36 protein-coding genes, 5 tRNA genes and 4 pseudogenes (1 of these 45 only partly in view) are annotated in these 44,482 nt (G+C 68.2%); 24 read left to right on the forward strand and 21 right to left on the reverse strand.

Annotation, left to right across the window (positions count from 1 at the left end; all coding sequences use genetic code 11):
• Positions 1 to 165: the end of a cellulose binding domain-containing protein gene (locus ACIBVN_RS44660; protein WP_397146372.1), read on the forward strand. The gene continues 1,875 nt to the left of window position 1, outside the view; the window shows 165 of its 2,040 coding nt (coding positions 1,876-2,040); the start codon falls outside the window, past its left edge; the stop codon is at positions 163 to 165.
• Between the two features lie 46 nt (positions 166 to 211).
• Here ACIBVN_RS44660 and ACIBVN_RS44665 read toward each other — a convergent pair whose 3' ends face one another.
• Both ACIBVN_RS44665 and ACIBVN_RS44670 read right to left on the reverse strand, forming a co-directional pair.
• The gene (locus ACIBVN_RS44665; RefSeq protein WP_397146373.1) at positions 212 to 2,638 is read right to left on the reverse strand and encodes a hypothetical protein; all 2,427 of its coding nucleotides are present in this window, start codon (positions 2,636 to 2,638) and stop codon (positions 212 to 214) included.
• An 11-nt stretch (positions 2,639 to 2,649) separates the two neighbouring features.
• Positions 2,650 to 3,852, reverse strand: coding sequence for an alpha-xenorhabdolysin family binary toxin subunit A (locus tag ACIBVN_RS44670; protein ID WP_397146374.1), 1,203 nt, complete (start codon positions 3,850 to 3,852; stop codon positions 2,650 to 2,652).
• A 681-nt stretch (positions 3,853 to 4,533) separates the two neighbouring features.
• Between ACIBVN_RS44670 and ACIBVN_RS44675 the strand changes: the two genes are divergently transcribed.
• The 6 genes from ACIBVN_RS44675 to ACIBVN_RS44700 are packed head-to-tail and all read left to right on the forward strand — an operon-like array spanning position 4,534 to position 9,953.
• Positions 4,534 to 6,138 carry a hypothetical protein gene (locus ACIBVN_RS44675; protein WP_397146375.1) on the forward strand — a complete coding sequence of 535 codons (1,605 nt, stop codon included), beginning with the start codon at positions 4,534 to 4,536 and terminating at the stop codon, positions 6,136 to 6,138.
• A 55-nt stretch (positions 6,139 to 6,193) separates the two neighbouring features.
• Positions 6,194 to 6,601: a roadblock/LC7 domain-containing protein gene (locus ACIBVN_RS44680; protein ID WP_397146376.1), complete on the forward strand. Its 408-nt coding sequence runs from the start codon at positions 6,194 to 6,196 to the stop codon at positions 6,599 to 6,601.
• On the forward strand, positions 6,598 to 6,948 hold the full coding sequence (locus ACIBVN_RS44685) for a DUF742 domain-containing protein (protein ID WP_397146377.1): 351 nt from the start codon (positions 6,598 to 6,600) through the stop codon (positions 6,946 to 6,948). The genes ACIBVN_RS44680 and ACIBVN_RS44685 overlap by 4 nt, the downstream gene beginning before the upstream one ends.
• On the forward strand, positions 6,929 to 7,507 hold the full coding sequence (locus ACIBVN_RS44690) for a GTP-binding protein (protein ID WP_397146378.1): 579 nt from the start codon (positions 6,929 to 6,931) through the stop codon (positions 7,505 to 7,507). The genes ACIBVN_RS44685 and ACIBVN_RS44690 overlap by 20 nt, the downstream gene beginning before the upstream one ends.
• Entirely contained in the window at positions 7,504 to 8,829 is a 1,326-nt protein-coding gene (locus tag ACIBVN_RS44695) for a cytochrome P450 (RefSeq protein WP_397146379.1), read from the forward strand. Before ACIBVN_RS44690 ends, ACIBVN_RS44695 begins: the two co-directional genes overlap by 4 nt.
• Positions 8,733 to 9,953 (forward strand): cytochrome P450, encoded by a 1,221-nt coding sequence (locus tag ACIBVN_RS44700; protein WP_397146380.1) that lies wholly within the window; start codon positions 8,733 to 8,735, stop codon positions 9,951 to 9,953. The genes ACIBVN_RS44695 and ACIBVN_RS44700 overlap by 97 nt, the downstream gene beginning before the upstream one ends.
• A gap of 76 nt (positions 9,954 to 10,029) precedes the next feature.
• On the opposite strand, the gene ACIBVN_RS44705 is transcribed toward ACIBVN_RS44700, so the two are convergent.
• The 8 genes from ACIBVN_RS44705 to ACIBVN_RS44740 all read right to left on the reverse strand — a co-directional run bounded on the left by ACIBVN_RS44705 (position 10,030) and on the right by ACIBVN_RS44740 (position 16,743).
• The gene (locus ACIBVN_RS44705) at positions 10,030 to 10,440 is read right to left on the reverse strand and encodes a VOC family protein (RefSeq protein WP_397146381.1); all 411 of its coding nucleotides are present in this window, start codon (positions 10,438 to 10,440) and stop codon (positions 10,030 to 10,032) included.
• A 5-nt stretch (positions 10,441 to 10,445) separates the two neighbouring features.
• A complete protein-coding gene (locus ACIBVN_RS44710; RefSeq protein ID WP_397146382.1) occupies positions 10,446 to 10,919 on the reverse strand; it encodes a helix-turn-helix transcriptional regulator in 474 nt (157 codons plus the stop codon).
• A gap of 167 nt (positions 10,920 to 11,086) precedes the next feature.
• Complete coding sequence (locus ACIBVN_RS44715; RefSeq protein WP_397146383.1) at positions 11,087 to 13,135, reverse strand: tetratricopeptide repeat protein; 2,049 nt, start codon at positions 13,133 to 13,135, stop codon at positions 11,087 to 11,089.
• Between the two features lie 201 nt (positions 13,136 to 13,336).
• A complete protein-coding gene (locus tag ACIBVN_RS44720) occupies positions 13,337 to 13,897 on the reverse strand; it encodes a phosphoribosyltransferase family protein (RefSeq protein ID WP_397146384.1) in 561 nt (186 codons plus the stop codon).
• A gap of 68 nt (positions 13,898 to 13,965) precedes the next feature.
• Complete coding sequence (locus ACIBVN_RS44725; protein ID WP_397146385.1) at positions 13,966 to 14,226, reverse strand: hypothetical protein; 261 nt, start codon at positions 14,224 to 14,226, stop codon at positions 13,966 to 13,968.
• Positions 14,227 to 14,513: 287 nt separating this feature from the next.
• Positions 14,514 to 14,581, reverse strand: a tRNA-Phe gene (locus ACIBVN_RS44730).
• Between the two features lie 254 nt (positions 14,582 to 14,835).
• Complete coding sequence (locus tag ACIBVN_RS44735; protein ID WP_397146386.1) at positions 14,836 to 15,750, reverse strand: hypothetical protein; 915 nt, start codon at positions 15,748 to 15,750, stop codon at positions 14,836 to 14,838.
• A gap of 576 nt (positions 15,751 to 16,326) precedes the next feature.
• Positions 16,327 to 16,743, reverse strand: coding sequence for a profilin (locus ACIBVN_RS44740; protein ID WP_397146387.1), 417 nt, complete (start codon positions 16,741 to 16,743; stop codon positions 16,327 to 16,329).
• A gap of 252 nt (positions 16,744 to 16,995) precedes the next feature.
• On the opposite strand from ACIBVN_RS44740, the gene ACIBVN_RS44745 reads away from it, so the two are divergent.
• Positions 16,996 to 18,087, forward strand: coding sequence for an AAA family ATPase (locus ACIBVN_RS44745; protein ID WP_397146408.1), 1,092 nt, complete (start codon positions 16,996 to 16,998; stop codon positions 18,085 to 18,087).
• Between the two features lie 76 nt (positions 18,088 to 18,163).
• Here ACIBVN_RS44745 and ACIBVN_RS44750 read toward each other — a convergent pair.
• From ACIBVN_RS44750 to ACIBVN_RS44765, 4 genes are all read right to left on the reverse strand, one after another.
• Positions 18,164 to 18,240: transfer RNA gene (locus tag ACIBVN_RS44750), tRNA-Phe, on the reverse strand.
• 5 nt (positions 18,241 to 18,245) lie between these two features.
• A tRNA-Asp gene (locus ACIBVN_RS44755) sits at positions 18,246 to 18,320 on the reverse strand.
• Positions 18,321 to 18,409: 89 nt separating this feature from the next.
• Positions 18,410 to 18,482: transfer RNA gene (locus ACIBVN_RS44760), tRNA-Glu, on the reverse strand.
• On the reverse strand, positions 18,483 to 20,042 hold the full coding sequence (locus ACIBVN_RS44765; protein WP_397146388.1) for a metallophosphoesterase: 1,560 nt from the start codon (positions 20,040 to 20,042) through the stop codon (positions 18,483 to 18,485). It lies immediately after the preceding tRNA gene.
• A 33-nt stretch (positions 20,043 to 20,075) separates the two neighbouring features.
• Between ACIBVN_RS44765 and ACIBVN_RS44770 the strand changes: the two genes are divergently transcribed.
• A complete protein-coding gene (locus tag ACIBVN_RS44770) occupies positions 20,076 to 20,426 on the forward strand; it encodes a metallopeptidase family protein (RefSeq protein WP_397146389.1) in 351 nt (116 codons plus the stop codon).
• Positions 20,427 to 20,536: 110 nt separating this feature from the next.
• Complete coding sequence (locus ACIBVN_RS44775) at positions 20,537 to 21,799, forward strand: MFS transporter (protein WP_397146390.1); 1,263 nt, start codon at positions 20,537 to 20,539, stop codon at positions 21,797 to 21,799.
• Here the strand turns inward: ACIBVN_RS44775 and ACIBVN_RS44780 are convergent, their stop codons facing one another.
• Positions 21,800 to 22,084 carry a PspC domain-containing protein gene (locus tag ACIBVN_RS44780; RefSeq protein WP_397146391.1) on the reverse strand — a complete coding sequence of 95 codons (285 nt, stop codon included), beginning with the start codon at positions 22,082 to 22,084 and terminating at the stop codon, positions 21,800 to 21,802.
• A gap of 91 nt (positions 22,085 to 22,175) precedes the next feature.
• Here ACIBVN_RS44780 and ACIBVN_RS44785 point away from each other — a divergent pair, with 91 nt between their 5' ends.
• Positions 22,176 to 23,330 carry an acyl-CoA dehydrogenase family protein gene (locus ACIBVN_RS44785; RefSeq protein ID WP_397146392.1) on the forward strand — a complete coding sequence of 385 codons (1,155 nt, stop codon included), beginning with the start codon at positions 22,176 to 22,178 and terminating at the stop codon, positions 23,328 to 23,330.
• Between the two features lie 49 nt (positions 23,331 to 23,379).
• A tRNA-Lys gene (locus ACIBVN_RS44790) sits at positions 23,380 to 23,455 on the forward strand.
• A 215-nt stretch (positions 23,456 to 23,670) separates the two neighbouring features.
• On the opposite strand, the pseudogene ACIBVN_RS44795 reads toward ACIBVN_RS44790, so the two are convergent.
• Positions 23,671 to 23,922, reverse strand: a pseudogene (locus tag ACIBVN_RS44795) (site-specific integrase); the annotation flags it as partial.
• A gap of 125 nt (positions 23,923 to 24,047) precedes the next feature.
• Between ACIBVN_RS44795 and ACIBVN_RS44800 the strand changes: the two are divergent.
• From ACIBVN_RS44800 to ACIBVN_RS44810, 3 genes and pseudogenes are all read left to right on the forward strand, one after another.
• Positions 24,048 to 24,434 (forward strand): annotated as a pseudogene (locus ACIBVN_RS44800) (transposase); the annotation flags it as partial.
• Between the two features lie 687 nt (positions 24,435 to 25,121).
• Complete coding sequence (locus ACIBVN_RS44805; protein ID WP_397146393.1) at positions 25,122 to 25,265, forward strand: hypothetical protein; 144 nt, start codon at positions 25,122 to 25,124, stop codon at positions 25,263 to 25,265.
• Positions 25,266 to 25,352: 87 nt separating this feature from the next.
• Positions 25,353 to 27,146, forward strand: coding sequence for a glycoside hydrolase family 127 protein (locus ACIBVN_RS44810; protein WP_397146394.1), 1,794 nt, complete (start codon positions 25,353 to 25,355; stop codon positions 27,144 to 27,146).
• Between the two features lie 188 nt (positions 27,147 to 27,334).
• Here the strand turns inward: ACIBVN_RS44810 and ACIBVN_RS44815 are convergent.
• The 5 genes and pseudogenes from ACIBVN_RS44815 to ACIBVN_RS44835 form a co-directional block, all read right to left on the reverse strand.
• Positions 27,335 to 28,641 (reverse strand): annotated as a pseudogene (locus ACIBVN_RS44815) (IS256 family transposase).
• 39 nt (positions 28,642 to 28,680) lie between these two features.
• Positions 28,681 to 29,658, reverse strand: a pseudogene (locus ACIBVN_RS44820) (alpha-L-fucosidase); the annotation flags it as partial.
• A 131-nt stretch (positions 29,659 to 29,789) separates the two neighbouring features.
• Positions 29,790 to 30,653, reverse strand: coding sequence for a recombinase zinc beta ribbon domain-containing protein (locus tag ACIBVN_RS44825; protein WP_397146409.1), 864 nt, complete (start codon positions 30,651 to 30,653; stop codon positions 29,790 to 29,792).
• 122 nt (positions 30,654 to 30,775) lie between these two features.
• Positions 30,776 to 30,928: a hypothetical protein gene (locus ACIBVN_RS44830; protein WP_397146395.1), complete on the reverse strand. Its 153-nt coding sequence runs from the start codon at positions 30,926 to 30,928 to the stop codon at positions 30,776 to 30,778.
• A gap of 45 nt (positions 30,929 to 30,973) precedes the next feature.
• A complete protein-coding gene (locus tag ACIBVN_RS44835; RefSeq protein ID WP_397146396.1) occupies positions 30,974 to 33,451 on the reverse strand; it encodes a beta-glucosidase in 2,478 nt (825 codons plus the stop codon).
• A 217-nt stretch (positions 33,452 to 33,668) separates the two neighbouring features.
• Between ACIBVN_RS44835 and ACIBVN_RS44840 the strand changes: the two genes are divergently transcribed.
• From ACIBVN_RS44840 to ACIBVN_RS44880, 9 genes are all read left to right on the forward strand, one after another.
• The gene (locus ACIBVN_RS44840; protein WP_397146397.1) at positions 33,669 to 35,327 is read left to right on the forward strand and encodes a hypothetical protein; all 1,659 of its coding nucleotides are present in this window, start codon (positions 33,669 to 33,671) and stop codon (positions 35,325 to 35,327) included.
• Positions 35,324 to 36,223: an ABC transporter permease gene (locus ACIBVN_RS44845; protein ID WP_397146398.1), complete on the forward strand. Its 900-nt coding sequence runs from the start codon at positions 35,324 to 35,326 to the stop codon at positions 36,221 to 36,223. The genes ACIBVN_RS44840 and ACIBVN_RS44845 overlap by 4 nt, the downstream gene beginning before the upstream one ends.
• A complete protein-coding gene (locus ACIBVN_RS44850; RefSeq protein WP_397146399.1) occupies positions 36,220 to 37,119 on the forward strand; it encodes a carbohydrate ABC transporter permease in 900 nt (299 codons plus the stop codon). The genes ACIBVN_RS44845 and ACIBVN_RS44850 overlap by 4 nt, the downstream gene beginning before the upstream one ends.
• 90 nt (positions 37,120 to 37,209) lie before the next feature.
• A complete protein-coding gene (locus ACIBVN_RS44855) occupies positions 37,210 to 38,202 on the forward strand; it encodes a LacI family DNA-binding transcriptional regulator (RefSeq protein ID WP_397146400.1) in 993 nt (330 codons plus the stop codon).
• Positions 38,203 to 38,212: 10 nt separating this feature from the next.
• Positions 38,213 to 38,575 (forward strand): hypothetical protein, encoded by a 363-nt coding sequence (locus ACIBVN_RS44860; RefSeq protein ID WP_397146401.1) that lies wholly within the window; start codon positions 38,213 to 38,215, stop codon positions 38,573 to 38,575.
• The gene (locus ACIBVN_RS44865) at positions 38,575 to 40,506 is read left to right on the forward strand and encodes a beta-galactosidase (RefSeq protein WP_397146402.1); all 1,932 of its coding nucleotides are present in this window, start codon (positions 38,575 to 38,577) and stop codon (positions 40,504 to 40,506) included. Before ACIBVN_RS44860 ends, ACIBVN_RS44865 begins: the two co-directional genes overlap by 1 nt.
• Positions 40,503 to 42,428, forward strand: a complete 1,926-nt coding sequence (locus ACIBVN_RS44870) for a glycoside hydrolase family 36 protein (RefSeq protein WP_397146403.1) — start codon at positions 40,503 to 40,505, stop codon at positions 42,426 to 42,428. The genes ACIBVN_RS44865 and ACIBVN_RS44870 overlap by 4 nt, the downstream gene beginning before the upstream one ends.
• Positions 42,429 to 42,442: 14 nt before the next feature.
• Complete coding sequence (locus ACIBVN_RS44875; RefSeq protein ID WP_397146404.1) at positions 42,443 to 43,873, forward strand: glycoside hydrolase family 43 protein; 1,431 nt, start codon at positions 42,443 to 42,445, stop codon at positions 43,871 to 43,873.
• Positions 43,874 to 43,963: 90 nt separating this feature from the next.
• On the forward strand, positions 43,964 to 44,482 hold a 519-nt coding region (locus tag ACIBVN_RS44880; protein ID WP_397146405.1), incomplete at its 3' end, for a glycoside hydrolase family 5 protein.

A 44,482-nucleotide genomic window follows, 5' to 3' on the forward strand; every position in this document is an offset into this window, starting at 1 on the left:
GTCTGGACGCAGAACGGGCCGGACGTCAAGGTCGTCAACGAGTCCGGCAACGGCTCCCTCGCCACGGGGGCGTCCACCACGATCGGCTTCGTCGGCAACTACACCGGTCCGAACGTCCTGCCCGACGTCTTCACCCTCAACGGCACCGTCTGCACGACCCGGTAGCCAAGCGACCGTGGGGCCGCTCCTCGAGGAGCGACCCCACGGGTCCTCAACCAGAGTGCCTGGCGGATGATGTCCCGCTCATGAAGAACTTGATCTCGCTGACGGCCGCCAGAGCGGAATCGGGGGCGTCCACGCGAAGGCTCCACGTGGTGAAGGGCATGGGACGCACACCCTCCAGCCGTGAGTCGTAGATGACCTTCTTGCCCTCGTACTCGAAGGTGATGGCGTAGAGCTGACCGGAGAAGGCCCGCAGTCCGCCACCTGGTGCCCGGTCCTGGAAGCCCCCGCCGGCGTGCAGTTCGACCGAGACCTGGCTTTCCCCCGTGCCCACCAGCCACACGCGGACGCGGCTCAGGCGGACGAGGTCGTGTTTGGCCAAGACCGGCTCCGCCGGCTCCAGAGTGAACTTCCCCTCCTTCCTCGACACCAGGTCGGCGAAGAGCTCCTTGTGGTCCGCCTTTTTCAGGACCAGCGTCCGCTCGAAGTCGCCGATCACCGGCGGCCTGACCTCTGAGATCGCCCGCTCGACATCCGTCAGGGCTTCGCTCATCTGCGCGGCATCGGTCGGGACGGCCACCGGGGGCATACCCGGCGGCCAGGCCAGATGTTCGCAGAAGTACGCGGCCCGGTATCTGTGGAGGGCGGTGAAGAAGGACTGCCTCAGCTCGTAGAGCCGTGCGTCGCGGAGCGAGCGCAGCAGCTCGACCGCCTCGTCCTTCCGGGTCAGATCGTTGCGGAGCGCGGCGAGCGTGGCCTTCTTCTTCTGGATGCCGTCCTTGCGGATGAGCAGGGTCCCGAGCGCGCGCACCTGCTGGGCGAGCAACGCCTGCTGCTCGCAGAAGGCCCGCTGGTAGATCGAGTACTTCTGCACCGTGGTTCGATACGCGAGCACCGCGTCGACGACCGACGTGGTCGCCTCGGGATCACGGGTGATCTTCTCGAACTCCGCACCGGTCTCTGCGTCGAAGCTGTCCCACACGGCTTTGGACTCGATGACGGTGGGTACGCCCGCGGTCTGGCTGACCAGTTCCCCGATCTTCTCCACTGTGTTCAGCGGCTGGTTCACCTTCATGAGGGTTTTCGCGGCCGAGAGGATCCTCGTCGCTGCGGGCCCCATCGACTTCATGCTGTCCTGGAGTGCCTTCTTGTCGTCGTCGCTCCCGGACTCGTAGCCCCGGTACAGCCAGTACGGCGACGCGTAGAGGATCATGACTGTCGGCAACAGCTTGCCCGTGAGCTTCGCCGCTTGTCCGAACTTCGACATGGTGTTGAGGAAGGTCGCCGGATTCGCGGAGGCCACCGCCCCCGCCGCGGCCGGGTTGCCGACCACGCCACTGATCGCGACCCCGATCTGGACGACGCCCATCACGATCTCGAACGTCGCCTTCGTGATCTTGATGATCCGGTCCTGCGCCAGCTCACCCTCGAGCCGGATGCCCTTCAGCTTCGCGTCGAAGGCCTGGTTCTCCAGTTCCTTCGACACTCTTTCCAGGGTCGCGGTGGATTCGCCGATGAGTCTTCGTGCTTCGTCGATCTGTTGGTCGATGTCCTGGAGATCAACATCGTCCCGGCCCATCCACGCGCCCACGACCTCCGACACCACCTTGTGCAGGTCGTCCCGGACGCCGTCGAAGCCGCGGTCGAGCTCGTACTTCTTCGCGGTTTCGTACTGAGCGCGGGCCAGTCTCAGGTACCGGTCCGAGGTGAGAACCGGAAGGCTGTGGGTGGTGTGGCCGTCCCGAGTGACGGGAAGCAGCCGGCTCAGCGTGTCGGCGTCCTGGAAAAGCCTCGTGAGGTACGGCGACGGATACGCGGCCCAGCGGACGATCCAGCTCAGGATGGAACGCGCGAGTTCCTGTTCCTCCGGCCGCGGCACGTGTGCGCGCATGAGCCCCGCGGCCAGGTCGAAGCTCGCCGTGAGCACCTGACGGAGCGGGCTGGAGACGTCGAGCAGGTCGATCGCCAGCCTTCCCTGCCGCTCCACCAGGCCGTCGGCGTCGCAGGTGTACGACCGGTAGCGAAGCGGCTCCTCCCCCGGAGGTGCGATCACGCGCTTTTCGTCTTGCGTCCCGTATGCCCGTACCGTAAACGTCCCCGTGACCTCGTGGGCGAGAATGCGGAGCACAGGTTGCCGGGCCTTTTCCTTGTCGTACTTCAGGATCAGACCGGCGCCGTCTCCCTCGATCTCGATGGATCTGGCCACGATGCTGAGCAGGCCGAGGTCCTCACCCAGTAGTCGTCGTTTGAACGACGCGGGGATCCGGACTGTGTCGGCGAAGACGACGAGCGCGGTCGCCTTTTTCTCCTCGGCCTCCGCATAGACGGTCTCGAGATCGACGCACAGGTTTGCGGCTGTCAAGCGGCCGACGACTTTCGAATAACCCGGGCTCGTGATCGGGAACAACCGGTTCTCTTTCTCGAGCATCGACGTCACCCGGGCGTGGACGTCCGATGCGGTGGTGGATGCCGCCATTGCTTCCCCTCCTACGCCGCGACCTTGATGCCCGAGGTCAGTTCCTCTGCGGTCTCCACCTCCTTGGCGACAGCGAAGTTGCGATAGCGGTCGGCCTGCTGTTCCAGTGCGCGCCACGTCTTCCGGGCGGTCTCCAGGTCCAGCGAAGCGAGGTCCCACTCCTCGGCCAGCGCGTTCCCCTCCGCGTCCTTGAGCAGCTCCTGGCTCAGGTCCTTCAGGTCGCTGGTGAGCGTGTTCCACGCTGCGGCGATCTTCGCGACGAGCGGCTGCACAATGGTGAGGTCCTCCTTGGTCTTCTGGGTCAGGTCCATCCCTGTCTTGTACTCGGCGAAGAACTTCTGCTCGATGCCGAGCTTGCTCCGCACGGCCTCGAGTTTTTTGACCTTCTCCTTGATTCTTTCGACCTGGAGGCCCAGATCGATTCCGACTCCGATCAGCACCCCGGCCATGATGAACGGGCCGAAAGCGGGAATGACGAGATATACCGGAGCCGTGGCCAGGACAATGCGCTCGTCCTTGTCCTTCTTCCGCGCGCCGGCCAGGTCCTGGTCGAGCAGCGCGATCTCGCCCTTGATCCTCTCGACTTCCTTCTCGGCGTCGCCATATCTCGCCCGGTACCGAGTCAGGTGAGTTTCGAACTCCCCGGACGAACGTTCGAGGGCGGCCTTGAAGGCTTTCATCTTCTCGTTGAGCTCAAGGGCCCTCTTGGCCCTCTCTTCGGCATCCTTGAGTAGCCGTTCCACGTATTTCTGGAACTTCACCTTGATTTCCGCCGACTCTGGAGACGGTGCGCCTGCGCCCCACTGCTTCTCCAGCTCAATCAGTTTCGCAGCGATGTCGCGACCAGACTCGTAATCCTCGAGGAGCCGGATGAGACGCTCGTACACCGTGTCCACCCGGCGCTGGTACTGGACGATGTCGCTGGCCAGGTCCACGGTTTTCGGCTGGATCTCGTCCTTGAAGACGGCGCAGTCGGCCTTCAGGGAGGCATAGATCCCGACCGTGTCCTTGAAGTCCTCCTTCAGCGCGTCGCCGGACTTGAGACCCAGCATCGTCCGCATGGCCTCTTCGGTCGCCGGGTTCTTGTTTACGGCCATGTCCGCGAACGCCTGCAACTTGCGCCATTCATCGGTGTTCAGAACGCCGATTCCCGTATCGAGCCCTTTCCGCGCGGACAAAGTGCTGTTGATGTCCCTTACAGTCTCGTCACCCATGAGCTGCTCCCTTCCGGTAAGCACGCCGAATCAGACGTATCGGCAAACCGGGCCGGCGGTTTATGGATACGTCATTACTCAGCGCTGTTTGGGATCTCCCCTCCGTATCCCCCTGCCTGGAGCATGCACCGAGAAAACATCGTCAACAAGGGCAAGAGACCAAGAAATTAACCTCGGCCAAAATGAGTAGAATTATCACGATATTAGGGGAATTAGGCGGATAAGTCCGCTCTACCGCGCCGTAACGCGCACACCCGCTCGGCGACGAAGCGGCACTCTCGGCGGGCTCGCTCCAGCACACCGACCCCAGGGCGCAGACACCAGGAGCCGCAACCGCTCCGTCCGCCACGACACTCGTCATGAATCCGGACAAATCGGACAATGATGGTAGGCCGAGCGCAGTGACGAGCTTACACACGGTTGACTATCGTGACTAAACGGGAATACTGGTTTTCCCGTTTGGCCGTCGTTCCATTGAGACCGAGGATGCCCATGTCGCTTGGCCCCGCCGTGCCTCAGGCAGAACCGCACCAGGCACGCAGCCGTGCCGGCGGCGCGGATGGGCGCGTGCCACGCCGACGCGGTCCCCGCCGGCCGCCGTGTGAGACCGGCACGCGCCGATAGCGGGCTCTTCGGCGGTCGACATCTCCCCCGCCGGCTCCCCCCGACCCCAGGACTGTCATGCCGCCAGACTCCTTCAGTGTCCCGATAGTGATCGGCGCCGCCGTTCTCGCTCTCGCCCTCGCGGGCGTCCTGATCCTCCACTCGCGCGTACGCCGCGACCTCGCCCAGGTCCGTGGGCAGCTCGTTCAGGCCCGTCAGGCGCACGAGCACCTCACGCGCGAGACCAGCGCCAGGAACCAGCGGCAGATGCAGGCGGAGCGCCAGGCCCAGGAAGGCGCGGAGCTGCTGCGCGAGGCACGCGCCCAGCAGGACCTCCTGCGGGCAGAGACCGAGCACCTGATCTCGAAGCGGATCCCCGCCCTGCTGTCCCACCTGCGCGCCCCGCACGTGATCGTGCCCGGCGTGCAGAACCCGGCGCTCGCCGGCACGGACATCGACAGGCAGCACCGCGCCATCCTCGAGGCGCTCACCCGCGGCGTCCGCGAGGAAGGCGAGCGCATCGACGAGGTGGCCCAGGCAGTCGTCAGGGGCGCGATGTCCCGCGTCCAGACCCAGGCACTGCGCGCCCAGGACCTGCTCGCCGGTGTGCAGCAGCGCTACAGCGGCGACGAGCACACGGCGCTGCTGCGCGAGGTGCTCGGACTCGACATGTTCAACGAGCTGATCATCCGCCGCGTGCAGGTCACCGGCATCGCCTGCGGCGCCACGCCCGGCCTGTCGCGTGACGACACCTATCTGGTGGACCTGGTGGTGGGCGCCATCTCCCGGGTGGAGAACTTCGAGCAGCGCGTCGAGGGCCCGGCCAACCACCTGCGCCGCCGGATCGGGGTCGCGGCCCGCGCCGCGGAGTCGATCCTGTTCATCACCGCCGAGCTGCTGGCCAACGCGGTGCACCACTCGCACGGCACGCTCAAGGTGACCATCGCCGTGCACGAGACCAACAACGGCGCCGCCATCGTCATCGACGACGCCGGTGTCGGCCTCAACGAGGACCAGTACGCCCGCGCGACCCGCCTGCTGAGCGGCACCCACCCGGTCCGCCTGATCGACCTGGGCAACCCGCCCCACACCGGCTGGGCCGCGATCGGCCGCCAGGCCGCGCACTACGGCATGCAGGTCACGGTCAAGAAGAGCGCCTTCGGCGGCGTCCAGGCCGTGCTGAGCATCCCCAACGCCCTGCTGGTGGAGATGCCGGAGGACAGCCGTCCGTCGGTGCTGGCGCCCGAGCCGGTCCGCGCCGCCGTCCCCACCTCCGGGATGTCCCTCCGGCCTGAGCCCGTGGCCGCCGTCCCCACGCCCGTAGCCGCCGTCCCGACCACCTCCGACATGCCCCTCGGGTCGGAGCCGGTCGCCTCCTCCGTACGGCCCGAGCCCGCCGCGGAGCTCCGCCCTGAGCCCGCGACGGCCCCCGAGCAGCGGCGTGCCCCCGCGGAGGAGCTCGCACCGCTGCCGCAGCGCCGCCGCCAGCCGCCGTCTGCCACGTCCGGCACCAGGCCCAACCGCGTACCGGGCGGCTCCGGCGGCCCTGACGGATCGGGCGACAAGTTGCTCACCACCCCGGAGGAGGCCCAGAAGCGGTGGGGCGACTTCCAGGTCGGAGCCGAAGCGGGCCGCCGCGAAGCGCTCCCGCCGCAGCAGCACGACATCACCGAAGGGAATTGACCGCTCCATGGACACTCACAGCGCTTCAGGCCGTGTTCAGACCAAAGGTCGCCCGTTGTCCCTCGACGTGTCCTGGGTCCTGTCGCCCCTGCTGGCACTGCCCGGTGTCGCCCGCGGCGTGGTGCTGAGCCGTGACGGGCTCATCCTCGGTGGTTCGGCTGACGTGACCGCCGAGAGCGGCGAGCGCGCCGCCGCGATGACGAGCTCAGTGCTGGGGGCCGCCCGCGCCCTGTGCGACGGACTCAGCAACGGCGCCGACGGCGAGGTGGTGGACATCGTCATATCCGCCGGCAGCGGCTACTACTACATCGCCCCGGCAGGCGACCGCGCCGCCATCGTCGTCGCCGCCACCGGGTCGGTCAACATCGGCTCGCTGGCCTACGAGGTGCAGCTCCAGGTGCAGAAGCTGATCAAGGCTCTCGACGAGGCCAGCGCGGCCAGGGTGCCGGGCGTCCGGCCATGACCTCCGGACGGCAGCGGCGGCGGGTCGTCCCGGACTACATGGCCGCCGCGAGGCTGACCGTGCCCGAGCACATCAACGTCGAGCGCACGACCCTGGTCTACATCGCACCTGACGCCGCCACCAACGGGCTGGACCCTCCGGGGTCGCATCTGCTGGCGCTGCTGCAGGAGGGTCCGTTGTCGGTGTACGAGTGCGCCGCGCACCTGGGCCTGCCGTACTGCGTGGTGCGGTTGCTGGTCGCCGGGCTGGTCGGCGGCGGAACGCTGCTGACCCGCGATCCGCCGGCCGCCGACCTGCCCGACATCGAGATCTTGGAGTTGGTGCTCAGTGGCCTCCGCGCTCTCTGACAGCCGTATCAGTACCGAACACATCCCGGTCAAGCTGGTCATCGCCGGGCCGTTCGGCGTGGGCAAGACGACCATCGTGAGCGCCCTCTCGGAGATCAAGCCCCTCAACACCGAGGAGGTGCTCACCCAGGCGGGCACACTGGTCGACGACCTCAGCGGCGTGAACGAGAAGACGACCACGACCACCGCCATCGACTTCGGCCGCCTCACCCTGCCGGGCGTGGTGCTCTACCTGTTCGGGGCCCCTGGGCAGACCCGGTTCCAGGTCCTGTGGAACGAGCTCGTCCGCGGCGCGCTGGGAGTGCTGGTGCTGGCCGACACCCGCCGCATCGACGACAGCTTCGCCGTCCTCGACCTGGTGGAGAACGCCGGCATCCGGTACGCGGTGGCCGTCAACCACTTCCCCGACTCGCCGGACTATCCGCCCGATGCCCTGCGCAAGGCGCTCGACCTGGACCCGCGCACGCCGCTGGTGGTGTGCGACGCCCGCGACCCAGCCTCCGCCCGCGCCTCGCTGATCGCGCTGGTGGAGCACATCAGAGAGCTGGTGCTGTCATGACCATGCGCTATCTGCCCGACGCCGGGCGCCTGTACGGGCCCGAGTACGCCAGGGACCCGCAGGCGATCTACGCGGAGCTGCGCCGGCGGCACGGCGCGGTCGCGCCCGTCGAGATCGCCCCCGGCATCGAGGCCCACCTGGTGATCGGCTACCAGGCCGCCGTGGACGTGCTCACGAACGCCGGCGGCGTCTGGCGCAAGAACCCCAGCGACTGGGAGAAGCGGCTCCCCGACACCCCGGAGGCGGCGGGGATGATCGCCATGCTCGGCCACCGGCCCAACGCGCTGTTCTCCGACGGAGCCGATCACGCCCGCTACCGGAAGGTGATCTCCGACTGCTTCCAGCTGGTCCAGCCGCACAAGCTGCGCCAGATGGTGAGCGAGGTGTCCGACTCGCTCATCGCTCAGTTCGCCGCGAAGGGCGAGGCCGACCTGGTCGCCGAGTTCGCCGCGCAGATCCCGGCGCGCGTCTTCAACCTGCTCTTCGGGCGGCCCGACGCCGACAGCGCCGGCTTGATCCAGGCCCTGGCGGACCTGATGGAGGCCGACGGCGAGACCGCCGCGCGGGGCAGCGAGGCGTTCACCCGTTACATCGGCGAGCTGATCCAGGCCAAGTACGCCCACCGGGGCGACGACCTGACCTCCTGGTTCATCGACCATCCTGCCGGGCTGCAGCCCGACGAGCTGGCGCAGAACATCGTGCTCGTGATGGCCGCCAGCTACGAGCCCACGGCCAACCTGATCTCCAACACGATCTCGCGGATGGTCAGCGACGACCGCTACTACAGCTCGCTCACCAACGGCGCCCTCAGCACGTACGACGCCCTGATGGAAGCTCTGCGCGCCGAGCCCGCCATGTCGAACTACGGCCCGTACTTCGTGCGCCAGCCCGTGCACTTCCACGGCACCTGGATCCAGCCGGCCGAGCTGGTCCTCGTCTCCTACGCCGCGGCCAACACCGAGCCCACCAACGTGCCCGAGGAGCTGCGCTCCGACGGCGGCGCGTACCTGGGCTTCGGCGCCGGGCCGCACCGCTGCCCGGCCAGCGACCCGGCCGTGCTCATCGCCATGACCGCGATCGAGCGCCTGACCTCTCACCTGTGCGACCTGGAACTGACCGTGCCGCGCGACGAGCTCCTGTGGCGGCCCGGCCCGTTCCACCGTGCGCTGGCACACCTGCCGGTGCGCTTCACCCCCATCCGCCCCGATCAGCCAGGAGAATCCCCTTGGGCAGTACAGCCCCCGTCGCCCTCGACCCCTTCGGAGCAGACCTCCCCGGTGAGGTCCGTCGGCTACGTGACCTCGGCCCCCTGGTCCTCGTAGAGCTCGCGGGAGGCATCCCTGCCTGGGCCGTCACCCGGCACGACCTGCTCAAGCAGCTGATCCTCGACCCGATGGTGAGCAAGGACAAGCGGCACTGGCGGCTGCTGCCTCAGGCGCTCACCGAGCCCGGCTGGACCTGGATCATGACCTGGATCGGCGTGTCGAACATGCTCAGCGCCTATGGCGAGGAGCACCGCCGGCTGCGCAAGCTGATCGCCCCGAGCTTCACCGCGCGCCGCACCAAGGCCATGCAGCCGATCGTCGAGGGGATCGTCGCGGAGCTGCTGGACGCCATGGCCGCGGTGCCGCCGGGCCAGGTCGTCGACCTGCGCAGCGCCTACGCCCACCCGCTGCCGATGCGGGTGATCTGCGAGCTGTTCGGCGTCCCCGCGGACATGCGGGTGGAGATGGCCCAGATGATGGAGGCCATCATGGACACCACCGCCACGCCGGAGCAGGCGGCGGCCACTGCGGCCCAGATCGCCACCGTGCTGCCCGCCTTCGTCGCCTACAAGCGCGAGCACCCGGGCGACGACCTGACCACCGAGCTGATCAACGTCCGTGACGGCGGCGACTCCCTCAGCGACGACGAGCTCCGCGACACCCTGCTGCTCCTCATCGCGGCCGGGCACGAGACCACCGTCAACCTGATCGGCAACGCCGTGCAAGCCCTGCTCACCCATCCGGACCACCTCCGGCGTGTCCTGGCGGGAGAGATCTCCTGGGAGGCGGTGACCGAGGAGACGCTGCGCTGGGCGCCGTCGATCGCCAACCTGCCGCTGCGGTTCGCCATCGAGCCGATCGAGATCGCCGGCGTACGGATCGAGGCGGGCGACGCGATCATCGCCAGCTACATGGCTGCCGGGCACGACCCGGACCAGCACGGCGCGGACGCCGACCGGTTCGACCCGACCCAGCAACGCGACGAGCACCTGGCCTTCGGCATCGGCGTGCACCGCTGCATCGGGGCTCCGCTCGCCCGCCAGGAGGCGCTCACCGCCCTGCCCGCGCTGTTCGCCCGGTTCCCTGACCTCCGGCTGGCCGTGGACGAGACCGCGCTGCCGCACGTCCCGTCCTTCATCGCGCACGGCTGGAGCCGGCTGCCGCTCCTGCTGCACCGCTGACCCGTACGCCCCTGCCGGTCCCCGGGCTTGTCGATCAACGCCTGCACCCGGGGAACCGTACCGCTCGCCGTACGGCTCAGCGCAGCTCCTGGATGCGGACCTGGTTGCCCGCGGGATCGCGGAAGGCGCAGTCGCGAACCCCGTACGGCTGCTCGATCGGCTCCTGCATGACCTCGGCGCCGCTGGCCTGCACCCGCTCGAAGGTGCCGTCGAGGTCGGCGGTGGCCAGGAGGATGCCGGCGTAGGTGCCCTTGGCCATCATCTCGGCGATGGTGTGGCGCTCGTCCTCGGTGACGCCGGGGTCGGCCGCCGGCGGCTGCAGGACGATGGACGTGCCAGGCTGGTCAGCGGGGCCGACCGTGATCCAGCGCATCCCGCCGTAACCCACGTCGTTGCGGACCTCGAACCCGAGGGTGTCGCGGTAGAAGGCCAGGGCGGCGTCCGGGTCGTCATGCGGGAGGAAGCACGAGTGAATGGTGATGTCCATGCCGGTCAGGCTAGGGGCGGCTCGCTGAGCGGTGCTTCTCGATTCCTGATCGGTCTGGTCACCTGCTTCGCCACGCACGACGGCATCCCCGCCGTCGCCCGTGCCGCCTCGCGCCGATAGACGCTGGGCGGCACGCCGACCAACTCGGTGAAGCGAGTGCTGAAGGTGCCCAGCGACGAGCAACCGACCGCGAAACAGACCTCGGTGACGCTGAGGTCGCCACGACGCAGCAGCGCCATCGCGCGCTCGATCCGCCGTGTCATCAGGTAGCCGTACGGCGACTCGCCATAGGCGAGCCGGAACTGGCGGCTGAGGTGCCCGGCGGACATGTTCACGCCGCGGGCGAGCGCCTCGACGTCCAGCGGCTGTTCGTACTCCCGGTCGATCCGGTCGCGAACACGGCGCAGCCGCGCGAGGTCGCGCAGGTGCTGCGCCTTGGCGGGACTGCTGGTCACCTGTGAAAGGGTGCCACGTCGCATCGCAGTTGCCAAACGCCGCCGAGGCGTGGGGCGCGGCGTACGATGCTCGAGCTCATCGCGGCCCGGCATCGGACATCACGGCCACGAGTCCGACGGCGCGCGGATCTCGATCACGATGGGCCGCACCTGGCATGGCCCACGACCTTCGCCTGGCACTCGCCCCCGTCCTACTGGTCTTCGCGGATGAATTCAGCTTCGTCCAACGCCTGCCTTGCCTCCTTCTCACGGCCCAGCTCCGAGAGGCTCACGGCGAGGTTGTTCAGTGCGTCGGCGAGCTCGAGGCGGTAGCGATCGGGGTCGGACGCGGCCAGTTGCCTGCGGATGGTGACGGCCTCCCGCTCGGCGGTCAGGGCGTCACCCGACCTGCCGAGCTCCGAGAAGGTCACGCCGAGGTGGGTCAGGGCTTTGGCGAGACTGGGGCGATGGCGGTCGGGGTCGGTGGCGGCCAGTTGCCTGAAGAGACTGGCGGCTTCTTGTTCGGCGGTCATGGCCTCGGCCCAGCGGTCAGCTGTCGACAGGGTCGCACCGAGGCTGATCAGCGCTGCGGCGAGGCCGGGGAGGTGACTTTCCGGGTCGGTCGCCACCAGTTGCCGGAACACGGTGACGGACTCTTGCCCGACGTTCGGGGCTTCGGCGGTGCGGCCGAGATCCGCGAGCCTCATACCGAGGGTCTCCAGGGACGTGGCGAGGTGGGAGCCGTGCTGGCCGAAGTCGGTCGCGGCCAGTTGCCGGCGGACGGCGACGGCTTCCCGCTCCACGTGCAAGGCGTCGGCGGGGCGATCGAGTGCCGCGAAGGTCAGGCCGAGGTTGGTCAGTACGCCCGCGAGGTCGGCGCTGTACTGGTCAGGGTCGGCCGCGGCCAGTTCCCGGCGGATGGCGACGGCCTCTTGCTCCGCGCGCAGGGCTTCGGCTGGGCGGTCGAGCTCCGTAAACCGCACGCCGACGTTGACCAGTGCTGTTGCGAGATCGGCACGGTAAAGGTCGGGGTCGGTGGCGGCCAGTTGCCGGAAGAGGGTCGCGGCTTCCTTCTCGGCGTCCAGAGCCTCGGCAAGGCGGTCAAGCTCCCCGAAGGTCACACCGACGCCGGCCAGGGCTTTGGCGAGGTCGGGAAGGTGGCTCTGCGGGTCGGCCGCGGTCAGCTGCCAGAAGAGGTTGACGGCCTCCTCCTCGACGGCCAGAGCTTCGGTCCAGCGGTCGAGCGCCGACAGGGTCGCACCGAGGCTGGCGAGGGCTTTGGCGAGGCCGGGGAGGTGGCTCTGAGAGTCGGCCGCGGCGAGTTGGCGGCGGATGTCGATGCCTTCTTGCTCGACGGTCAGGGCCTCGGCCCAGCGGTCGAGTGCCGACAAGGTCACACCGAGATTGGTCAGCGAATCGGCGAGATCGGAACGGTGAAGGTCGGGGTCGGCTGTGGCCAGTCGCCGGTAGAGGGCGACGGCCTCCTGCTCGACGACCAGGGCGTCAGCCGGGCGGTCAAGCTCCGAGAGCCTCACGCCGAGGTTCGTCAGGGCGTCGGCGAGGTCGGCACCGTGGGTGTCGGGGTCGGTCGCGGCCAGTCGCCGGTAGAGGGTGACAGCCTCCTGCTCCGCGACCAAGGCGTCGGCAGGGCGATCGAGCGCCGAGAGGGTCGACCCCAGGCTGGCGAGGCATTTGGCGAGGTCGGGATGGTGGCGTTCGGGGTCGGTCGCGACCAGTCGCCGGTAGAGGGCGACGGCCTCCTGCTCGACGGCCAGGGCGTCGGCCGGGCGATCCAGTTTCGACAGGCTCACGCCGACATTGAGCAGCGTGTCGGCGAGGTCGGGAAGGTGGGTGCCGGGGTCGGACGCGGCCAGTTGACGGCGGATGGCGACGGACTCCTGCTCCGCGACCATGGCGTCCGCTGGGCGGTCGAGCTCGGACAAGGTCACGCCGAGGCTGAACAAGCAGTCGGCGAGGTCGGCATTGTGGGTGTCGGGGTCGGTCGCGGCCAGTTGACGGCGGATGGCGACGGACTCCTGCTCCGCGACCAAGGCGTCGGCAGGACGGTCGAGCGCCGACAGGGTCACGCCGACATTGCTCAGGGCCTTGGCGAGGCCGGGGAGGTGACGGTCGGGATCGGCCGCGGCCAGGTGCCGGTAGAGGGCGATGGCCTCCTGTTCGACGGTCAGGGCGTCGGCTGGGCGATCCAGCTCCGCGAGCCGTACGCCTCGTTCAAGCAGTGCCCGAGCTCGCTCGCTCATGACGGCCTCATCCGGGGCCATGGCCACGGTCCACCTCTCCATTGACTTCAGGCAGCAACCGCTGCGCTATCACCATGGCTTCGCCGCCTGCTCCGTCATGCGGAATCCGGAAACAGGCCGCCGGCATTCTCCAGCAGCCGCGATGGACGCGGCGATAGGAAGAGCTGCCAATTATTCGCCGATTTCCTGCCATATCCGAATTCAGGGCAGCTCCCTCAGTCGCAGGAGGGCGCGCAGGCGCAGGTCTGGGTGGGATCGGCCATCGGTGGCGTCGACGATCACCGCGGCGCCGATCCACGTCGCGCCGCTGTCCTCGACGATCCGGCGCGCGGTCTGGGCGGTGGCTGCGGTCTCCACCCAGTCGTCCACGAACAGCACCCGGTGGCCGGGATACAGTAATCGCCGCTGCACCACCCAATCCAGGGTCCGGTCGGCGTAGTCGGGCGGCGTGCTGCGAACCATGACCCGGTGCTGGACGAGAACCTCGTCACCGTAGTCATCATTGGCACGGCCTTTTCGCATCTCAACGAATCCGGCATCCGCCGCGACGGCTGTGAGCGGCCCGATGATGAAGCCGCGGGCTTCCGGCGCGATCACCACGCTGGGGCGGGCATGCGGGTGAAGGCGCGCCAGAGCCGGACCAAGGCCCGAGAGCACATCGGCGTGCGCCCACCAGCCCTCCATCCGCGCGCCTCCATTTCGCCAGCTGAACACCGTGCGAAGACGCGCGACGAGCGTGCCGGTCTCCTGCCTCACATCCATGCGCAGATCATTCGCGGGAGCCAGGCCAGTCGTCCAATTGTTTTTCGGCTATTTTTCGGCGGGCCGACTTATTTCGAGTCAGTAGGGCCGTCGGCCTGCACCGGCTGCCCTCCCGACTTACGCGTACGCAGCTGATCAAAAGCTGAGACCACCGGCGGTTCCACCAGAGCGGCAACGATCAGCTTGGCGATGTCCGCCGGCCCCTGAACGGAGGTGTCCACCTCCAGGTCATAGCAGCCATGCGCATGAACCGGCTCGTCAAGTTGCGGCGCCGAAGTCATCCTGTCGGTTCGCCCCGATCGCGCCGTTCCACCTCCGCCAAGGGACACCGAATCCCGGGCTCTGATGAGTCCTTGATCGCAAGGACAGGCCTGTCAGCGAGATGCCGCCCTGCCCAGGAGGTGATCGCAGCACGGCGACACGTGATCGCGTGTGACGGTGCTGCTGCAGGACGTGCTGTACAGCGCCCTTGACCTTCTTGATCCCGCGTGCACTTGCGCAGGCACTATGAGCTCTTCCCGCTCACTCCGGAACCGTAGTCACGCAGTCAGACACGCAGGCACAAATATGTTCCGTCCATGTGATCACGGGCCGGGGCATTCGTGCTGGCAAAAAATGGCGGTCAGGGGCAGGGTCGAACTGCCGACCTTCCGCTTTTCAGGCAAGCCGAGCACCCGCTCTCGCTGGGCTCATGACGGCGCTGACCAGGCTCAGCCATCCCCAAGCGTCCCGTCAACGTCCGCGATCCTCTGCCGCGGTTGTCACTCAGTCACTCCACCAGAGAGGGTAAGCATTCACCGCCTGACGTTCCGGGGCCGGTCGTACCGTTGCACACCTCTGATCGATCACACAGCACGATCAACAGAACCCGAAACGTACAGGCCGTGAATGCTGCCCCATGGTGACCAGTTTGCCGTGTCACCGCGACACCCTCGCCTCTATTTCAGCGTTTCGTAAATCCCCTTCGCCGTCATAGACGGCACCGGCCGACCGGACGCCGCCTCAGCGGCGAAATCAAACCTGCTCAGCTCCGCAGTTCCCGTCCCCGCCTGGTAAGACAGCAGATAACACTTACCGTACAGCTCGAACGGAGCGAGCGTCGTCCACCCCGTCGCCCAGTTCTGCTGCCACACATTGCTGTACGAGCCGTCCTGGTCGAACTTGTCAAGACTCGCTTCGCCCGACCCGTTCTTGTACGACAGGAGGTAATACTCGCCGTACGCCTTGAAGGGGACGAGCGTCGTCCACCCCGTCGTCCACCTCTGCTGCCATATCCCGCTGTATGAGCCGTCCTTGTGGAATTTACTGAGGTCCGCGTTTCCCGACCCGTTCTTGTACGACAGGAGGTACGGCTCGCCGTATAGCTCGAACGGAGTGAGTGTCGTCCACCCCGTCGTCCACCCCTGCTGCCACACCCCGCTGTATGAGCCGTCCCTGCCGAACTTGTCAAGACTCGCTTCGCCCGACCCGTTCTTGTACGACAGGAGGTAATACTCGCCGTACGCCTTGAAGGGGACGAGCGTCGTCCACCCCGTCGTCCACCCCTGCTGCCATATCCCGCCGTATGAGCCGTCCTTGTGGAATTTACTGAGGTCCGCATTTCCCGAACCGTTCTTGTACGACAGGAGGTACGGCTCTCCGTATAGCTCGAACGGAGCGAGTGTCGTCCACCCCGTCGTCCACCCCTGCTGCCATACCCCGCTGTATGAGCCGTCCTTGTGAAACTTGCTGAGGTCCGCGTTTCCCGAACCGTTCTTGTACGACAGGAGATAATACTCGCCGTATAGCTCAAACGGAGTGAGCGTCGTCCAGCCTGTCGTCCACTGTTCTTCCCAAACTTGGGTTATTTGCATAATGGGAGTCTTACTTGATGGTCGTACGGGTGTCAACCGGCATGAGCGATCAGCATGATCCGCCTTTCCCGGTCGAGTGAATCCGATGTAAGCATTCACGTGGTGCACAGGCCCGCGGAGGAGGTCTCTGATTCCCCAACGCCACGCGGCCGTGCTCACCAGTTGTGATCACGACCGGGTGGCCTGACAGCAGTCTTGCAGGCTCCCCAGGTCACAGCAGGTGACCTGGGCCCAGCGCAGACACGAGTTTCGGTCAGGACATTCGGGGATGAGTCCGGCGGTCGCGGCCGTGACAACGTTGTGGGGCGCGTTTTCCCACGTCGCGTTGCCCGCTGAGTGCTTTATGTCAAGCCGTCCCGGAGCTCCCGGTCACGCACTGTCGCTTTGGGCCGTGTGCCTTGATTCTTACCGGCCCCCCTTCTCGTGGGCGTGCGCTTGGCGTAGGCGGTCCGAACCGGCCAGTTCCACGACCCCTTGACATTGAGAAACGGGCATCTGAGAGAACTTCTAAGCGCTCCGAGGAGCTTTGCGGACGGGTCAGGCGGCAGATCTAGCCACAGGGGTCCACTCTAGTGATCAGTATCCGGCGTTGATCAGTTCGTCGGCAAGAGACTCGACGACGGGAATCGATTCCGCCATTTGGAGTGGGGCGTCATACTCGGCGACGATGATGCACTGTTTCGTCTGCACCACGATCGCACCGGCGTGTTTGGGATCGTAGTTGATGGAGTGCGTGGTCTTGAGGAAAAGGGAGCGCTCGTCGCCCCCGGCGGTGAGGAACTTGTTGCCGGCCAGCACAAGACCACCGACCTGGTCCTCTCCGCCGCTGAACACGGCCCTGCACTCCTTGCTGAGCTGACTCTGCTCGGCGGCACTGAGCTTATATCCCTCGGAAGCAGCCAAGATTCCGCCGTCCAGCCTGACGATTGCCGCCCGGTTGACCTTACCGGAGCCGATCAGATTGTCGTCCACATAGCGCTGCCACTCGCCCATGCACAGTCCCCCCAGTTGCAGCCCGGCCTATGCCAGGCGATCCAGTATTTGTCATCGTCTAGTAGCACGAACGCGTGATCAAGGCCCTCCGCTCGGGCCAGTGCGATGAGCCGCACTGCGTCGAACAGCAAAGCGCGTCTCGTCATACTGCGGACTGTCCGGGTGTAAACCTGCTGCAACACCGGGGGGAGCCCCGGGGTGACGAGCGAACGCCCATCTCACCTACGCCTGGTCGCATGTGACGCGGTCCACGTGCCCAGCGACCAAGGAGCCGCACCAACACCGTTCCGCACCTCGTGGACCGCAGACGAACTGATGTCCGTGACCTTCCCACCGACCAAGTGGGCCGTGCCCGGCGTGATCGCCGAAGGGCTCAACCTGCTCGCCGGTCCGCCCAAGGTCGGCAAGTCCTGGCTGTCACTCGCCACGGCCGTCGCCGTCGCCGTCGCCGGAGGAGGGAAAGCCCTGGAAGCTATAAAGGTAGAGCCCGGCCCGGTGCTGTACCTGGCGCTGGAGGACACACCGCGCCGTCTCCAATCCCGCATGAGCAAGGTCTTGGGAGACAACCCCGCACCACGCGGCCTCACCTTGGCCACCGCGTGCGAGACCCTGCCAAGAGGCGGAGACCAGGCCATCGCCCGATGGCTGGAACGCAACCCCGGCGCGCGCATGGTCGTCATCGACGTGTTCGCCAAGATCCGGGTCACCACTCCGCCCGGCCTGTCCGCCTACGACGCCGACTACACCGCCATGAGCCGCGCCAAGAACCAGGCCGACACCTACGGCGTGGCAGTCGTCCTGGTCCATCACGTTCGCAAGATGGGCTCTGACGCCACCCGAAAGTCCTGGCAGGCCGTAACCGACGTCGGCTGGGAGCATGACCAGTTCGCCATCTACGTGTGGCGTTCTGTACGGAAGTCCGGCGATACCAAGACCGTCAAATCGCGCCGTTCCCTGCGGATTCCGGTTCGCTGCGTGACAGCGCTCAAGGCGCTGCTCGACGAGCGGGCCAATGGCGAGAGCGTCGGCAAACTCAGCGAGAATCGAGTGTTCGGCACCAGGAACGAGACCGCCATGACCGCCGAGAACGTTCGGCGTGACCTCCGAATTGCTCTCAAAAGCGCCGAAGGCATCAACCCGGCGGAATGGACACCCCGGGAGCTGCGGCACAGCTTCGTCTCGCTGCTCTCAGCTCATGACGTCCCGATCGAGCACATCTCACGGCTGGTCGGCCACACGAACACCCTCGTGACCGAGATGGTCTACCGCAAGCAGATCCGACCCGTCATGCAGGAAGGCGCGACGGTGATGGACGAGATCTTCCCGCTCGCTCCGGAACCGTAGTCACGCAGTCAGACACGCAGACACAAATATGCCCCGTCCATGTGATCATGGGCGGGGCATTCGTGCTGGTAAATAATGGTGGTCAGGGGCAGGGTCGAACTGCCGACCTTCCGCTTTTCAGGCGGACGCTCGTACCAACTGAGCTACCTGACCCAGAGCGGTCCTGACGGGACTTGAACCCGCGACCTCCACCTTGACAGGGTGGCGAGCACTCCAAACTGCTCTACAGGACCTTGCGTTTCTTGCGGTTTGCGCTCGCTTAGCTTACCAGGTCTTCGGTGGTCTTCGACCAGCCGTTTTCCGGTGCGCCAAGCGCTCGCAGTGCCCCCAACGGGATTCGAACCCGTGCCGCCGCCTTGAAAGGGCGGTGTCCTAGGCCGCTAGACGATGGGGGCTCAGGATTCCCTGTCGCCTTCCGTCGGAGACCTCTGAAGCATAGGGGACGATTGCCCTTGATGCCAAAGCGGCGGACCGTTGGTCGGCGTTTGTGTGCCAGTGACCGATCCCGTTGGCGACGGGGCGCTCGTTGGCTCCGGAGAAATCATACGTTGTGGGTTGGGCTCCACGTGACGCTGGATGTACACCGACTGCTCCCCCAGGCCGCCCAGCGTGATGTCGTCCCATGCCTGCATGCGCTTGGTCTCCCTGTCGAAGTACAGGACCGAGGCCTGCATGGGTGTGGGCTGGGCGTGTTCGAGGGCGCGCAGGCCGGCGCCGCCGGTCGAGCCCTGGATGAGCATGCGGGTGCCCGAAGGGAGCAGGGTCGTCTTGCGGACGTGGGTGTGGCCGGCGAGGATCATGGGCGCCGCGCCGGAGAAGCCCTTGCCGACGTCCGGGTCGTGTACGGCGATCATGTCCGGCCGGTCGACCTTGGCGAGGCGGGAGCGGGCGAACTCGCCGAGTGCGGCGGGATCTGAGTTGACCGCTACGGATTTGTCCGGGGTGAAGCGAGGATCCCCCAGGCCGTAGATCTTCAGGCCCGCCACCGTCTCCGTCTTGTCGTCGAGGACAATGGTGTTCTTCTGCTTCTCGACCGCCTTCTGAGTGATCATCGAGTCGTGGTTGCCGCGTACGTACACGTACGGCACCCCAAGACGGCCGATCTCGTCCATGAACTTGTTCTCGGCCTTGGTGCCATGGTCGGAAATGTCGCCCGTGTCGATGATCATGTCCACCCCGAACTGGTCCTTGAGGGAGCGGATGACGTTCCAGGCGATGGGGTTTATGTGGATATCGGAGACATGGAGGACTCGGATGGTCTTGGGGTCGGTGTCGTACAAGGGCAAGGTGGAGACGGTGTCGTAGAGCTTGGAGACGTTCGTGACGAGCTTGGTGAGTTGCGCCCTGTACGACTCGAAGCGGGTCACGATCGACTCGGCGCTGCCCACCAGTGACGGCGCGGCGGCGACGAGCCCCGAGTAGCGGGGCTCGACGAGCGAGCTCGGACGGAACGTGAGGGCGGCGAGCGCTCCCGTGCCCGCCAGGCCCACAGCGGCGGCCAGGAGGCCCAGGAAGGCCACTCTGGGGCGCCTGAAGACCATCAGGACCGCGATCAGTGCCCCCGCCCCCGCGCACAGGAGAGAGCGGATCACAAGCGCGCGCACGCCGTCCAGCAGGTCGCTCTCGATGAGGCCGGGCAGGCGGTCGGCCAGACGCGGGTCCTCTATGAAGGCTTTGGCCCGCTCCTGGTCGATGTTCTCGAGCGTGATGCGCAACCGCAGCGGCGCGTCGTGCGTGTGGAACGTGAGCGTGCCGAGCGGGCTGGCGTCCACGACCGTCTCGCCGTTCCAGGCCGGGCGGAGCGACATTCCGGTCTCCACCGGACCGACCTGGGCGCGTACGGTGCCGCTGAGGAAGATCCCCATCCAGGCACCCACGGCCGCGACGAGGAGCACCGCCGCCGCTCTCGCCGTCCTGGAGTTGATGATTGCCTTTGTCCTGTGAGTGAACTTCATACAGTCTCTTGCCTACCTGGGTGACGAGGCAGAATGGCAAGCGTGATCGAGGTTACGCGGGAGAAGTTCGAAGAGCTCGTGTCCGAGGCGTTGGACACGATTCCTCCTGACCTCACCCGCGCCATGAGCAATGTCGTCGTAACGGTCGTCGATGACCCGCCGGAGCCCCACCTGCTCGGCCTGTACACCGGTGTCCCCCTCACCGAACGCGGCGACTGGTACTCAGCAGTCCTGCCCGACCGGATCGAGATCTACCGCAACGCGATATGCCAGATTTGCGATACGGAGGAGGACGTGGTCGACGAAGTGCGCATCACGGTCATCCACGAGGTCGGGCACCACTTCGGCATCGACGACGCGAGACTTCACGAGCTCGGCTGGTAACCCTTTGCTTTTGGTTCGCTGCTTTGGGTTGCGGCTTGCCATAATGATCGGGCACCTTAGGTAACACACCGAGCACCGTAAGTCAGGCACAGCGGAGTCCAATGGGGGCCATGCGGGCGCGACGGCCGCAGGGACGGCATCGCCGTGCCGAGGACCAAGCCACATACCGAGAAGTCATCGCCATCAGGGAGTTCAGGGCGCTCTGGTACGGCCAGGGCCTTTCGCTGCTGGGCGACCAGCTCGCGCAGGTGGCACTCGCCGTACTCGTCTACGAGCGCACGCGCTCCCCGCTGGCCACGGCCGCGGTGTACGCGCTGACGTACCTCCCGTCGATCGTGGGCGGGCCGCTGCTGGCCGGCCTGGCGGACCGGTTCGCGCGCAGGGGCGTCATGCTCACGTGCGACCTGATCAGGGCCGTGCTGGTGGGCGTGATGGCGGTGCCCGGCATGCCGTTCTGGGCCCTGTGCGCGCTGGTGTTCCTGGTGGTGCTGCTCAGCGCGCCGTTCTCGGCCGCGCGCGCCGCGCTGCTGCCCGAAGTGCTCGAAGGCGACCGGTACGTCATCGGCTCGGCCCTCCAGAACATGACGAACCAGGCCGTACAGATGCTCGGTTTCGCGGCCGGCGGAGCGGTCATCGCGACCTTGGGCCCCTACCGGGCGCTCGCTCTGGACGCCGCGACGTTCCTCGGCTCCGCGTTGATCCTGATCTCAGGGGTACGGCGCCGCCCCGCCGCCAACCACGAGGGCACGAAACCGTCCATGTGGACCATGACCATGGCGGGAGCCCGGCTCGTGTTCGGGTCGCGGCAACTGCGGACGCTTGTCCTGTTCGCGTGGTTGTGCGGCTTCTACATCCTGCCTGAGGGCATCGCGGTGCCGTACGCGGCCAAGCTCGCCACGGGCACGCTGCCGGTTCCTGTGATCACCGGGCTGCTGATGGCGGCGATGCCGACCGGAACGGTCGTGGGGGCGTTCCTTTTCAGCAGGTTCGTCGGGCCGGAGCGGCGGATGCGGCTCATGGGGTGGATGGCCATGCTGAGCTGCGCGCCGCTGATCGTGACGGCGCTCCGGCCGCCGCTCGCCGTGGTGCTCGCCGCGTGGGTTCTGTCGGGGATCGGTGGGGCGTACCAGCTCGCGGCCAATGCCGCCTTCGTCCAGAACGTTCCGGCCGAACGGCGCGGCCAGGCGTTCGGCCTCGTGCAGTCGGGCCTGATGGCCGTACAGGGGATCGGGATCTTGGTCGGCGGGTTCGCGGCGGAGAGACTCGGTCCAGAGCCGGTGGTCGCACTGGCCGGGATAACCGGGGTGATCTGCGCGGCCGTGCTCGCCCTGGTCTGGACCGGGTCCCGGGAACGCGTGCCCGCCGCGGCCTGATCACGGCTGCGGCTTGTGCTCGCCGCTCCAGTCCGTTCTGCTGCGGTCCTGCTGCTTGTTGATCAGGTCCTGCACGATCGAGGTGTTGCTGTCCTCGTCGGGCATGAGGAGCCAGCCGATCGCGTACACGCCGACGCCCAGTCCGCCGAAGAGCGTCGCGATCGCCAGCGCGATACGCACCAGGTTGGCGTCGATCCCGACGTACTCGCCGATGCCGGAGCAGACGCCCGCGACAATCCTGCCCTTTTGAGTCCGACGCAGCTTCTTGACGTTGTATTCGCTCATGTCCCCAGACTGCCCGTCCGCCCGGTGTTCGCACATCAGGATTCCCCCTGGTAGAACCCTGGTAGCCCCCTATGTGAGGAAGGGACCCGCGATGGACGACCTGCTTCGCCTGGACGACCGGCTCGACGCCGACCAGCGGCTTATCCGCGACACGGTCAAATCGTTCGTTTCCGACCGCATCCTGCCGTACGTGGGCGACTGGTTCGAGAAGGCTGTCTTCCCGGCGCGCGAGCTCGCGCCCGAGCTCGGCTCGCTCGGCCTGCTGGGGATGCACCTGGAGGGATACGGCTGCGCGGGCACGGACGCGGTGTCGTACGGGGTGGCCTGCCGCGAGCTGGAGGCCGGCGACTCGGGCCTGCGCTCCTTCGTGTCGGTCCAGGGCTCGCTGGCCATGTTCCCCATCTGGCGATATGGCTCGGATGAGCAGAAGGAGGAGTGGCTGCCCCGGATGTCCGCCGGGACGGCGATCGGCTGCTTCGGCCTGACGGAGCCGGACCATGGCTCCGATCCCGCCAACATGCGGACTTATGCCAAGAAAGACGGATCCGACTGGATCCTGAACGGCTCCAAGATGTGGATCACCAACGGCTCCATCGCCGACGTGGCCGTGGTGTGGGCGCAGACCGACGAAGGCATCCGCGGCTTCGTCGTACCGACCTCCACCCCCGGCTTCTCCGCCCCTGAGATCCACAAGAAGCTGTCCCTGAGGGCGTCGGTCACCTCGTCCCTCTACTTCGACGACGTCCGCCTGCCCGCCTCCGCCGCCCTCCCGGGCGTCGTCGGCCTCCGCGGTCCGCTCTCCTGCCTCTCGGAGGCCCGCTTCGGCATCGTCTGGGGCGTCGTGGGCGCCGCCCGCGCCTGCCTGGAGGCGGCGGTGGAGTACGCGAAGACGCGCGTCCAGTTCGACAAGCCGATCGGGGCGTTCCAGCTGACCCAGGAGAAGCTCGCCTGGATGTACGTCGGCGCCGCCCAGGCGGGACTCACCGCCCTCCATCTGGGTGCGCTGAAGGACGCGGGGCAACTGGAGCCGCGGCAGATCAGCTTCGGCAAGCTGGCCAACGTACGCGCCGCCCTGGACATCGCCCGCCAGGCCCGCTCCATCTTGGGCGGGAACGGGATCACGCTGGAGTACCCTGTGATCAGGCACATGAACAACCTGGAGTCGGTGCTAACGTACGAGGGGACGCAGGAGATCCACACGCTGGTGCTGGGGGAGGCGCTGACGGGACTGGCCGCTTACCGGTGATTTAGGCGTCGCGGGCAGGGCGGTAATCTCTGTACCCTTGCTGTTGCGAGGGGCGTTAGCTCAATTGGCAGAGCTGCGGACTTTTAATCCGTAGGTTCCGGGTTCGAGCCCCGGGCGCCCTACCACTTCTCAGCCCTTTGACCAGGGGCTTTACCTCTCCCCCGAAATCCGTAGGGCCATTTGAACCCTTGTGGGAGACCGAGGGGAGACCGCCAGTTTCGGACGCCCCCCGCGGGACGATCGCTGCGAGCGCCTCGGCCATCTCGTGCGCCAGCTCCGGCAGAACCGTCGTGTAGGTGTTCTCGGTGATGTTGGTCGAGCTGTGCCGCAGCATCGTGGAGACCATCTTGGTGTCGCCGCCAGCCGCGTACGCTAGCGTCGCCGCGCAGTGGCGAAGGTCGTGCAATCGGATCGGCGGCACGCCCGCCTTGTACGCCAGGATCGAGAACTGCTCGCTGACCCATGCCGGGTGCAGCTCCGAGCCGTCTTCGTGGGTGAAGATGCGCCCGGTGTTCTGCCACCCCTCGCCCCACTCCAGGCGCTCGGCGTTCTGCCGCGTCCGGTGCTCCTTCAGCACCGCCACGGTTCCCATGTCGAGGGTGATCGAGGAACTTCCCGAGCTGGACCGGCGTCCACGCCATCACCGGTGACGGCCGCAACTCCGCCGCCTCCCAAACCCGCACGGCGCTGACCTTCTTGCCGCCCTCCTGAGCCCGCTTCCCCGGGCTGGCCGACCTCACCGGCGCCCGCGTGCTCGCCGAACTCGGCGACGACCGCACTCGCTTCGCCGACGCCCGCGCGCTGAAGGCCTACGCCGGATCGGCACCCATCACTCGCGCCTCGGGCAAGAGCCTGGTCGTCCACCACCGTAAGGTGAAGAACCAGCGCCTGGCGGCTGCCGGCTACGTCTGGGCCTTCGCTTCCCTGCGAGCGCCCGGCCCCAGAGCCCACTACGATCACCGACGCGCCAAAGGCGACCGACACTCCAGCGCGCTGCGCAACACCTTCAACCGCATGCTCGGCTGCCTGCACCACTGCCTCCAGAAACGGAAGCACTACGACGAACTCACCGCTTTCCCGCATCGTCTGGAGGCCGCGGCTTGACGCCATGGGCAGATCGGATGTCTCTGTAGGTAGCCCCGGGCCGAGTTAGTACTCCAGTTGGAGTTCGCTTCGTGAGCTGCGGTGATACCGGGTGGGGACGAGCGACGGCCGCCGTTGATCATTGTTGTTGTGACGCAACAAGAGAACACGGCGGCCGTCGAGGCCATGGTATCGGTCGAACGGTCGCGCGCAGGGCTGGATGCGCTGCTGGGGCGGTGCGCACCGCACTTCCGCAGGATCGAGTCCCGATCTGCGGGCGAAATCGTTGGTGGAGGCGATGATGGCGCACGCGACGCGCCGGAACTGCTGGACGCTCGCCGAGGCAGCGGGGGAGCCGAACCCGTACCGGTTCCAGCACCTGTTCTCCCGCGCGAGGTGGGATGACGCTGCGGTGCGCGCCGAGGTGCGCTCCGCGGTCTGGGAGGGGCTCTCGACCGGGAACGGCGTGAACGTCCTGGTCGTCGACGACGACAAGGGTGCGACCGAAGAACTTGACGGCGGGCGCCTCGATCGCTACCTTAGCCGATCAACACGCGTAACGCTTCGTTTTAGTTTTTCCACCTCATCAAAGAAAATCGGTGCACCTCCTATCCACAGGATCGGCTCCGGCCAGACAGGGCCGACGCCGAGCCCGCTGACTTCCGTCCACTCGGCCGGTCGCTGCGGGCCGCACCAGCCCCCGCGACTGTGGCGGGCACCGACGTGCCCGCCGAAGACGTCGCAGTCAGCCTGTGCGACCCGGCCCACGACACCCGGCTGCTGCGCCAGTGGACTCCTGAAGGCGCCGCCACACGCGGCATCGAAACCCTGATCAACACGCTCCCCTCGTAAGGCACAAGCAGTGAGAACACCCGTCATGCCCTCGACCGGTACCCTGCAGCCGTTGGGAATGGACGAAGTCCGAATAAACGGCGGCCATTGGAGCAAGCGGCAGACGGTCAACGCCGAAGGAACCATTCAGCACTGCCTGCACTGGCTCGAGGCGCTCGGCTGGACCGCCAACTTCGACCGCGCCGCCGAAGGAAGGAGTTCGAGCGGACCGGCCCCCAATTCTCCGACTCCGAGGTCTATAAGCTCGCCGAGGCCATGGCCTGGGAGATCGGGCGCACCGGAGACGCGGGCCTCGAAGCGCGGTTCGTCAAGTTGACAGCACGCATCAGCGCTGCGCAGCACGAGGACGGCTACCTCAACACCGCCTTCGGCAACCCCGGCCAACCGCCCCGCTACTCGGACCTCGAATGGGGCCACGAGCTGTACTGCTTCGGCCACCTTCTCCAGGCCGCCGTCGCACGGCTGCGCAACCACGGTGAAGACGCGTTCACGGCGATTGCCCGCCGCGCCGCCGACCACGTGTGCAATGTGTTCGGGCCCGGCGGCGACGAACGCTTTTGCGGCCACACCGAAATCGAAGTGGCCCTGGCCGAATTCGGGCGCGCCACCGGCGAAGCCCGCTACCTCGAGCAGGCCCGGCTCTTCATCGAGCGCCACGGCCGGAAGACTCTCCCGGAGAAGGGCGTTTTCTACCAGGACGACGTGCCGGTGCGCGAGGCCGAAGTGCTGCGCGGCCACGCCGTGCGGGCCCTATACCTCGCCTCGGGCGCGATCGACGTAGCCATCGAGGCTGGCGACGCCGACCTCCTCGATGCCGTGCGGGGCCAATGGGACCGCGCCGTCGCCCGCCGAACGCACCTCACCGGCGGCATGGGTTCCCAGTACGCGGACGAGGCATTTGGCCGCGACTTCGCGCTCAACCCCGCCGAGGCCTACTCCGAGTCGTGCGCCGGCGTCGCCGCGGTCATGACCGCATGGCGCCTGCTCCTCGCCACCGGCGACACCCGCCACGGCGACATGATCGAGCGGATCGCCTGGAATGTCCTCTCCGGCGCGGTCGACCCCGACGGGAAGTCGTTCTTCTACGCCAACCCGCTCCACCAGGTCACCGCCGACCCCGAACCGCCGCGCGACGGCGCCCTCCCGCACCTCAGCGCGGGCGGCCGCCGCGGCCACTGGTTCGAAGTCTCCTGCTGCCCGACCAACCTCGCTCGCACCTTCGCCCAGTTCGCCGCCTACATCGCCACCGCCGACGACCGCGGCGTCCAACTCCACCAGTACGCCCCTGCCGCGATCGACACGGTCGTGGCCGGCTCGCGCTTCGCGCTCACCATGACGACCGCCTACCCGGACGACGGGACGGTCATCGTCCGAGTGGAGGCCAACGACGGCGGCGAGCGCACCGTGTCGTTCCGAGTGCCGCACTGGGCCGAAGGCGCCACGGTAACCAGCCCAGACGGCACGGCCCGCCCCGCGGCTGCCGGCGAGCTCGCCGACGTCACCGCCGCATTCGCTCACGGCGACGAGATCCGCCTCGACCTGCCGCTCGCGCCGCGCTGGACCTATCCGGACCCGCGCATCGACGGTTTGCGCGGCTGTGCCGCAGTCGAACGCGGGCCCGAGGTGTGGTGCGTCGAGAGCGTCGACCTCCCCGAAGGAGCCGACCTCGCGGACCTTGCCGTCGACACCACTGCGCCGCTGACAGTGCGCGACGGACGCGTCAAAGTCCGCGGCCGCATCAACGACCGCGCCGCCGAGTGGCCGTACGGGACGGCCGCGCCTCGACCCGAGGGCGAACCCGTCGAGATATCGCTGGTGCCGTTCCGGTCGAGGGACACGAGAGGCGCGGCCGCCATGAGGGTCTGGATGCCCATCAGCTGATCGAGTAGGAAGCCGGTGCGGCCGACACTGCGGGCGCACCCGCCTCTTGTCGATCCGGGCCGGTCCGGACGGAAGTCCAGAGACGAGTGTCTCCGGGTCGTGTTGTAGCCGCGGATCCAGGGTTCGACCTGGAACCGAGCCTCCGAGGATGTCCCGAGGTTCGTGGAACTTGATTGGCGGTCCCGCTGTTAGGCGACGTTCTCGTTGTAGCAGTTCGAGGTCGGTTTCTGGGCTGCGACGTGCCGGTCAAGCGCGGTGCGGAGTTTGGGCAGGTGCAGGAAGCCGTTGACGCGGCGGAACTGCTTGGTGGCCTCGGCCATGCCGGCCGCGCACCAGCGCAGCGCCATCATGCCGTCCTTCCAGTTCTTGACGTTGGCGGCGTGGTCGCGGCAGATCGAGATCATCGACTCGATGGGATTGGTCGAGCGCAGCGAGCGGACCAGGGTCGGCGGCACGTCCAGTCGCAGGACGGTCAGCGTCTCGTCCATCCCCTCCCGCAGCGAGGCGGCCGCACCGGGTACTTCTTGTCCAGCTTGGCGGCCAGGGCGGTGAGCTTGGCCTCGGCGACGAGCGAAGTGTCGGCGTGGTAGGCCTCGCGCATCCGCTTCTCAGCCACCGGGCGCAGTTTCTCGGGAAGCTTGTCCCGGACATTTCTGATCTTGTGGAGCTGGCAGCGCTGAATCACCGGGTGGTCGAACACATCCAGCACCGCCCGCCGCAGCGCCTTGGAGCCGTCCAGCACGACCAGGATGGGGCGCGTGACGTCCAGGCCGCGCTCACGCAGGCCGACGATCAGTTCACGGGCCAGCGTGGCGTTTTCGGTGGAGCCCTCGACCAGCGCGAGGGGGTGTTTGGTGCCGTCGATGCCGATCCCGAGCGCCACGATGCAGGTGTGCCCGCCGAAGTGCACCCCGTCCAGCATCAGCGCGGCCAATTCAAGATGTGACAGGTCAGCCGACATCATCTCTGCCAGGGCGCGCTCGGTGGCGGCGACGAACCGTCGGGAGATCGCTGACTTGGAGGTTCCGGTGGAGGCGTGCTCGACGGTGGCGCCGACCGGTTCCAGGCCCAGCTGGTAGCGGCGGGTGGACAGCTTGCCGAGCATCTTGCCCAGCGCCATCTCATCGAGGATCTCGGTGGAAGAGAACAGCTCATAGGCCGGGATGGCGACCTCGCCGGTGCCGTCGGCGGTGCGAACCCGTGGGCTGCGGATCGGCAACTTGCGGCCGCCCAGCACCACCGATCCGGTGTCGCTGCCGTGGCGGACTGCGGTTCGGTCGGGGTCGTGCTTGCCTCGTGGGCCGCACAGGGAGGTGACGTCTTCTTCGAGTATTGCGAACATCACCGCCAGGCCGGACTGAACAGCCAGCGCGAGCAGGCCGTCCTTCATCGAGGCAGCGATCTGCTCCATCGCCACACTCACACTCGTCGGCACGGTCACCTCTTCGGCGACTTGCCGGGCGCGGCGGCGCTTGTTCTGGTAGGTCTTGCTCACGGTCCCCGTCTCCTTACTCGGAGTGCGGAGCTGGACGTCGGGGATGCGGCCGGAGGCATCGGGTCCGACGTTGAGCAGCAGCCGGCCACCACGGGAGACCACGTCCGCGTAGTGCTTCGCCAGCTCGCGGGGGCTGAGGGTGAGCGATTCGTCCTCCACACGGTTGTAGCCGAAGGAGGATCCGAGTCCGCGGTTATGCTCCCAGCCGGTGCCGGTCTCGTGGTCTGCGTGCATCGAGTACTCACTCGTGCGGTAGTCCCAGACGTCGGCGCCCCATCGGTCGTTCACGATCCCGTCGGGGACCGCATCGCGGTAGTAGGCGATCAGGTCGACGAGCGAGCCGTCTTCCTTGCCTGCCTCGGGCCATTCGATGTCGTTCCAGAGCACGGAGGGCGCGTAGCGGTCGATCAGGTCCCGGACGTGCGCGGTGGCGTAGGCGGCGTAGGCTGCGTCGTTGGGGCGGAATCGCCAGATGTCGTCGACCTCCACGATCGGCGGGTTGTCGGTGATCGACCAGTCGAGGCCGCCGGAGTAGTAGACGCCGAAGCGCATACCCTCCGCACGCACGGCCTCCGCGAGCGGGCCGAGCAGGTCGCGCTTCGGGCCGCGGTCGACGGTGTTGAAGCCTTCGCTGCCGGGGGCGTCCCACAGTGTCACCCCGTCGTGGTGCTTCGTGACGGGCACGACGTAGTGCGCCCCGAGTGCCCGGAACAGCCGCGCCCATGCGGCGGGGTCGTAAGCTTCGGCCTTCCACTGGTCGAGGAAGTCCTCGTAAGGCGCCGACCCGTAGACCTCGGCATGGTGCGCCGCCGCCGGCGACCCTTCGATGCGGATCGTGTTCGCGTACCACTCGGCATAGGAGGAGTGCTTGAACCACCCGCCTTCGGGCTCGGGCTCGCCTGCCACGTGTTCCGGCTCGGCCCAGGCGGGAACCGCGTACGGTCCCCAGTGGATGAAAATGCCCAGGCTCGCCTCCTTCGCCCATCCGGGCAGGCTCTCGCGGTGGGTTCCGGTCATGATCGGCTCTCCCTAACGTGGTATTCAATCCAGTCAGGCCGAATGTGGCCGCTGGCGCCGGCCTTCGGCTTGGAGGCCGCCCCGCGTCGCGCGGGGCGGCCTGCTTCGTCAGTCGGCGATGTCGCCGTAGATCACGCCGCGTGCTGACAGATAGACGCGGCCGAAGATGTGCGGGTCGCCGGTGATAGCGGATCCCGCCCAGGCCCACTGGTGGTCGTCGTCGTTGATGCGCACCCAAGTGGCGCCGCCGTCGGTTGAGCGGAAGATGCCGTCCTGCCCTGCGACCGTGGCCGAGGTGTAGATCGCCGGGTAGCCCCGCGCTTCGCCTCATGCCGTGAACCGCGCGCGGCCTTGCCGAAGCCGACACCGATCGCCAAGTCGATCGCGCTGATGCGCTCCCAGGTCACGCCGCCGTCCGCGGAGCGCCACAAGCCGGTTGCGATCTCCGCTTTGTCGCTGCGCCCGGCGAGCCAGACGTGGCCCTCGCGGCCTGGGACGACTCTGAAGTCGTCGACGCCTTCGGCGGGCAGGCCGGGCGCCCCGGTGTCGGAGAACGTCGCGCCAGCGTCGGTGCTGCGGTAGAACGTGCCGCCGGCGAAGGCGTACAGGACCGACGGGTTGACACGGTCGGACCGGATCCTGGCCCCTGCCGGGAGTCCGTGGACCGGGTTCCAGGTCGCGCCCAGGTCGGTGCTGTAGACCGGGGTGATGTCGGTGTTGTTGGGGGACCACAGGAGTGCGGCTGCGTCGGCGGTGATCGCGACGACGCCGGAGCCGCCGCCCGGGACGCCTGCGAGTCGCGCTGCGGACTTCCAGGTCTTGCCGCGGTCGGTGGAGAGGATGCCGCCTTCGGCCTGGTCAGCGGGGATGCGGTCGGCGGCGCAGGTGACCTTGCCGTAGCGCTGGCGGGAGAAGCACACGTGGTGGCGGTATCGCTTGGTCCAGCCGTGGGCGGCGACGCCGATGTAGGCCTTGCCGCAGTGCTGACAGCGGATGAGTCAGGACAGCAGACAGTCGGACTCGGTGATGACCGTCGCACGGCTAACCCGTCGGCCGTCAGGGTGACGCCGTCTTCGCGTCGCTTCCAGGTGATCGTTTCCATGCACGTGGCTCCCATTCAGGTGAAGAGGAACGTCGCGAGCCGGACATCGCCCAGCAGCGTGATCCGCAGGTCGTGGACGCCCGCCAGGGGTGAGCCCAGGTCGCCTGCGACGCTCACCCAGGCGTACCGGCCCCCGGTCGGCGGGAGCGGGATCTCCGCCAGCAGCACCTCGCCGGCCCAGACCTCCAGCCGCCCCTCGCCCAGGGTGGCGACCTAGGTTTCGACCCGGACCGCGCCCGTCAGATCGCAGGAGCGGAACAGCAGCGTCGCGGGATGGTCGTGGCGTGCGGGCGCGACCGCCTCTCCGGTGGTACGGTCGGCGTCGACCAGGGTGATGCCCGTGTAGTCGTCGAAGTCCGCGGCCGAGGTGCGCCGGCCGACGACAGCGCGGGGCCCGGAGACGGAACCGTCCACGGCGATCGTCGTCCCTAGCACCAGCTCACCGGCGGAGCGGCCCACCAGCACTTCGTAGTCGCCGGGGTCCACGGCGAAATCGCCGGTGGCCACGTCCCAATGAGCCAAGTGCTCGGCTGACAGCCGGAAGATGAGTTCGCGGCTCTCGCCGGGAGACAGCGAGACCTTGCGGAAGTCGGCGAGCCGCAGCCGGGGCGCTTCGTAGCGGGCGTTCAACGCGCGGACGTAGAGCTGCGCCACTTCCGATCCCGGCCTGCTCCCGGTGTTCGTCAGCCTCACCGAGACCTCCTCGGAGGAGACCCGCAGGTCGCTGTAGGCGAACTCGGTGTAGGAGAGCCCGTGGCCGAAGGGATACAGCGGGTCGGCCCGGTGGTACTGGTAGGTCCAGCCCGCCTTGATGATGTCGTAGTCCAGGGGATCGGGAAGCTCGCCTCGGTACCACGTCTGCGGCAGCCGCCCGCCCGGGTCGGCCGCGCCGAGCAGGACGGCGGCCAGCGCCCTGCCGGTCTCCTGCCCGCCGTGGGAGGTCCACACCACGGCGGGCAGGTGCTCATCGGCCCAGTCCGCGGCGTAGGGGTAGCTGCTCATGACCACGAGCGCGGTCTCGGGGCGGACCTCGGCGACCGCGCGCAGCAGAGCCTCCTGCCCCTCGGGCAGCGCGAGGTCCCGGCGGTCCTCGGTCTCGCGGCCGTTGATCAGCGGGTGATTGCCCAGCACCACGACGGCCACGTCGGCGGCAGCGGCGGCGGCGCGGGCCTGGGCCGTACCGTCGTGGAGCAGTTCGCGCTCGTAGCACTCGGCGTCGGCGGTGGATGAGGCGGTGAAGCGGCCGTCGGCCGCGGCGTAGCGGCCGGTGCGGACGTTGCGGAGCAGCACGCCGCCTGGAGCGGGTTCGAGGTGGAAGGTCTCGTTGACGAACCAGCTCTTGATCACCTCCCGGTCGGCGGCCAGGGAGCCGTCCTCCTGGAGGCTGTAGTAGCGGCCGGTGTCGGGATTGCGCAAAGTCAGCATCCCGGCGCCCCAGTCGGTGACATCGGCGACCAGTTCGGCGCCCGAGCGCGAGCGCAGCGCGATCCGGTCGCAGCCCTCCACGCGGACGACCTCGCCGAGCGCCTCCTCCAGTCCGGCGGCGACGCTGATCTGGTACGGCATGGTGCCGCTGTACCAGTCCTCGAACAGGGTGTCTCCCAGGGGCCCGATGACGGCCACGCGAGGGGTGCCGGCCATGGGCAGCAGGCCGTCGTTCTTGAGCAGCACCACCGACTCGGTCGCGGCGCGCAGGGCCAGAGCCCGGTGCTCGGCGCAGTCGATCACCTCGGGACCGATGTCCGCATACGGGTCGAGATCGGGGTCGAACTCCCCGAGCCGGAATCGCAGCGCAAGTTGCCGTCGCACGGCGCGGTCGATGTCGTCCTCGTCGATCAGCCCGCGTTCCAGTGCCTCCCGCAGCCGTCCGATCACCACCTCGCTCTCCTCGCCGTGGTCGGTGAAGCTGTCGATGCCGGCCTTGAGCGCGGCGGCGTGGGATTCGGCGTGGTCGTCGAAGTAGTGCTCCAGCTCGACCAGGTTGGAGGGTGCCTCGGCGTCGCTGACCACGAAGAGGTCCGGGTTCAGGCGCCTCAGCTCGGTCTCGATGAGCGGGCTGACGTGGCAGGGACGGCCGTTGACCAGGTTGTAGGCGGCCATCACGCCGGTGGCCAGGCCCGCGGCCACGATCGGCAGGAATGCCGCCAGGTCGTATTCCCGCAGCACCCGGGGGCGCAGGCCGGAGGAGGTGACGCACCGGTCGTCCTCGTTGTTGTAGGCCAGGAAGTGCTTGAGCACCGGCGCGGCGCGCAGGTAGGACGGGTGGTCGCCGGCCAGTCCCCGGCAGTAGGCAGCACCGAGCCGCGCGGTGTGCACCGGGTCCTCGGAGTAGCCCTCCTCGTTGCGTCCCCAGCGCGGGTCGCGCAGCAGGTTCACCACGGGCGCCCACGCCTGCAGGCTGTTGGCGCCGGAACCGATCGCGGGCGGGCGGTGGCGGTGGAAGGCGCGCAGCTCGACGGAGACGGCCTCGGCGACCAGCCGTACCAGATCCTCATCCCACGTCGCCCCCAGGCCCACTGCCTGCGGGAACACCGTCGCCACACCCAGCCATCCCACGCCGTGCAGGGTTTCGGTGCCGGTGCGGAAGGGGGCCACGCCCAGACGGGGTATGGCGGGCGCGTACTGATGCAGCATCGCGATTCTTTCGTCGAGCGTCAACCGCCCGAGTAGGTCGTCGACGCGCATGCTCATCGGCAGCATCGGATCGTTGAAAGGAAAGGTATCGCTCACAGGGAAAGCTCACAGGCAGGGAGGTAAAAGAGATCGAAGCGCATCGACGCTGACACATCCGCGAAACGATGTCAACGCTAACAGGATGGAAAGTTTCTCTTAACGCTTGCCCTTGCGTCTTCCGAAACAGGTCATTAGTCTCGCGGCAACATTGAAGCGCTTCGAAGGGCAACCCCCCATGTTGAACCGCAGAGGCTTCCTCGGCGCAGCCGCGATGACCCCCCTGCTCGTCGCCTGCAGCAGCAACACTCCCCAGTCGGCGCAGAAGGTCGGCGCAAACTCCAAGGCCGGGCTCAAGGCGGCGCTCCCGTCCTACGTGCCGAGCGCCGCCGTCAAGCCGGACATCGCCTCCGTCGCCGGCTCGGGCGGGGCCATGACCGATCCGGGCTTCCTGAGCTACCCGGCCAACCCGGTCGCCACCGTCACCGGCGTGCCGGGCAAGGGCGGCAGCTACACCGCGATCACCCCGCTCTGGGGCACGGTTCCGCCCGCGAACAACTCCTTCTACCAGGCCATGAACAAGGCCCTGGGCGCCACCCTCACCATGAAGCCGGCGGACGGCGCCAACTACGACACCATCGTCACGCCGATGGCGGCGGCCAAGAAGCTGCCCGACTGGATCCAGCTGCCGAGCTGGTGGAACGCCAAGTTCGGTACCGACCGGCTGGTCGGCACCCAGCTCGCCGACCTCACCCCCTACCTGGCGGGCGACAAGGTCAAGAAGTATCCCAACCTCGCCGCCATCCCCACCGGCGCCTGGCAGGCCGGCGTGTGGGGCGACAAGCTCTACGGCATCCCCGGCTCGGCCTACAACTTCTCCGTCGCCGGCGCCATCTTCTACCGGCGCGACATCCTGGAGGCCAAGGGCATCACCGCAGACCAGGTCAAATCCGTGGCCGACTACCTGAGCCTGGGCAAGGAGCTGACCGACGCCAAGCGCGGCGTGTGGGCCTTCGGCGACGTCTGGACCTACCTCGCCTTCTCCTGGGACCTGCCGCCCAACTGGAAGGTCGAGGGCGGCAAGCTGCTGCACAAGTACGAGCTGCCGCAGCTGCTGGAGGCGCTCGAATGGCACTACCAGCTGGCCAAGTCGGGCTACGTGCACCCGGACGCCCTGGCCGGCCAGAACGCCAACAGCAACGCCCGCTTCTACTCGGGCAAGGAGCTGATCCAGGGCGGCGGCACCGGCGCTTGGAACCTGGGCGACTACCAGTCGGGGGTCGCGGCCGAGAAGAACTACCGGCGCGGCGCGTTCAACTACATCTCCCACGACGGTCAGAGCCCCGCGCGGATGTTCCTGGGCCCCACGACCAGCATCGTGAGCTATCTCAACATCAAGCTGAAGCCGGAGCAGATCGAGGAATGCCTGGCGATCGCCAACTACCTGGCGGCGCCGTACGGCTCGGCGGAGTACGAGCTGATCACCTTCGGGGTGGAGGGCGTCCACTACACGATGAAGAACGGGGTGCCGGCGGCCACGGAGGACGGCAAGAAGTTCGTCCAGGCGGCGACCTTCCCCTTCCTCGCCGGACCCACCGGGGTGATCAGCAACCTCGGAGCCGACCAGGTCACCAAGGACTACGCCGCCTGGCAGGCCGCCAATGTCAACGCCCTCTACAAGCCGGCGTTCTGGAGCATGAACATCAGCATGCCGCAGCAGATCTCCCTGCTGAACACCTCGCAGGCCATCGACGACGCCATCGTCAGCTGCGTCCGCGGCAAGAAGACGGTCGCCGAGGTCAAGTCGGCCATCGACTCCTGGAAGAAGAGCGGACTCGACCGGCTCAAGGGGTGGATGACCGAGAACGTGCTCAACAAGTACGGCACGGGCCAGTGAAAGAAAGGCTTCTCCGCGACCGATCACTGCTGATCATGGTCGTGCCCGCGGTCGTCCTGCTTCTGATCTTCAACTACGTCCCGATGGTCGGCGTCATCACCGCCTTCCAGTACTACGACCCGCTGATCGGGATCTGGGGCAGCGACTGGGCCGGCCTCGACCAGTTCCAGCAGCTCTTCGCCGACTCGCGCTTCTGGGACGCGCTGGCGAACACGCTCTACCTGAGCTTCGTCCAGCTCATCCTGTTCTTCCCGATCCCGATCGCGCTGGCGATGCTGCTCAACTCGGTGCTCAGCGAGCGGGTGCGCAACTTCATCCAGTCCGTGGTCTACCTGCCGCACTTCTTCTCGTGGGTGCTGGTCATCACGATCTTCCAGCAGATGCTGGGCGGAGCGGGCGCGCTCAACCAGTTCCTGCGCTCGCACAACCTCGGTACCTGGGACGTGATGACCAATCCGGACACCTTCGCGCTCCTGGTCACCTTCCAGGGCGTGTGGAAGGAGGCGGGCTGGGGGATCATCGTCTTCCTGGCCGCGCTGGCCGCCATCAACCCCGGCCTGTACGAGGCGGCGGCCGCCGACGGCGCCGGACCCTTCCGGCGGATGTGGCACATCACCCTGCCGGGCCTGCGCGGGGTGATCGTGCTCATGCTGGTGCTCCGCCTGGGCGGAGCGCTGTCCGTCGGCTTCGAGCAGTTCCTCATCCAGCGTGAGGCGGTCGGCCACGACGCCGCCGAGGTGCTCGACACCTACGCCTTCTACTACGGCATCGCCACGACGAACTACAGCTTCGGCGCGGCGGCGGGGCTCTTCAAGAGCGTGATCTCGCTCCTGCTCATCTGGGGCGCCAACAAGCTGGCGCACTCCTTCGGCGAGGACGGGTTGTACCGGAAATGACGCAACGACCAAGTTGGCAGGAGCCACCGACCCTGGCCGGCCAGTCGGCCAAGGGCCTCACCCTCGGCGGGGTGCTGCTCATGGTGCTGGTCCCGCTCTGGATCGTCGTGCTGACCAGCCTGTCGACCAAGGGCGCCATCAACCGGGCCGGCGGCCTGGTGATCTGGCCCGACGGGATCACCTTCGAGGCCTACGAGGAGATGCTGACCGACTCCACTGTCCGCACCGCCCTGCTGGTGAGCTTCGGCATCACTATTGTCGGCACGGCGATCTCGATGGTGGTCTCGATCCTGTGCGCCTACGGCCTGTCGCGGTCGGACTCGTTCGGGCACCGGTTCATCCTGGTCCTGCTGATCATCACGATGTTCGTCAGCGGCGGCCTCATCCCGACCTTCCTGGTGGTGACCGGGCTGGGCGGGTATGGCCAATGGTGGGCGCTGATCCTGCCTGGCGCGGTCTCGGTCTTCAACATCCTGATCCTGCGTTCCTTCTACTCCAGCACCGCGGCCGAGCTGATCGACGCGGCCCGGATCGACGGCGGCAGCGAGTGGCGGATCCTCTGGTCGATCGTCCTTCCCACCTCGCGGGCGGTGACCGCGGTGATCGCGCTGTTCTACGCGGTCGGCTACTGGAACTCCTTCTTCAACGTCATGCTCTACATGCCGACGGAGAGCGAGAAGTGGCCGCTGCAGTACGTGCTGCTGACCTACGTCAACCGCGGCGTCGGCATGCCCGGCTCGGTCAACTCCGGCTTCGGCATGGAGCACGCGCAGACCGCCCCGCTTTCGCTGCAGATGGCCGTGGTGGTCCTGACTCTGGTGCCCCTCGTGATCGTCTACCCGTTCGTCCAGAAACACTTCCGCACCGGCGTCCTGACCGGCGCCATCAAGGGCTGAGGCATGGCGACCGAGCGCAGCGAGGGCGCCCAATCAGCACAGCGACCTGGTCGCCGGCCCGACGGAGGAGGGCTGGCGACCATCGCAGACGTGGCGAAGGCCGCGGGCGTCTCCCCGAGCACGGTCAGCTACACGCTCAGCCGCAAGCGCCCCGTATCCGCCGAGACCCGGCGGCGGGTCGAGCAGGCGGTGGTCGCGCTCGGCTATCACCCCAACGCGGGCGCCCGCGCCCTGGCCGGCAGGCGATCGCACATCCTCGCGCTGGCCGTGCCGCTCCGCACCGACGTGTACGTGCCGGTCATGATGGACATCGCCACCTCCGTCGCCGTGGCCGCCCGCAAGCGGGGCTACGACGTCCTGCTGATCACCAACGACGAGGGCCCCGACGGAATCCGCCGGCTGGCCGCGAGCGGCCTGGCCGAGGGCGTCATCCTCATGGACGTCGAACTCGACGACAGGCGCATCCCGACACTGGGAGATCTCCAGGCGGCCCTGATCGGCATGCCTCGCGATCCCCGCGGGCTGTCCTGCGTCGACAACGACTTCCAGGCCGCGGGCGCGCTCTGCGCGGATCACCTGGCCGACCTGGGGCACCGGGAGATCGCCTTCATCGGCTACGCCCCCGGCACCTACCAGCGCCACGCCGGATACGCCGAGCGCACCCTCGCGGGCTTCGCCGCGCGGGCGAAGGAGCGCGGTCTGCGTTTCCTGCACCGCCCGTGCGAGGGAACCTATGAGGGTACGGCGGGCGCGCTCGGCCGCATCCTGTCCGACAGACCCGACACCACCGGCTTCGTCGTGCAGAACGAAGGAGCCATCGGCCCGCTGCTCAGCCTCCTGCGCACCAGCGGACGGACGGTCCCCGAGGACGCCTCGGTGATCGCCCTGTGCCCCGAGCGCGTGGCCGAACAGTACACCCCGGCCCTCACCGCGGTCACCGGCTCGGCGATGGAGCTCGGCCGTATCGCGGTCGAGCAGGTCGTTTCCCGGATCTCCGCATCCGCGCGCGGCGAGCAGCCCGCCAACGAACTCGTGCTGCTCACCCCCACCCTGACCATCCGTGAGAGCACCGGCCCCATCTAGGAGCACCTCCATGTACTTTCGCGACCTCGGCGACGCACTGGAATGGCGCGCCAAGGGCGAGACCTTGCGCGTCGAGCCGTGGGGCCCGGACGCCGTCCGGGTCCGGGCCACGCCAGGCGGGCCCCTGCTCGACGACCTGCCGGGAGCGCTGCTCGACGCGCCGCCTCCAGGGGCCCTGCTGGGCCCCGACCTCCTCGTCGCCCCGGTTACCGAGGCCGGAGCCCGCGCGCGAGCCGTACACCTGCCCGCCGGAGCCCGCTGGACCGGCGCGTGGACCGGCGAGGAGCATCCCGGCGGTCAGACGATCACCGTCGCCGCGCCGCTGGAGCGCATCCCGCTTCTCCTGCGCGACGACGCTCACCTGGAGGTGTGATGTTGTTCTTCGGCGGCGACTATAACCCCGAGCAGTGGAACGAGGCCGTCTGGAAGGAAGACGACGCGCTGATGCGTCGGGCTCACGTCAACCTGGCGACCGTCGGCGTCTTCTCCTGGGCGCTGCTGGAGCCGGAGGAGGGCCGCTACGATTTCGCCTGGCTGGATGCCCACCTCGACCGGCTGCACGCCAACGGCGTCGCGGTGGACCTGGCCACCCCCACCGCCTCCCCACCACCGTGGTTCACCCTGGCCCACCCGGACGCTCTCCCGGTCGGGCCGGACGGCACCCAGCTCGTCCACGGCAGCCGCGACACCTACTGCCTGGCCGCCCCCGCCTACCGCACCGCCGCACGGAACATCGCCACAGCTCTGGCCGAGAGGTACGGCGCGCATCCGGGCGTCGCGATGTGGCACGTGCACAACGAGTACACGACGCTCTGCTGGTGTGATCACACCGCGGCCGCGTTCCGGGAGTGGCTCCAGCAGCGCCACGGCTCGCTGGAGGCGCTCAACGAGGCCTGGGGCACGGAGTTCTGGAGCCAGCGTTACGGCGCATGGGAGCAGGTGCTGCCGCCGCGGGCCACCCAATGGCACAAGAACCCGGGCCAGCACCTGGACTTCCGGCGCTTCTGGTCGGACACGGTCTTGGCCGCGTACCGGGAGCAGCGCGACGCCATCCGCGCGCACAGCGACCGGCCGGTGACCACCAACATGATGCTTCCCGCCTACCAGAACGTGGACCTGTGGGCCCTGGGCCGGGAGGTCGATCTGGTCACCATCGACCACTACCCGGACGCGCCCGGCCTGGACGCCGCCGCCGACACCGCCTTCGCCGCCGACCGCGCCCGCTCGTTCGCCGGCGGACGCCCCTGGCTGCTGATGGAACAGGGCACGAACACCGTCTACTCCGGCGGCCGGGTCCTGGGCAAAGAGCCCGGGGAGATCCTGCGCCACACCCTCGGCCACATCGCCCGCGGTTCGGAGGGCGCCCTGTTCTTCCAATGGCGGCAGTCCCGGGCCGGATCCGAGACCTGGCACTCGGCGATGATCCCGCACGCGGGTGCCGACAGCCGGATCTTCCGCGAAATCCAGCAGGCCGGCGAGATCGTCGCGCGACTGGGTGAGGTCGCGGGTTCGACGGTCACCGCGAAGGTGGCCGTGCTGCACGACGCGGACGCCTGGTGGGCCATGGAGGTCGACGGCCTGCCCTCGAAGGACCTCGACTACCACGATGCGCTCCGCCGGGCCCATCGCGCGCTGTGGGATGCCGGGATCACGGCCGACTTCGCCCACCCCGAGCACGACCTGAGCCACTACCGGTTCGTGGTGGCTCCGTCCCTGTTCCTGCTCTCCGACGCCGGGGCGGAGAACCTGCGCGACTACGTCGCCGGCGGTGGGAGGCTGCTCGTCCAGTACTACAGCGGCGTCGTCGACGACCGCCTCCACGCCCGGCTCGGCGGCTACCCGGCGCTGCCGCTGCGCGAAGCGCTCGGCATCCGCGTCGAGGAACACCGGCCGCTCCGCCGGGACGAGGTGATCGCCCTGTCAGACGGCACGCGGGCCACGGTCTGGAGCGAGTCCCTGCGCGCCGACGGTGAAGCGCTCGTCACCTACACCCACGGCATGCTCGCCGGGAAACCCGCGCTCACCTGGCACCGCTTCGGCGCTGGGGAGGGCTGGTATCTCTCCACGCGGCTCGACGATTCCGGTTACGCCGCCCTGATCACCCAGATCGTCGGCTCCGAGACGCCCGGCCTCGAATCAGTCACACGGCACGCCCAGGACGGCACGCGGTGGCAGTTCTTCCTCAACCACGACGTCGATCCCGTGAGCCTGCCCGAGCCCGGCCTCGACCTGCTGACGGGAGCCCACGTGTCCGAGCTGCCGGCGGGCGGCTGTGCCGTACTGCGTAAAAGGAGAACACCGTGATCGACGCCCTGCGACTCGAGCTGCTCGAGTCGGGACTGCCTCTCGTCGAGGTGACCGCGACCGGGCACGGCCACCACTGGTCGAGCCATCGGCTCATCGACACCAGCATCGGCGCGCGGATGCTCCGCCGGCGGCAGCACGTCACCGACGACGAGCTCACCGTCGAGCTCCACGACCCGGAGACCGGTCTCACCGCAGAGGTGCGGCACCGGTCGCCGGACGGCCTGCCCGTGCTCCGTAGCGAGGTGCTTCTCCGCAACGAAGGCGAGCACCCGCTGATCCTGGAGTCGGTCACCTCGCTCGTGGCCGGCGGCTTCCCGGCAGGCAGCGCGGACCTGATGTGGGCCGAGAACGACTGGCTGGCCGAATACCGGTGGCGGCGCAGCCCGCTGCGGCTCACCTCCCCCCAGCTCAGCGACCGGGTCAGGTACGGCAACGGCAAGGACTGCTTCACCCTGGCCGGGCAGGGCGTCTGGTCGAGCTGCGGCCACCTGCCGATGGGAGGCCTGTACGACCGCGAGAGCGGCCGAACGTGGCTGTGGCAGATCGAGCACAACGGCGGCGGCTGGCGCTGGGAGTGCGGCGAGCGCGAAGGCACGGCCTACGTGGCGCTGTCCGGACCCAGCGACGGCCGGCACGGCTGGCGTCATCGCCTCAACCCCGGCGAGACCTTCCGCACCGTGCCCGTCGCGCTCGCGGTGGGCGAGCACGACGAGGCGTTCGCCGTGCTGACCCGCTACCGCCGTACCATCCGCCGCCCGCACCACGACCACGAGCGGCTGCCGGTCATCTTCAACGACTACATGAACTGCCTGATGGGCGACCCGACCACGGACAAGCTGCTTCCCCTGATCGACGCGGCAGCGGAGGCCGGGGCGGAGTACTTCGTCATCGACGCGGGCTGGTACGCCGACCTCGACGCGAGCTGGTGGGACACCGTCGGCGCCTGGGAGCCGTCCGCCTCGCGCTTTCCCGGAGGCATCGGCGAAGTCCTGGACCGGATCCGGGAGCGCGGCATGATCCCCGGCCTGTGGCTGGAACCGGAAGTGATCGGCGTGCACAGCCCCCTGGCCACCTCCCTGCCCGACGAGGCGTTCTTCCGCCGCGACGGCATCCGCGTCGTCGAGAACCACCGCCACCACCTGGACCTGCGCCACCCGGCCGCCCGCGCCCACCTCGACGGGGTCGTCGACCGCCTCGCCGGACAGTGGGGCGTCGGCTACCTCAAGCTGGATCACAACATCGATCCCGGCTCCGGCACGAGCAGCCACCCCGGCGAGGCTCCCGCGGCCGGGCTGCTCGGTCACAACCGTGCCCACCTCGACTGGCTCGACGGCGTCCTGGACCGGTACCCGCACCTGGTGATCGAGAACTGCGCCTCGGGAGGCATGCGCTCCGACTACGGCCTGCTCTCCCGCTTGCAGCTGCAGTCGACCAGCGACCAGCAGAACCTCCGGCTCTACGCGCCCATCGCCGCCTCCGCTCCCACCGCGGTCCCGCCCGAGCAGGGAGCGGTCTGGGCCTACCCGCAGCCGGAGGACTCCCCGGACGAGGTGGCCTTCACCATGGTCAGCGCGCTCCTCGGGCGGATCCACCTCTCAGGTCCGCTTCCGGAGCTCGATTCAGGTGCCCGCGCCCTCGTCCACGAGGCCGTGGCGGTCTACAAGCACATCCGGGCCGATCTGCCGCGGGCCGTGCCCTCGTGGCCGCTCGGCCTCCCTGCCTGGGATGACCCGTGGATCGCGCTGTCCCTGCGCGCCCCGGCGGCCACCTATCTCGCCCTCTGGCGGCGGGGCGGCGAAGAAACGATCCACGTGCCCCGCGCGGAGCTGCTCTATCCCGCCGACAGCAAGGCCCGCCTGACAGAGCACACCTTGACCCTGCCCACCGCCCCATCAGCGGTGCTGCTCCGTCTCCGATGAAAGGACCCCGAGGGGTGTCACACCATCCCATCGTCCCCGGCTTCCACCCCGACCCCAGCATCTGCCGGGTCGGCGATGACTACTACCTCGCCTGCTCCAGCTTCGAGTACTTCCCGGGCATACCGATCTTCCACAGCCGCGATCTCGTGCGGTGGACTCAGCTCGGCAACGCCTTGGAGCGGCCGAGCCAGCTACCCCTCACCACGGAAACCCCCTCATCGGGCGGGGTCTACGCGCCCACGCTCCGCCACCACGACGGCCGGTTCTGGCTGATCGTCACCGTCGTGGCCGCAGGCGGCAACGTGCTGTTCACCGCCACCGACCCGGCCGGGCCCTGGTCCGACCCGATCCCGCTGCCCGGCGTCCACGGCATCGACCCCGACCTGGCCTGGGACGACGACGGTACCTGCTGGGTCACGACTGCCGGAGGCGCGCAGGTGCGCCTGGAACCGCGGACGGGACAGACTCTCGGCGAGCCGCACCAGGTCTGGTCGGGAACGCGGGGGGCGCTCGCGCCGGAAGCGCCGCACCTCTACAAGATCGGCGATCATTGGTACCTCATGATCGCCGAGGGCGGCACCGAACGGGGTCACGCCGTCTCGATCGCCCGCGGGCCCGCGCCCGACGGGCCGTTCGAGCCGTGCCCGGCCAACCCGATCCTGACCCACCGCGGCACCCTCCACCCCGTCCAGAACACCGGCCACGCCGATCTCGTCCAGGCCCCTGACGGGGCCTGGTGGATGGTCTTTCTCGGGGTACGGCCCGGCGGGGGCACCCCCGGCTGGCACGTCCTGGGCCGCGAGACCTTCCTCGCCCCGGTGAGCTGGGAGGGCGGCTGGCCGGTCGTCGGCGAGATCGTCTCCGGTACTCCGGCGGGACCGTTCATGGACGACTTCGACCTGCCCAGGTTCGACACCTCATGGATCTCGGTGCGCAGCCGCCAAGCCACCACGAAGGAGCGCGCCGGATGGCTCACCCTCCACGCTCGCGGCGCCTCGCTGGACGAGCGGGACGTGACCTTCCTCGGCCGCCGCGCTCAGCACCTGAGGTGGCACGCCCGCACTTTGATCGACCCCTCGCAGGGGCGCGGCGGGCTGGCGGTCCGGCTGGACGAGGACCACCACTACGAGATCGAAGCGGGCGAGGGCCGGGTCCGGGTGATCGCGCGCATCGGGTCGGTGCGGACCGTGGTGGCTGAGCAGGAGGTTTCGGCGGGTCCGATGGTGCTCTCCGTCCAGACCGGCGAGCCGCGGCGGCCGGGTGATCCGTGCTCCGGGCCCGACACGCTGGCGTTCGGTATCGAGGGTTTGCCCGCGCTCGCCACGCTTGACGGCCGCTACCTGTCCACCGAGGTGGCGGGCGGCTTCACCGGCCGGGTGGTCGGCATGTACGCCGCGACCGGCACCGTCCACTTCGACTGGTTCGACTACGAGGTCACGCCATGAACTGCCGGCGCCGGCCTCCTGCCTGATCCTCATCCACCGCATCCACCCCACGGCGCAGCAGGCGCGGTGGCGACTCATGGAAGGGAAGAAATGAGGAAACCCCCCCTCTCACGCGCGGCGAGCCTCCTCATCGCACTGATCACCGTAGTGGGGCTGGTCAGCAGCCCCACCGCGGCCTCGGCCGACAAGGGCGTCCGCAGCGCGATGGACGTCGTGGCGGCGATGCAGCCCGGCTGGAACCTGGGCAACACGCTGGACGCGTTCCCCGACGAGACCTCATGGGGCAACCCGCCGGCCACCAAGGCTCTGTTCGAAACCGTCCGTGCCCAGGGCTTCCGTAGCGTCCGCATCCCCGTCACCTGGACCGACCACCAGTCCGCCACCGCGCCGTACACTATCGACGCGAAGTGGATGAACCGGGTCAAGGAGGTCGTCGACCTGGCGCTCGCCTCCGACCTCTACGTCCTGATCAACGTCCACCACGACTCGTGGCAGTGGATCTCCAAGATGGCCACCAACCGCGACGAGGTGGTGGCCCGCTTCAACGCCTCGTGGACCCAGATCGCCGGAGCGTTCCGTGACGCGCCGAGCAAGGTGCTCTTCGAGAGC

Origin of the sequence: Nonomuraea sp. NPDC049400 (assembly GCF_044466425.1) — a bacterium.
In the GTDB taxonomy this organism is placed as follows: domain Bacteria; phylum Actinomycetota; class Actinomycetes; order Streptosporangiales; family Streptosporangiaceae; genus Nonomuraea.

Coding starts and splice junctions, on each gene's coding strand:
- ACIBVN_RS44665 (WP_397146373.1), bottom strand. CDS start 2,638: ATGGCGGCATCCACCACCGCATCGGACGTCCACGCCCGGGTGACGTCG.
- ACIBVN_RS44670 (WP_397146374.1), bottom strand. CDS start 3,852: ATGGGTGACGAGACTGTAAGGGACATCAACAGCACTTTGTCCGCGCGG.
- ACIBVN_RS44675 (WP_397146375.1), top strand. CDS start 4,534: ATGCCGCCAGACTCCTTCAGTGTCCCGATAGTGATCGGCGCCGCCGTT.
- ACIBVN_RS44685 (WP_397146377.1), top strand. CDS start 6,598: ATGACCTCCGGACGGCAGCGGCGGCGGGTCGTCCCGGACTACATGGCC.
- ACIBVN_RS44695 (WP_397146379.1), top strand. CDS start 7,504: ATGACCATGCGCTATCTGCCCGACGCCGGGCGCCTGTACGGGCCCGAG.
- ACIBVN_RS44705 (WP_397146381.1), bottom strand. CDS start 10,440: ATGGACATCACCATTCACTCGTGCTTCCTCCCGCATGACGACCCGGAC.
- ACIBVN_RS44710 (WP_397146382.1), bottom strand. CDS start 10,919: ATGCGACGTGGCACCCTTTCACAGGTGACCAGCAGTCCCGCCAAGGCG.
- ACIBVN_RS44715 (WP_397146383.1), bottom strand. CDS start 13,135: ATGAGCGAGCGAGCTCGGGCACTGCTTGAACGAGGCGTACGGCTCGCG.
- ACIBVN_RS44720 (WP_397146384.1), bottom strand. CDS start 13,897: ATGGATGTGAGGCAGGAGACCGGCACGCTCGTCGCGCGTCTTCGCACG.
- ACIBVN_RS44735 (WP_397146386.1), bottom strand. CDS start 15,750: ATGCAAATAACCCAAGTTTGGGAAGAACAGTGGACGACAGGCTGGACG.
- ACIBVN_RS44740 (WP_397146387.1), bottom strand. CDS start 16,743: ATGGGCGAGTGGCAGCGCTATGTGGACGACAATCTGATCGGCTCCGGT.
- ACIBVN_RS44765 (WP_397146388.1), bottom strand. CDS start 20,042: ATGAAGTTCACTCACAGGACAAAGGCAATCATCAACTCCAGGACGGCG.
- ACIBVN_RS44770 (WP_397146389.1), top strand. CDS start 20,076: ATGGCAAGCGTGATCGAGGTTACGCGGGAGAAGTTCGAAGAGCTCGTG.
- ACIBVN_RS44775 (WP_397146390.1), top strand. CDS start 20,537: ATGCGGGCGCGACGGCCGCAGGGACGGCATCGCCGTGCCGAGGACCAA.
- ACIBVN_RS44780 (WP_397146391.1), bottom strand. CDS start 22,084: ATGAGCGAATACAACGTCAAGAAGCTGCGTCGGACTCAAAAGGGCAGG.
- ACIBVN_RS44785 (WP_397146392.1), top strand. CDS start 22,176: ATGGACGACCTGCTTCGCCTGGACGACCGGCTCGACGCCGACCAGCGG.
- ACIBVN_RS44835 (WP_397146396.1), bottom strand. CDS start 33,451: ATGAGCATGCGCGTCGACGACCTACTCGGGCGGTTGACGCTCGACGAA.
- ACIBVN_RS44840 (WP_397146397.1), top strand. CDS start 33,669: ATGTTGAACCGCAGAGGCTTCCTCGGCGCAGCCGCGATGACCCCCCTG.
- ACIBVN_RS44850 (WP_397146399.1), top strand. CDS start 36,220: ATGACGCAACGACCAAGTTGGCAGGAGCCACCGACCCTGGCCGGCCAG.
- ACIBVN_RS44860 (WP_397146401.1), top strand. CDS start 38,213: ATGTACTTTCGCGACCTCGGCGACGCACTGGAATGGCGCGCCAAGGGC.
- ACIBVN_RS44865 (WP_397146402.1), top strand. CDS start 38,575: ATGTTGTTCTTCGGCGGCGACTATAACCCCGAGCAGTGGAACGAGGCC.